General features: G+C 69.5%; 53 protein-coding genes (2 of these 53 cut by a window edge). 26 read left to right on the forward strand and 27 right to left on the reverse strand.

Annotated elements, in window-relative coordinates; all coding sequences use genetic code 11:
- Both pepN and prfB read right to left on the reverse strand, forming a co-directional pair.
- Positions 1-13: the 5' portion of an aminopeptidase N gene (gene pepN / locus ACEN96_RS08410; protein WP_495587576.1), read on the reverse strand. Its footprint begins 2,741 nt before the window's first position; 13 of the gene's 2,754 nt are visible here — the first part of the coding sequence; it begins with the start codon at positions 11-13; its stop codon lies off the left edge, out of view.
- 77 nt (positions 14-90) lie between these two features.
- Positions 91-1,195 (reverse strand): peptide chain release factor 2 gene (gene prfB / locus ACEN96_RS08415; protein ID WP_495587577.1). Its coding sequence is split into 2 segments (ribosomal slippage): positions 91-1,113 and positions 1,115-1,195, totalling 1,104 coding nucleotides; the frame shifts between segments, so codons are not numbered across the junction.
- Positions 1,196-1,284: 89 nt separating this feature from the next.
- On the opposite strand from prfB, the gene ACEN96_RS08420 reads away from it, so the two are divergent.
- Positions 1,285-1,650, forward strand: coding sequence for a DUF4212 domain-containing protein (locus ACEN96_RS08420; RefSeq protein WP_495587578.1), 366 nt, complete (start codon positions 1,285-1,287; stop codon positions 1,648-1,650).
- Positions 1,651-1,700: 50 nt separating this feature from the next.
- Here the strand turns inward: ACEN96_RS08420 and ACEN96_RS08425 are convergent, their stop codons facing one another.
- On the reverse strand, positions 1,701-2,588 hold the full coding sequence (locus tag ACEN96_RS08425) for a ParB N-terminal domain-containing protein (protein WP_495588579.1): 888 nt from the start codon (positions 2,586-2,588) through the stop codon (positions 1,701-1,703).
- A 171-nt stretch (positions 2,589-2,759) separates the two neighbouring features.
- Here ACEN96_RS08425 and ACEN96_RS08430 point away from each other — a divergent pair, with 171 nt between their 5' ends.
- Entirely contained in the window at positions 2,760-3,281 is a 522-nt protein-coding gene (locus ACEN96_RS08430) for an acyl-CoA thioesterase (protein WP_495587579.1), read from the forward strand.
- A gap of 326 nt (positions 3,282-3,607) precedes the next feature.
- Here the strand turns inward: ACEN96_RS08430 and ACEN96_RS08435 are convergent, their stop codons facing one another.
- Complete coding sequence (locus tag ACEN96_RS08435) at positions 3,608-4,534, reverse strand: alpha/beta fold hydrolase (protein WP_495587580.1); 927 nt, start codon at positions 4,532-4,534, stop codon at positions 3,608-3,610.
- Positions 4,535-4,619: 85 nt separating this feature from the next.
- Here ACEN96_RS08435 and ACEN96_RS08440 point away from each other — a divergent pair, with 85 nt between their 5' ends.
- Entirely contained in the window at positions 4,620-5,111 is a 492-nt protein-coding gene (locus ACEN96_RS08440) for a GNAT family N-acetyltransferase (RefSeq protein ID WP_495587581.1), read from the forward strand.
- 139 nt (positions 5,112-5,250) lie between these two features.
- On the forward strand, positions 5,251-6,939 hold the full coding sequence (locus ACEN96_RS08445; RefSeq protein ID WP_495587582.1) for an acetate--CoA ligase: 1,689 nt from the start codon (positions 5,251-5,253) through the stop codon (positions 6,937-6,939).
- An 11-nt stretch (positions 6,940-6,950) separates the two neighbouring features.
- On the opposite strand, the gene ACEN96_RS08450 is transcribed toward ACEN96_RS08445, so the two are convergent.
- From ACEN96_RS08450 to ACEN96_RS08465, 4 genes are all read right to left on the reverse strand, one after another.
- A complete protein-coding gene (locus ACEN96_RS08450; RefSeq protein ID WP_495587583.1) occupies positions 6,951-7,811 on the reverse strand; it encodes a hypothetical protein in 861 nt (286 codons plus the stop codon).
- Positions 7,812-7,927: 116 nt separating this feature from the next.
- The gene (locus ACEN96_RS08455; RefSeq protein WP_495587584.1) at positions 7,928-8,572 is read right to left on the reverse strand and encodes a hypothetical protein; all 645 of its coding nucleotides are present in this window, start codon (positions 8,570-8,572) and stop codon (positions 7,928-7,930) included.
- Positions 8,556-8,807: a helix-turn-helix domain-containing protein gene (locus tag ACEN96_RS08460; RefSeq protein ID WP_495587585.1), complete on the reverse strand. Its 252-nt coding sequence runs from the start codon at positions 8,805-8,807 to the stop codon at positions 8,556-8,558. Before ACEN96_RS08460 ends, ACEN96_RS08455 begins: the two co-directional genes overlap by 17 nt.
- 19 nt (positions 8,808-8,826) lie before the next feature.
- Positions 8,827-9,387 carry a DUF2975 domain-containing protein gene (locus ACEN96_RS08465; RefSeq protein ID WP_495587586.1) on the reverse strand — a complete coding sequence of 187 codons (561 nt, stop codon included), beginning with the start codon at positions 9,385-9,387 and terminating at the stop codon, positions 8,827-8,829.
- Positions 9,388-9,604: 217 nt separating this feature from the next.
- On the opposite strand from ACEN96_RS08465, the gene ACEN96_RS08470 reads away from it, so the two are divergent.
- From ACEN96_RS08470 to ACEN96_RS08495, 6 genes are all read left to right on the forward strand, one after another.
- Complete coding sequence (locus ACEN96_RS08470; protein ID WP_495587587.1) at positions 9,605-11,938, forward strand: PAS domain-containing protein; 2,334 nt, start codon at positions 9,605-9,607, stop codon at positions 11,936-11,938.
- Positions 11,913-13,481: a CHAT domain-containing protein gene (locus ACEN96_RS08475; RefSeq protein WP_495587588.1), complete on the forward strand. Its 1,569-nt coding sequence runs from the start codon at positions 11,913-11,915 to the stop codon at positions 13,479-13,481. The genes ACEN96_RS08470 and ACEN96_RS08475 overlap by 26 nt, the downstream gene beginning before the upstream one ends.
- Positions 13,482-13,496: 15 nt before the next feature.
- Positions 13,497-14,798 carry a hypothetical protein gene (locus ACEN96_RS08480; protein ID WP_495587589.1) on the forward strand — a complete coding sequence of 434 codons (1,302 nt, stop codon included), beginning with the start codon at positions 13,497-13,499 and terminating at the stop codon, positions 14,796-14,798.
- 65 nt (positions 14,799-14,863) lie between these two features.
- Entirely contained in the window at positions 14,864-15,367 is a 504-nt protein-coding gene (locus ACEN96_RS08485) for an aminoacyl-tRNA deacylase (protein WP_495587590.1), read from the forward strand.
- Positions 15,368-15,373: 6 nt separating this feature from the next.
- On the forward strand, positions 15,374-16,087 hold the full coding sequence (gene plsY / locus ACEN96_RS08490; RefSeq protein ID WP_495587591.1) for a glycerol-3-phosphate 1-O-acyltransferase PlsY: 714 nt from the start codon (positions 15,374-15,376) through the stop codon (positions 16,085-16,087).
- Positions 16,084-16,434, forward strand: a complete 351-nt coding sequence (locus tag ACEN96_RS08495) for a RidA family protein (RefSeq protein ID WP_495587592.1) — start codon at positions 16,084-16,086, stop codon at positions 16,432-16,434. Before plsY ends, ACEN96_RS08495 begins: the two co-directional genes overlap by 4 nt.
- Before the next feature lie 10 nt (positions 16,435-16,444).
- On the opposite strand, the gene ACEN96_RS08500 is transcribed toward ACEN96_RS08495, so the two are convergent.
- From ACEN96_RS08500 to ACEN96_RS08525, 6 genes are all read right to left on the reverse strand, one after another.
- Positions 16,445-17,098 (reverse strand): L-threonylcarbamoyladenylate synthase, encoded by a 654-nt coding sequence (locus tag ACEN96_RS08500; protein ID WP_495587593.1) that lies wholly within the window; start codon positions 17,096-17,098, stop codon positions 16,445-16,447.
- A 49-nt stretch (positions 17,099-17,147) separates the two neighbouring features.
- Positions 17,148-18,014: a 3',5'-nucleoside bisphosphate phosphatase gene (locus ACEN96_RS08505; protein ID WP_495588580.1), complete on the reverse strand. Its 867-nt coding sequence runs from the start codon at positions 18,012-18,014 to the stop codon at positions 17,148-17,150.
- Between the two features lie 52 nt (positions 18,015-18,066).
- Positions 18,067-19,905: a bifunctional diguanylate cyclase/phosphodiesterase gene (locus ACEN96_RS08510; RefSeq protein WP_495587594.1), complete on the reverse strand. Its 1,839-nt coding sequence runs from the start codon at positions 19,903-19,905 to the stop codon at positions 18,067-18,069.
- 165 nt (positions 19,906-20,070) lie between these two features.
- The gene (locus ACEN96_RS08515) at positions 20,071-20,532 is read right to left on the reverse strand and encodes a host attachment protein (protein WP_495587595.1); all 462 of its coding nucleotides are present in this window, start codon (positions 20,530-20,532) and stop codon (positions 20,071-20,073) included.
- 81 nt (positions 20,533-20,613) lie between these two features.
- Positions 20,614-22,362 (reverse strand): single-stranded-DNA-specific exonuclease RecJ, encoded by a 1,749-nt coding sequence (recJ, locus tag ACEN96_RS08520; RefSeq protein ID WP_495587596.1) that lies wholly within the window; start codon positions 22,360-22,362, stop codon positions 20,614-20,616.
- Positions 22,359-23,291, reverse strand: coding sequence for a hypothetical protein (locus tag ACEN96_RS08525; RefSeq protein WP_495587597.1), 933 nt, complete (start codon positions 23,289-23,291; stop codon positions 22,359-22,361). The genes recJ and ACEN96_RS08525 overlap by 4 nt, the downstream gene beginning before the upstream one ends.
- Before the next feature lie 94 nt (positions 23,292-23,385).
- On the opposite strand from ACEN96_RS08525, the gene ACEN96_RS08530 reads away from it, so the two are divergent.
- Together ACEN96_RS08530 and ppk1 are read left to right on the forward strand one after the other, a co-directional pair.
- Positions 23,386-24,255, forward strand: coding sequence for a UDP-2,3-diacylglucosamine diphosphatase (locus ACEN96_RS08530; RefSeq protein ID WP_495587598.1), 870 nt, complete (start codon positions 23,386-23,388; stop codon positions 24,253-24,255).
- Positions 24,256-24,388: 133 nt separating this feature from the next.
- Positions 24,389-26,446: a polyphosphate kinase 1 gene (gene ppk1 / locus ACEN96_RS08535; RefSeq protein WP_495587599.1), complete on the forward strand. Its 2,058-nt coding sequence runs from the start codon at positions 24,389-24,391 to the stop codon at positions 26,444-26,446.
- A 36-nt stretch (positions 26,447-26,482) separates the two neighbouring features.
- Here the strand turns inward: ppk1 and ACEN96_RS08540 are convergent, their stop codons facing one another.
- Positions 26,483-27,997: a Ppx/GppA phosphatase family protein gene (locus tag ACEN96_RS08540; RefSeq protein ID WP_495587600.1), complete on the reverse strand. Its 1,515-nt coding sequence runs from the start codon at positions 27,995-27,997 to the stop codon at positions 26,483-26,485.
- 116 nt (positions 27,998-28,113) lie between these two features.
- On the opposite strand from ACEN96_RS08540, the gene ACEN96_RS08545 reads away from it, so the two are divergent.
- Both ACEN96_RS08545 and ACEN96_RS08550 read left to right on the forward strand, forming a co-directional pair.
- Complete coding sequence (locus tag ACEN96_RS08545) at positions 28,114-29,046, forward strand: dienelactone hydrolase family protein (protein ID WP_495587601.1); 933 nt, start codon at positions 28,114-28,116, stop codon at positions 29,044-29,046.
- Between the two features lie 89 nt (positions 29,047-29,135).
- Positions 29,136-29,912, forward strand: a complete 777-nt coding sequence (locus ACEN96_RS08550) for a ZIP family metal transporter (protein ID WP_495587602.1) — start codon at positions 29,136-29,138, stop codon at positions 29,910-29,912.
- Between the two features lie 46 nt (positions 29,913-29,958).
- Here the strand turns inward: ACEN96_RS08550 and ACEN96_RS08555 are convergent, their stop codons facing one another.
- The 4 genes from ACEN96_RS08555 to ACEN96_RS08570 all read right to left on the reverse strand — a co-directional run bounded on the left by ACEN96_RS08555 (position 29,959) and on the right by ACEN96_RS08570 (position 33,638).
- Positions 29,959-30,411 carry a universal stress protein gene (locus tag ACEN96_RS08555; RefSeq protein ID WP_495587603.1) on the reverse strand — a complete coding sequence of 151 codons (453 nt, stop codon included), beginning with the start codon at positions 30,409-30,411 and terminating at the stop codon, positions 29,959-29,961.
- 181 nt (positions 30,412-30,592) lie between these two features.
- Positions 30,593-31,474 (reverse strand): sulfurtransferase, encoded by an 882-nt coding sequence (locus ACEN96_RS08560; RefSeq protein ID WP_495587604.1) that lies wholly within the window; start codon positions 31,472-31,474, stop codon positions 30,593-30,595.
- A 4-nt stretch (positions 31,475-31,478) separates the two neighbouring features.
- A complete protein-coding gene (locus ACEN96_RS08565; protein ID WP_495587605.1) occupies positions 31,479-32,375 on the reverse strand; it encodes a DMT family transporter in 897 nt (298 codons plus the stop codon).
- Positions 32,376-32,519: 144 nt separating this feature from the next.
- On the reverse strand, positions 32,520-33,638 hold the full coding sequence (locus ACEN96_RS08570) for an aromatic ring-hydroxylating oxygenase subunit alpha (RefSeq protein WP_495587606.1): 1,119 nt from the start codon (positions 33,636-33,638) through the stop codon (positions 32,520-32,522).
- 263 nt (positions 33,639-33,901) lie between these two features.
- Here ACEN96_RS08570 and xseB point away from each other — a divergent pair, with 263 nt between their 5' ends.
- From xseB to dxs, 3 genes are read left to right on the forward strand one after another with little or no spacing between them, the layout of a single operon-like run.
- Complete coding sequence (gene xseB, locus ACEN96_RS08575) at positions 33,902-34,162, forward strand: exodeoxyribonuclease VII small subunit (RefSeq protein WP_495587607.1); 261 nt, start codon at positions 33,902-33,904, stop codon at positions 34,160-34,162.
- 27 nt (positions 34,163-34,189) lie between these two features.
- Positions 34,190-35,050 carry a polyprenyl synthetase family protein gene (locus tag ACEN96_RS08580; protein WP_495587608.1) on the forward strand — a complete coding sequence of 287 codons (861 nt, stop codon included), beginning with the start codon at positions 34,190-34,192 and terminating at the stop codon, positions 35,048-35,050.
- Positions 35,051-35,073: 23 nt separating this feature from the next.
- Positions 35,074-37,029 (forward strand): 1-deoxy-D-xylulose-5-phosphate synthase, encoded by a 1,956-nt coding sequence (gene dxs, locus ACEN96_RS08585; RefSeq protein ID WP_495587609.1) that lies wholly within the window; start codon positions 35,074-35,076, stop codon positions 37,027-37,029.
- Here the strand turns inward: dxs and ACEN96_RS08590 are convergent.
- Entirely contained in the window at positions 37,023-37,931 is a 909-nt protein-coding gene (locus ACEN96_RS08590) for a LysR family transcriptional regulator (protein WP_495587610.1), read from the reverse strand. The genes dxs and ACEN96_RS08590 overlap by 7 nt on opposite strands.
- Before the next feature lie 114 nt (positions 37,932-38,045).
- Between ACEN96_RS08590 and lysA the strand changes: the two genes are divergently transcribed.
- The 3 genes from lysA (at position 38,046) to ahpF (ending at position 41,838) form a co-directional block, all read left to right on the forward strand.
- The gene (lysA, locus tag ACEN96_RS08595) at positions 38,046-39,308 is read left to right on the forward strand and encodes a diaminopimelate decarboxylase (RefSeq protein ID WP_495587611.1); all 1,263 of its coding nucleotides are present in this window, start codon (positions 38,046-38,048) and stop codon (positions 39,306-39,308) included.
- Between the two features lie 209 nt (positions 39,309-39,517).
- Positions 39,518-40,081, forward strand: coding sequence for an alkyl hydroperoxide reductase subunit C (ahpC, locus tag ACEN96_RS08600; RefSeq protein ID WP_343642362.1), 564 nt, complete (start codon positions 39,518-39,520; stop codon positions 40,079-40,081).
- Positions 40,082-40,284: 203 nt separating this feature from the next.
- Positions 40,285-41,838, forward strand: a complete 1,554-nt coding sequence (gene ahpF / locus ACEN96_RS08605; RefSeq protein WP_495587612.1) for an alkyl hydroperoxide reductase subunit F — start codon at positions 40,285-40,287, stop codon at positions 41,836-41,838.
- 163 nt (positions 41,839-42,001) lie between these two features.
- Here ahpF and rarD read toward each other — a convergent pair whose 3' ends face one another.
- Entirely contained in the window at positions 42,002-42,856 is an 855-nt protein-coding gene (rarD, locus tag ACEN96_RS08610) for an EamA family transporter RarD (protein ID WP_495588581.1), read from the reverse strand.
- Positions 42,857-43,069: 213 nt separating this feature from the next.
- Here rarD and ACEN96_RS08615 point away from each other — a divergent pair, with 213 nt between their 5' ends.
- Positions 43,070-43,339: a MoaD/ThiS family protein gene (locus ACEN96_RS08615; RefSeq protein ID WP_495587613.1), complete on the forward strand. Its 270-nt coding sequence runs from the start codon at positions 43,070-43,072 to the stop codon at positions 43,337-43,339.
- Between the two features lie 83 nt (positions 43,340-43,422).
- Positions 43,423-44,505: a WD40/YVTN/BNR-like repeat-containing protein gene (locus tag ACEN96_RS08620; RefSeq protein WP_495587614.1), complete on the forward strand. Its 1,083-nt coding sequence runs from the start codon at positions 43,423-43,425 to the stop codon at positions 44,503-44,505.
- Here ACEN96_RS08620 and ACEN96_RS08625 read toward each other — a convergent pair.
- Positions 44,498-45,193 (reverse strand): pseudouridine synthase, encoded by a 696-nt coding sequence (locus tag ACEN96_RS08625; RefSeq protein ID WP_495587615.1) that lies wholly within the window; start codon positions 45,191-45,193, stop codon positions 44,498-44,500. The genes ACEN96_RS08620 and ACEN96_RS08625 overlap by 8 nt on opposite strands.
- Before the next feature lie 308 nt (positions 45,194-45,501).
- Complete coding sequence (locus ACEN96_RS08630; protein WP_495587616.1) at positions 45,502-45,954, reverse strand: YchJ family protein; 453 nt, start codon at positions 45,952-45,954, stop codon at positions 45,502-45,504.
- A gap of 102 nt (positions 45,955-46,056) precedes the next feature.
- On the opposite strand from ACEN96_RS08630, the gene ACEN96_RS08635 reads away from it, so the two are divergent.
- The 3 genes from ACEN96_RS08635 to ACEN96_RS08645 all read left to right on the forward strand — a co-directional run bounded on the left by ACEN96_RS08635 (position 46,057) and on the right by ACEN96_RS08645 (position 50,232).
- Entirely contained in the window at positions 46,057-48,489 is a 2,433-nt protein-coding gene (locus ACEN96_RS08635) for a UvrD-helicase domain-containing protein (RefSeq protein ID WP_495587617.1), read from the forward strand.
- A gap of 122 nt (positions 48,490-48,611) precedes the next feature.
- A complete protein-coding gene (locus ACEN96_RS08640; RefSeq protein ID WP_495587618.1) occupies positions 48,612-48,923 on the forward strand; it encodes a helix-turn-helix transcriptional regulator in 312 nt (103 codons plus the stop codon).
- The gene (locus ACEN96_RS08645) at positions 48,913-50,232 is read left to right on the forward strand and encodes a HipA domain-containing protein (RefSeq protein WP_495587619.1); all 1,320 of its coding nucleotides are present in this window, start codon (positions 48,913-48,915) and stop codon (positions 50,230-50,232) included. The genes ACEN96_RS08640 and ACEN96_RS08645 overlap by 11 nt, the downstream gene beginning before the upstream one ends.
- 58 nt (positions 50,233-50,290) lie before the next feature.
- Here the strand turns inward: ACEN96_RS08645 and ACEN96_RS08650 are convergent, their stop codons facing one another.
- The 4 genes from ACEN96_RS08650 to ACEN96_RS08665 form a co-directional block, all read right to left on the reverse strand.
- Entirely contained in the window at positions 50,291-52,483 is a 2,193-nt protein-coding gene (locus ACEN96_RS08650) for a PhoX family protein (protein ID WP_495587620.1), read from the reverse strand.
- A gap of 124 nt (positions 52,484-52,607) precedes the next feature.
- The gene (locus ACEN96_RS08655) at positions 52,608-53,453 is read right to left on the reverse strand and encodes a BPSS1780 family membrane protein (protein ID WP_495587621.1); all 846 of its coding nucleotides are present in this window, start codon (positions 53,451-53,453) and stop codon (positions 52,608-52,610) included.
- Positions 53,450-54,433 carry a homoserine kinase gene (locus ACEN96_RS08660; protein ID WP_495587622.1) on the reverse strand — a complete coding sequence of 328 codons (984 nt, stop codon included), beginning with the start codon at positions 54,431-54,433 and terminating at the stop codon, positions 53,450-53,452. Before ACEN96_RS08660 ends, ACEN96_RS08655 begins: the two co-directional genes overlap by 4 nt.
- 54 nt (positions 54,434-54,487) lie before the next feature.
- Positions 54,488-54,844: a hypothetical protein gene (locus ACEN96_RS08665; protein ID WP_495587623.1), complete on the reverse strand. Its 357-nt coding sequence runs from the start codon at positions 54,842-54,844 to the stop codon at positions 54,488-54,490.
- 113 nt (positions 54,845-54,957) lie between these two features.
- Between ACEN96_RS08665 and polA the strand changes: the two genes are divergently transcribed.
- Positions 54,958-55,358 carry the start of a DNA polymerase I gene (gene polA, locus ACEN96_RS08670; RefSeq protein WP_495587624.1) on the forward strand. It continues 2,377 nt past the right edge of the window, so 401 of the gene's 2,778 nt are visible here — the first part of the coding sequence; it begins with the start codon at positions 54,958-54,960; its stop codon lies off the right edge, out of view.

The following is a 55,358-nucleotide window of genomic DNA, read 5'->3' on the forward strand; positions in this document are numbered from 1 at the left end:
TGCCTTCACGCATGGCGGGCTTCCTTGTAGGAATGAAGAAGCCCCGGGCTCAAGGGTCGTGCGCCGGGGCTGTTTGTCTCTGTGTTGCTCTTACACGCCCTGTTTCAGGGACGCGGTGATGAATGCGTCGAGGTCGCCGTCCAGCACCTTCTGGGTGTTGGAGATCTCGACGTTGGTGCGCAGGTCCTTGATGCGGCTCTGGTCCAGCACGTACGAGCGGATCTGGTGGCCCCAGCCCACGTCGGTCTTGCTGTCCTCGAGCTTCTGCTGCTCGGCCATGCGCTTCTTCATCTCGTGGTCGTACAGGCGCGAGCGCAGGCGGCGCCAGGCGACGTCGCGGTTGCTGTGCTGGCTGCGGCTGTCCTGGCACTGCACGACGATGCCGGTGGGGATGTGGGTCAGGCGCACCGCCGAGTCGGTCTTGTTGATGTGCTGGCCGCCGGCGCCGCTGGCGCGGTAGGTGTCGGTGCGCACGTCCGCGGGGTTGATGTCGATCTCGATCGAGTCATCGATCTCGGGATAGACGAACAGCGACGCGAAGCTCGTGTGGCGGCCGCCGGAGGAGTCGAAGGGACTCTTGCGGACCAGGCGGTGCACGCCCGATTCGGAGCGCAGCAGGCCGAAGGCGTACTCGCCTTCCACCTTGATGGTGGCGCTCTTGATGCCGGCGATCTCGTCGTCGGTCTGTTCCTCGACCTCGGCCTTGAAGCCCTTGCGTTCGCAGTACTTCAGGTACTGGCGCAGCAGCATGCCGGCCCAGTCGCAGGCTTCGGTGCCGCCGGCGCCGGCCTGGATGTCGATGAAGCAGTTCAGCGGGTCGGCCGGGTTGTTGAACATCCGGCGGAACTCGAGTTCCTCGACCTTCTCGGTCAGCTTGGCGGATTCGTCCGCGATGGTCTGCAGGCCGGTGACGTCGTTCTCTTCCTTGGACATCTCGAACAGCTCGAGGTTGTCGGCGAGGTTCGAGGTCAGGTGATTGATGGTCTCGACGACCTGTTCGAGGGTGCGTTTTTCCTTGCCGAGTTCCTGGGCCCGCTTGGGTTCGTTCCAGACGTTGGGGTTCTCCAGGGCGGCGTTGACTTCATTCAACCGCAGCGCTTTGCGGTCGTAGTCAAAGGTACCCCCTTAGCGCGTCGGTACGCGCTTGCAGATCGGCCAGCGTGGTGCCGATCGCATTGATTTGCTCGATGTCCATGATCCGTTCGAGTGAAAGAGCCCCCGAAAGGGGGCCCGAAGCCGGGTATTTTCTCATGCTGAGGGGCGCGGGCTCCCTAAGATGACCAGATGGTCCCGAAACCCCCTGTCCCCGAAGCAGGTTCCCCGTCCGGCACGATGCGCGCCCGCCGCAGGCGCGTGCGGCGCGGCAACTGGCGGCTGACGCTGGCGCTGCTGGCCGCGTGGGCGGCGGTGAGCTTCGGCGTGGCCTATTTCGCCCGGGCGCTGAGCTTCGATTTCTTCGGCTGGCCGTTCAGCTTCTGGGTGGGGTCGCAGGGGGCGCTGATCGTCTACGTGGCGATCGTGGTCATCTACGCGACCGTCATGAACCGCCGGGAGGCGGCGGCCGGGGTGAAGGACCCCGCGCCGTATTCGGACGAGGCCGAGGGCAAGCGGCCCGAGCGCGATCGCTCGGGGCCGATCACCGGCTTCTGAGCCCCATCATGCCGGTGCCAGGCCGGCGCCAGGCCGGTGCCGCGCCAGCGTCAGAACGGCGAGGGATCCGTGGATTCCTGCTTCGCGGCGGCGAGCTGCGCCTGCAGTTCGGCGACCTGGCCGCGCAGCTTCACGTTCTCGTCCTGGAGCGCGCTGACCTGGGCGCGCAGCAGCGCGACGGCGGGATCGGCCTCGAGCTCGCCGTCCGCGTTGGTGGGCACGTCCAGCAGCGCGACGGCCACTTCGGCGACGGCGTCGCCGGCGGCCTTCTTGCCGACGCGGGATTCGCGCACGCGCTTGGCGGCCTGGCGCAGTTCCTTCTTGCCGCCGGCGGCGGCGGCGGCCTGCTCCTCGGCGGGCAGGTCGGCGATGACGGCGGCGGCGCTGATGGAGACCTCGCCCGACCGGACTGCGGCGACGAGCTCAGGGGCGGCCGCCTTCTGGATCTTCTCGATCTGCGTCACGGTGGCGCTGCTGATGCGGGCGGCGCGGGCGATGGCCTCGCGGCTCTTGAGCGGTGGCGCGTCGGGCACCGGCGCGCCGGTGGCGCTGGCGGGCGCCTCGGTCTCGGCGGCGGAGGCCTCGGGGCTGGGGTCGTTGAGCACGGCCAGGCGGCGCGCTTCCATGATCTCCTTCTTGCGCAGCGCGAGCACGCCGCGCTGGAAGTCGGAGACGCTGCGGCGGCCCAGGTGCTGGTCGATCATCCACAGGTGCACGTCTTCCATCGACTTGAAGCGCGTGTTCTGCACCGTCTGGAAGGGGATGCCGTGCTTGGTGCAGATGCCGTGGCGGTTGTGGCCGTCGACGAGGATGTCGCCCCACAGCACCAGCGCGTCGCGGCAGCCTTCGGCGAGGATGCTGCGCTCGAGCGCGGCGTATTCGTCCTCGGTCAGCGGATCGATGTAGGCCTTGAGTTCTTCGGTGACGATGATGTTCATGACGACGGACAGCGGGGAATGCGGAGGCGGGCGGAGGCGGATGTGCGCATCGCGCGCGGGGTCGCGCGGGCGGCGGACGATGCCGGAAAAGGGCGGCATTCTGCCCAATCCGCGCGGCTAAGCTGTCGCACTCCGAGCACGGGCGTCGGAAATCCCACGGAACACCTCCTCATGAGCGAAGCGATCGCGCAGCCGGCCGGCCCCTTGGACCCCTCGGACCCCTTGATCAGCGGCTGGGACCATCCCTTCCCCCATCGGCTGGCGGTGGTCCCCCAGCCGGCGGACATCGACGGTTTGAACCACACCAACAACGCGGTCTATGTGAAGTGGTGCGAGCAGGTGGCGTGGTCGCATTCGGTGGCGCTGGGGCTGGATCTGGAGGATTACCGCCGGCTGGACCGGGCGATGGCGATCCGGCATGGGGAATATGACTACCTGCTGCCGTCCTTCGAAGGGGAGGCGCTGGTGCTGGGGACCTGGCTGACGGCGGGGGATGGGAAGCTGGCGATGGAGCGCCGTTTCCAGCTGCGCCGCGCGAGCGACGGCCAGACGCTGATGCGCGGGCGATGGGCGCTGGTGTGCATCGACATCAGCAGCGGCAGGCCGAAGCGGATGCCACCGGAATTCGTCGCGGCGTATCAGGCCGCGGTGGTGGCTTCTCCGTCTCTCTCCGGCGGAGACGCTTCGGAGTAAAGGACTGCGGGCGGCCGCTGGCCCTCACCCCTCCCTCTCCCGCAAGCGGGCGAGGGGGTAATACCGGCGGCGCTTCTTGCACCCTCTCCCGCTTGCGGGAGAGCAACCGTGTCGAGCGCAGCTGCTGACCAACTCCCTCGCCCCCCGCGAGGGGGGAGAGGGCAGGGGAGAGGGGGTGCTTCGAAGGGCAGCAGCGCTGTGGCACGAGCCCCCTCTCCCTCCCTCTCCCCGCTGGGGCGAGGGGTTTACTACGACGTCCGGCTCTTACTCCCTCTCCCGCGAAGTGGGAGAGGGAGGGGTGAGGGCCAGCGGCCTCACGCAGGCCGCTACCCCAGAAACTCTTCGACGGCGCGCGCCAGCGCTTCGGGCTGGTCGTGGTGCAACATGTGCGCCGCCTGCTGGAGCGTGACCCGCCGCAGGTCCTTGACGACGCCCAGGCGCGCCTCGAAGTCCTCGCGCGGATAGCGGTCGCCCCACCACTGCGAGAGCTGTGTCTCGCTGCCCTCGACCCACAGCGTGGGCGCCTCGATGCGCGACCAGCAGGCGAGCGCCTCCGCCTTGCGATACAGCACCGGATTGGTCCGCTTGTGCGCCGGGTCGCCGAGGATGTGCCAGCGCCCGTCGTCCTTCTGCCGCGACCAATGCGGCGCCAGCCAATGCGCCTTCTCCGCGCTCAGCCTCGGATTGGTCTTCATCAGCCGCTGCGCGACACCTTCGACGCTGTCGTAGCTCTTGAGGCTCTGCGGCGCCTTGAGCTCGTCGAGCCAACTGGCCAGCCGCGCGGGCGCCATCTCCGGCGTGGTCTCCGGCAGCCCGAATCCTTCCAGGTTCACCAGCTTGCGCAGCCGCTGCGGCCGCACGCCGGCATAGGTCATCGCGATGTTGCCGCCCATGCTGTGCCCGAGCAGATCCACGGGCGCATCGGGGCTGACCGCATCAAGCAGCGCATCCAGGTCGCCGAGGTAATCCGGGAACCAGTACGCATCGCCGCCATTGCCGTCGGTGAGCCCGAAGCCGCGCCAGTCGATCGCGATGACGCTGCGCTCCTCGCGGAAGGCGTCGACCATGAACTGGAACGACGCGCCCACGTCCATCCAGCCATGCACCATCACCAGCAGCGGCCGTTGCCCATCGGGCTCGGGGCCCCATCGCAGCACGTGATGGCGCAGGCCGCGCAGCGTCATGAAGCCGCTGCGATGCGGGCGGCGGACGCGATGGGCAGTGGACTCGTCGGGGCGCGGGGTAGTGCTCATGGCCGCGACTCTAATGGCCTGGCCGCCAGCGCGCTTTCGCCATGGAGACAATCGGTCGGCAAGCTTCCGACCACTCCCAAGAGCCATGACCGCTTCCGACGCCTACACCCTGCGCCCCGCCCGCCCCGATGACCTGGCCGCGATCGTCGGCCTGATCGGCGAGCTCGCCGACTTCGAGCACCTGTCCCACCTGATGGACGTGACGCCGGAGAAGCTGCTCCCGCACCTCTTCGGCGAGCGCCCTGTCTGCGAAGCCCTGGTCGCCGAGCACGACAGTGGCGCGGTCGTCGCCTTCGCGCTGACCTTCACCAATTTCTCGACCTTCCTGGGCAAGCCGGGCCTGTACCTCGAGGACCTGTACGTGCAGCCCGCGCATCGCGGCGCGGGCCTGGGCAAGCGCATGCTGACCCACCTGGCGCAAGTCGCGATCGCGCGCGACTACGGCCGCTTCGAATGGTGCGTGCTCGACTGGAACGACAACGCCATCCGCTTCTACGAAAAGATGGGCGCGACGATCATGCCGGACTGGCGCCTGTGCCGCCTGACCGGCGACGCGCTCGCCAAGTTCAAGGGCTGAGGCCGGACGGCGTGGCCGTTTCGCGCCAGTGTAGGGCGCGCCCGCGCACCGTCCTGGCGCTACGGGCTTTCCATGAAGACCGGGCGGGACCCGCTCGCTAGCATCCACGCTCTTGTCCCGACCAGGAGCATGTGACGCGATGGATGCCTACGCGCTGATCCACGGCGCCTTCCGCTGGCAGGTGCCCGAGCGCCTGGCCATCGCCGAACTCTGCTGCGGCCGCTGGGCCCGCGAGACCCCCGACGCGCCCGCCATCCTCTTCGACAGCGACAGCGGATGCCGCGCCCAGTATTCCTTCGGCCAGTTGCAACGCGCCGCCAACCGCCTCTCCAACGCGCTCAGGCGCCTGGGCGTGGAGGCCGGCGATCGCGTCGCGCTCGTGCTGCCGCAGCGCTTCGAGACCGCCGTCGCGCACATCGCGATCAACCAGCTCGGCGCGGTCGCGATGCCGCTGTCGATGCTCTTCGGCTCCGACGCGCTGGAGTACCGCCTCAAGGACAGCGCCGCCCGCGTCGCCATCGTCGAGGCGGGCGCGCTCGAGGCGCTGCGCCAGGCGCGCGCGCAATGCCCGGACCTGCGCCAGGTGCTGGTGGTGGGCGAGGCCGGCGGACGCGAGGGCGAGTCCGGCTGGATGGCCGCGCTGCAGGCCGAGGACGCGCGCTTCGCCGCCCGCGACAACGCGGCCGAGGATCCCGCCATCCTGATCTACACCAGCGGCACCACCGGCGCGCCCAAGGGCGCCTTGCTGCCGCAGCGCGCGCTGCTGGGCAACCTCACCGGCTTCATCGCGAGCCAGAACTGGTTCGGCTTCGATCCCGCCGATCCGTCGGTGCGCAGCGAGGCGGTGTTCTGGAGCCCCGCCGACTGGGCCTGGACCGGCGGCCTGATGGACGCGCTGCTGCCGTCGCTGTGCTTCGGCCGGCCCATCCTCGGCTACCAGGGGCGCTTCTCGCCGGAGAAGGCGCTGGAGCTGATGCAGCACTACGGCATCACCCACACCTTCCTGTTCCCCACCGCGCTGAAGGCGATGATGAAGGCCGTGCCCCATCCCGCCGAGCACTACACGCTGCGGCTGCAGGCCGTCATGAGCGCGGGCGAGGCCGTCGGCGACGCGGTCTTCGAGTGGGTGAAGCGCGAGCTCGGCGTGACGGTCAACGAGATGTTCGGGCAGACCGAGATCAACTACGTCGTCGGCAACTGCGAGCGGCTGTGGCCGGCCAGGCCCGGCAGCATGGGCCGCGCCTATCCGGGTCACCGCGTCGCGGTCATCGATGACGACGGCCAGGTCTGTCCGCCTGGACGGATTGGCGAGGTCGCGGTCCATCGCCGCGACGCGCACGGGGACCTCGATCCGATCTTCTTCCTCGGCTATTGGGGCAACGAGGCGGCGACCGCCGCGAAGTTCACCGGCGACCCCTCGGACAGCTGGTGCCGCACCGGCGACCTGGCGCGCGCCGACGAGGACGGCTACCTCTGGTACCAGGGCCGCGCCGACGACCAGTTCAAGGTCGCCGGCTATCGCATCGGGCCGGGCGAGATCGAGAACTGCCTGGTGCGCCACGACGCCGTCGCCAACGCGGCCGTCGTGCCCAAGCCCGATGCCGAGCGCGGCGCGCTGGTGAAGGCCTTCGTGGTGCTGGCGCCGGGGCGGCAGCCGTCGGCGGCGCTGACGCAGGAGCTGCAGGCCTTCGTCCGCCAGCGCCTCGCGCCCTACGAGTACCCGAAGGAGATCGAGTTCATCGACAGCCTGCCGATGACCACCACCGGCAAGGTGCAGCGCCGCGTGCTGCGGCAGCTCGAAGCCGACCGGGCCGCGGCGCGCGCCTGAGCGTCTGGCGCCTAGCTCGCGCGGGCGTTGCGCAGCTTCACGTAGAGCTTGGTGTTGGCGCCGGGCGGCGGCTGGAACAGCGCCGCGTCGGGCCATTGCTCCTGGCCCGTCAGCACCGTGCAGGCGCGCGAGGGCTTGCCCTTGGGCGTCTCCGGCTCGCGCTGCTGCGCATCGGCCGGCAGCGGCAGCCGCCAGCGCTGGCCGTCCTCGGTCCAGTCCAGCGTCCATTGCGGCTGGTCGCTGCAGGCGATCACGCCCTCGATCTGCGGGAACATCCAGCGCACGTACCAGGGCAGCAGCTCGGTGCGCAGGCGCTGGCCGACCACCACCACGCGGCGCACGGTGCCCATGTCCAGCATCTCGGGCGAGGTCGCCAGGTCGATGCTCAGGCGCACGCCCAGGTCGCCCTTGGCCGCGTTGGTGCCGAAGTCCATGTCCCGGGCCCGGTCGGCGGGGAAGGTCGGCAGGTCGAAGGCGCCCTTGGCATCGAGCGGAATCGGGATGTAGTCGTCCGCGCTCATCAGCGCGAGCTTGGTGCCGGCGGGCGGCGGCTTGTCGGAGTCCTTCGCGTCGGTGAGCACGAAGCGCGACACGAACAGGCCCTCGCCCTCGGTGCGCAGCTTCGACAGCAGCTCGTTGAGCCGCTTGTAGGGGAAGGATGTGCCGCGCTTCATGTCGCTCTGCACCGTCGGCAGCGCGACGGCCTGATCGTGCGCGGAGGCCGCGGGCGCGGGCGGCGTGGCCGCGGCGGTGGTCGCCGCCGGATTCGCGGCTGAACTCGCCGCGTTGGCCGGCTCGCCGCCGGCCATCAGCAGGCCTGAGATGGCAAGCGCGGCGGCGGTGGCCGCATGGGTGAAGGGCTGGACTCTCACTTCTCTCTCTCCCTGGTCGCGAAGGACGATCCGCGCAGAACGGCGCGGGATGCAAATGCGTTGACGAAGACGGTGGGGGATGGCGCGAAAACCGCGCGATGTCCTCGGGTTGTGGGTCAGCGGCGGCACTTGCCGCGCGCCTCCGCGAGCAGCCAGAACGGCGCGCTCAGCAGGCCCATGCCGCCGCCGGCGTACTCGCCCTTGAGGCAGTCGCCGTTGGCGCCTTTCATCATCTCCTTGCCGAGCTTGGCGGACGCCTCGACCTTGTCCGGCGCCTGGCTGGCCTGGTCGGCGCGCTCGGCCAGCAGCGGCTGGCCCTGCGTCGACTGACGGATCGCGTTGCGCGTCGCCGCGCCGTAGAGCAGGTCGCGGCCGGATGGTCCGGAGGCCGCCGAGGCGGGCGCCGGCGCGGCGACGATCACGGTGGCGCGCGGCTCGTTCGCCGGAACGTCGATTTCCGGCGCCGGCGCCAGGACCCGCGCCGGCGGCCGCGCCGCGGCAGCGGACCGGGCGGCGGGGTCAGGCCTTGCGGCCCGCCGCTCCGGTGCCGCCTTGGGCTTCCGCGCGGAGGCCGTCGCCGGCAGCGGCGACAGCGTGATCGTGATCATCCGGATGGAGGAACTCCGCTGATCGCGATGGGCGTCCGTCCGATGCCAGGCCTGCTGCAGCCAGCCCAGCAGCAGCACGTGCAACAGCAGCACCGCGCCGATCGCGAGCACGCGCGCTCGCGTCCATCGCCGGGGTTCAGGCATCACCATCATCAGCTCCCTCCTGGCCGCCGCCGTCGTGGCCGCCGTCCTCCCAGGCCAGCAGGTCGCCCGGCTGGCACTGCAGCGCCGCGCAGATCCGCGACAGCGTGTCGAAGCGCACGCCGCGCACCTTGCCGGACTTCAGCAGCGAGAGGTTGGCCTCGGTGATGCCGATGGCCTCGGCGAGCTCCTTCGAACGCATCTTGCGCTGCGCGAGCATCACGTCGAGTCGGACGACGATGGGCATGGGGTTCTCGGCGCGGTGCTCAGACGAACTCGGCGTTTTCCTGCGCCATCCGCTGGGCCTCGCTCATGACCATGGCCATGGCCGTCAGCACCAGGCCCAGCAGCAGCACGATGTAGTGCTGGCTGCCCAGGTGCACCGTCAGCAGGCGCTGTCCGGGCGGATTGCGCGCCGTGAGCGCGAGGAGGGTGGCGGTCTCGGACAGCGGCATCACCAGCGCCATCGCCGTCAGCGACTGGCCGATGCGGCGCAGGTGCCGGGTCGAGGCCGCGGTGAAGACCTGGCCCCGCAGGTAGCCGCCGAACAGCCGCCACAGGGTCACCAGCGCGTACAGGGTCAGCAGCGTCATCGGCAGGTTCGCGGCGAAACCCCAGGCCCGCGAGACCGCGTCGACCTGCAGCGCGCCGTCGTGGCCGAAATCCTCGCGCACGGTGCGCTCCACCATCGCGGCGTTGGTCCAGAACATCGCCTGGAAGCCGATCAGCAGCGCCGTCGCGATCAACGCCATCGCGCGCACGCAGTGCGCGATCCAGCGGATGCGCTGGAGGCTGGAGGGGAAAGGGGCGTCGCTCGGGACCGTCATGCTGGTTACCGTAATTTGGTAAGAAATTACTGTAAAACAATAATTTTGAAAGCGCAACGCCGAACCGGGTAAAGAAGTGCCCGAATGCGCATCCCCCTAGAACGCGTGCGTCGTTCCGCCCCGCCGTCCCTCCGATTGAGGATGTCCAGGCACAGGGACGGCCACACACTGCGGACCGGCCGCGCCCGGGAGGTGGGGCTCCGGGGGAGGGGATGCCATGGGCGAACGGATCGCGATCGACGTCAGCGCGCTGTCGCGCTTCGAGCAGGCCGTCATGCGCTTCGACCTGGAGGAGCGCTGCGACTTCGCGAACGCCGCGGCCTGCGAGTTGATGGGCAGCGCCGATCCCGTCGGGCTGCCGCTCAGCGCGTTCTTCCCGGACGGCCAGGAGCGGGAGCGCGTCGCGGTGGAATTCGGCAAGCGCCTGCGCGGCGATGCGTCCAGCTACCAGACCTGCTTCACGCGGCCGGCCACCGGCGAGCGCATCCCGATCAGCGTCTTCGCGCTGCCGGTGATTGCGCCCGACGGCGCCATCGCCGGCTCGCTGGCGATCCTGCGCGACCGGCGCGAGGAGGAAGTGACGCGCGCCATCCACCAGGCGGTGGAGACCCTGCGATCCGGCCAGGCCATCATCGACGCGCTGGCGGCGCAGCTCAGGCGGCTGATCGGCTTCGACGCGTTCAAGGTCATTCCCGTCAGCGAGGACCGGCGCCATCTGCGCGTGCTGCGTCCCAGCGCCGACCACGATCCGGCGCGGGACACCTTCAAGTGGTGGCCCATGCCGGCCTTCATCGCCGGGACCATCGACGCCGAGACGCCGCGCACGATCGACGTGCGCGAGATGTTCGAGCAACCCGACTACGCGCTCATGGCGGAGAACGATCCCGCCACCCGCGAGTTCCTCGAGAGCGGCGTGCGCTACACGCTGAGCCTGCCGATCTGCAGCGGCGACGAGATCCGGGCCTTCCTGTCGCTGGACTCGCGCGGCGACCGGCCCTTCACCGACGGCCAACTGGCGCTGTGCCAGCGGCTGCCGCTCGGGCAGGCGGTGCTGATGGCGCTGCACTTCGAGGAGCAGCGCAGCCTGCAGGCCTGCGTGGACCTGGTCGGCGAGATGGGCCGGCAGGCCTCCAACGTCGATGCCGTGGCCGCGGTCCTGACGCAGCGGCTGACGCAGGACTTCGGCTGGGACGAGGCCGTCGTGTTCCAGCGCGACGAGGACCATGGCCGCTTCCGCGCCATCAGCCAGTCGGCGGGGCAGGGTGGCCTGCGGGATTCCGAATGCCTCGTCGATGGCGAGTGCGGACTGGTGGCCGATGCCTTCGGTCAGCAGCGCCTGGCCTATGAGGAGATCGAGCCCGCCGCCGACGCGGCACGCCCGCTGCGATCGCGGCTCGCGCTGCCCATCCCGGGCGACACGCGCCGCTGGGTGCTGCAGCTGGCCTCCTGCTGCACGCAGGCCTACGCGCAGGAGGAGGAGCGCGCGTTGACGATGCTGGCGCTGGAGGCCGGCCACATCCTGGAGCGGGTGGCGCTGCTGGAGATGCGCGCCGCGATCCTGAACTCGATCAACGACGCGGTGGTGGAGACGGACCGCCGCTGCCTGATCCGCCGGGCCAATCCGGCGGCCTTGCGGATCCTCGGCCTCGCGGACGAGGCCCAGGCGCAAGGCCGCTCGCTGAAGGACTTCATCGCCGACACCGCGATGGCCGAGGCGATCGCGGGCACCGTCAGCTTCTCGCGGCATCTGGTGGAGATCGCCGCGGCCGATGGGCGCCGGCTCGGCGCCGCGCTCTCGGGCGCCTTGCTGCCCTTGCATCTGGGCGGGCGGGTGTTCGTCATCAGCGACCTGACCTACGAGCGGGAGGCTGAGAAGCTCGCCACCCTCAAGGAGGTCTTCCGGCATGCGTCGCTGGAAAGCCGTCTGCCGCTGGCGCTGGCCGCCGGCTGGCTGTCCGATCTCGGCCGCGGCGACGGCGCGCTGCGGCCCGTCATCGAGGCCGCGCTCAAGCAGATCCGCAAGGCCGACCTGCCGCTGGAGCGGCTGCTGCGGCTGAGCACGCCCGACGGACCGACCAGCGGCCGTCAGGAGGTCGACCTCGGCGAGCTCGTGGAGCAGGTCTGGCGCGAACTGCCCGAATCGGAGCAGGGCGCGCTGTCGCGCGGCGCCCTGCCGGCCGGCGTGCGTGTGCTCGCGCCGCGGGAGGACCTGCGCTTCTGCCTGGAGAGCGCGCTGTCCTTCGCGTTGCGCACGCGGCCGCAGGACCGCCTGATCGGGCTGTCCATCAGCCAGGGCCGGCGCACGGCCGCCATCTCGCTGAGCGGCGACTGGGCCCCAGGCCTGGGCGCGGACGCGTCCGCCGGCGTGCTCGACCGCTGGCGCCGCCGCACCGCGACCGATGTCGCGCTGGCTGCCGACGAAATCTCGGCCATCGTGGGCGCCGCGGGCGGCCGCTTCCGCAGCGAGCTCGCGACGCGGGTCATGTTCGAACTGGAGCTGCCGCTGGCGGCAACGGGAGGGTCCCATGGGCTGGACGCTGATCCTTCATGACAACGACGACATGCTGGGCTACCTGGCTGGCGCCGTCGGCGCGGTGCTGACCGCGGACCGCTGCCGCCTGGCCCGCAATGTCCAGGACGCCCAGGCGCTGGCCTTCAGCGAGGGCATGTCCCAATGCCGGCTCATCGTCGCGAGCCTGACCGCGCGCGCCAGCGCCAGCGCCGTGCCGGACGTCGATCGCCGCGAGCTGAGCGGCCTGGACTTCGTGCGGCAGCTGCGCGGGCTGGGCGTGACGACGCCGGCCCTGCTCGTGTGCAGCTTCATCGACACCGAGCGGGTCAGCGAGGCCACCGGCGTGGAGGGCGTGCAACTGATCGGCGCCCAGGACCTGGCGGGGAACCTGGCCGAGCGCGTCCGCGCGCTGAGCGGTCCGGCGTCCGCCCCGGGCGTGGCGGCGGGCCCGGCGGCGCCGGCCCGTTACCGCGTCGACCTGGACATCGTGCTGCGCCACCGCCAGCAGAGCTGCTGGAGCATGCGCGGCGCGGGCGGCATCGCCGTCGAGGACTCCGGGAAGATGGACATCGACGACACCGAACTGGACGACCTGCGCGGGCGCAGCGACCTCAGGAGCAGCCCCAGCTCGACGGCGATGCAATCGCTGGGCCTGAGCATCTACAAGCTGCTGATGGCCGACAACCTCAAGAGCGAGGACCTGGAGATCAAGCTCAACAACAGCGTCCACAGCTATGGCGGACTGTCGATCGCGCGCATCCGCTTCAACGTCGACGAGCGGACGCATCCCATCCATCTGGAGACGCTGGCCAAGCCCGACAAGCTGTCCGAGACACCGGACTTCTGGATGCTGCGCGCGCCGATGTTCCGCAAGTACGGCGACCGGGGCGAGCGTCCGCCGCTCTTCAAGGACCGGCGCAGCCAGGTCGAGCCGGTCGACTGCCTGCTGATCCTGGGCTGCGACGAGGCGTTCGCCGCCGGCGCGCCCTTGCTGCGCGAATTCCACGCGCTGCCGGCCGCGCGGCGCGAATCGGCCTGGCTGGGCGACTGGCTGGCGTCGCGCGGCCAGGAGGTGGGCCGGATCACGGTGCTGCGCCACGCGGACCATGCCGAGGGCGCCTTCGCCCAGGCGGTGCGCCAGGAGCTGGCCGCGCATCCGTACGCGCTGGTGCACTACTGCGGCCATTCCGACATCGGCGACGACGAGACGGCCTATCTGGCGTTCGGAGGCGCCGACAGCGACCTGGTGACGGCGGAGGACTTCGCCGGCTGGACCTCGTCGGTGCAGTTCATGTTCCTCAGCAGCTGCCACAGCGCCAAGGCGAGCTTCATCATGAAGCTCGTGCGGGCCAAGGTGCCGGCCGTGGCCGGCTATGCCTGGCCGATGGAGGACGCGGTGGCCGCCTGCTTCACCGAGGCCTTCTACACCTGCCTGTTCAGCGAGGGACGCGACCACCGCTACCTCGAGTACTCCTTCATGCAGGCCAAGCGCCTGCTGCACCGGCGCTATCGCAGCCAGGGCCATTGGGTGGCGCCGCAGCTGTTCATGCAGATGCTGGACCACCAGGCCGCCGCGGCCTGAACGGGGAGGGTCACCATGGCATGGGAGATCGACCGGCTCTGGGACGGGCTCAAGCGCACGCCGGCGCGCCGCACCGTGTCCGCCTTCATTCCCGGCGAGCGCGTCAGCGGCGAGCTGCTGCGGCCGCCGCCGGATCCGGCCGACCTGGGCTACTTCCAGGTGCGGCTGGCCGAGATGTTCCTGCGCGACCAGCGCGAGTTCCTCAACGAGTGGGCGCCGGCCGCGCTCTTCTCCACGCAGTTCAAGTACGGCGGCAAGACCGTCGACAGCCCCTTCTTCGTCAGCAACCAGCTGCTGCAGCCGCTGCAGGAGACCGGCGCCGGCGTGGGCAAGACCGGCGTGCGCTTCCTCAACACGCGGGTCGCGGGGCCGGTGCCTTATGCCGGCGACGACGTGGCGCTGTTCGCCGGCCTGTTCCGCACGCGGGTGGCCGACCTGCGCAAGTCGCTGTTCGCGGTCTTCGACAAGCTGTTCGGCGTCGTCGACATCGCCGGACTCGGCGCGCAGCTGCGGCTCGCCGACAAGCTCAGCAGCGAGCTGTTCGAGAGCCTGGGCCTGAGCGCTGACATCGAGTGCCGGCTGGCCGAGCGGCATGTCTTCGGCAGCGCCGTCGCGCCGCTGCGCGACAGCTATCTGGCGCTGCTCAACGCCGCGGCGGGCGAGGTCGACGCCTCGGCGCTGGAGGTCTGCGACGGCCTGCTGCACCGGCGCGAGGGGACGGCGCTGAAGCGGGTCGAGGAATGGGACTACTGCCTGGTCCGCATCGAGACGCTGCCGGCCCGGGCCGACTACGCCTCGCTGCCGTTCCACGCGCTGTTCCGCGAGGCCCAGCGCCTGCTGCCCGCGGGCCAGCTCGCCGAGGCCAAGGCCCTGCTCATCCGGTGCCTGGGCGAGGTCGTGGCGTCGCCCGACCTCAGCGAGGCGCACCGCGTCGGCCTGATCGAGTTCTATCAGGTGGCCTTCCTCAAGGACCAGCAGCGCTACGCGCTGATCCAGGGCCTGGACGCGGGCGCGCCGGTGCGTGCCGGCACCGGCAAGGGCGTGCTGCTGCAATGGAAGGAAATGCGCGCGCGGATGAACGAGGGGCTGCTGCTTTCCCAGGCGCAGAAGGGGACGCTGGACCGCATCGGCGTCGCGGTGGGAGAGGCGGTGGCGGAGATGCGTGCCTCGCCCGGATCGCGCCCGCCCGCCGCGAGCTCGCTCGACGAGGACTCCCAGGACATGGCGGCCTACCTGGCGCGGGCGCCGCTGCCGGCGGCGCGATGCGACCCCGCGCGCCTGGTCGAGGCGCTGGCCGTCGGGGCCATGCCACGCTGACGGCGCGGGCCCGGCGCAAGCACGTACAAGACGGCGGCACGCGGGCGCGCCGACAATCCGCGCCCATGAGCAAGAAATCCGCCCATGTCAGCGAGACGCCCGCGACCCAGCTGCTGCGCCAGCACGGGGTGGCCTTCGGCGAGCATGTCTATGACTACGTCGATCACGGCGGCACCGGCGAGTCGTCCAAGCAGCTCGGCGTGCCGGAGCATGAGGTCGTGAAGACGCTGGTGATGCAGGACGAGAAGGCGCAGCCGCTGATCGTGCTGATGCATGGCGACTGCACCGTCAGCCTGAAGGAGCTGGCGCGCCAGATCCCCTGCAAGAAGATCGAGCCCTGCAAGCCCGACGTCGCCCAGCGCCACAGCGGCTACCTCGTCGGCGGCACCTCGCCGTTCGGCACGCGCAAGGCGATGCCGGTGTTCGTCGAATCGACGGTGCTGGCGCTGCCCCGCATCCTGATCAACGGGGGCCGGCGCGGCTATCTCGTCAGCCTCGAACCCCGGGTTTTGACGGAGCTGCTCGCGGCCCGCCCGGTCGAGTGCGCGCTGAAGTCCGGGGCAGAATAGCGCCCCATGCAAAGTACCGTGTTCTCCTTGTTGGCCGTCGTGGCCGGGTATCTGATCGGCTCGCTGTCGTTCGCGGTGATCGTCAGCCGGCTGATGGGCCTGTCCGATCCGCGCAGCTACGGCAGCGGCAACCCGGGCGCGACCAACGTGCTGCGCTCCGGCAACAAGGCCGCGGCCATCCTCACGCTGGTCTTCGATGCGCTCAAGGGCTACGTGCCGGTGGTGCTGGTGCTCAGGTTCGGCGCGCCCTACGGCCTGGAGGAGGGCACCGCCGCGCTGGTCGGCCTGGCCGCCTTCATCGGCCACCTGTGGCCCGTGTTCTTCAAGTTCGTCGGCGGCAAGGGCGTCGCCACCGCGGCCGGCGTGCTGCTCGCGATCAACCCGTGGCTGGGCCTGGCGGTGCTGGGCGTGTGGATCGCGATGGCGGTGGTGTTCCGCTATTCGTCGCTGGCCTCGCTGAGCGCGGCGGTCGCCGCGCCGCTGCTGCAGATGCTGATCTGGGACATCGGCCCCGAGCTGCCGGCCATCGTGCTGATGAGCCTGCTGCTGGTCTGGCGCCACTCGGCCAACATCAAGAAGCTGCTGGCCGGCACCGAGAGCAAGCTCGGCCAGAAGGCCGCGCCCGCGGCGCCGGTCCCCAGCAATCACGGTCACGGCCATGGCCATGCGCACAAGCCGCAGGCCGCCAAGCATTCCCACAAAGCGAAGCACAGCAAATGAGCAGCATCGAACGATTCGACGTCGGTCCCCGCCTGTCCGAGATGGCCGTCCACAACGGCGTGGTCTATCTGGCCGGTCAGGTGCCGGAGGACGCGAGCGCCGGCATCCAGGGCCAGACCGAGCAGGTGCTCGCGATGATCGACAAGCTGCTGGCCCGCGCCGGCAGCGACAAGACGAAGATCCTGCGCGCGCAGCTCTACATCGCCGACCTGAAGGACCTGGCCGGCATGAACGCCGCCTGGGACGCCTGGGTGCCCGCCGGCCACACGCCGCCGCGCGCCACGGTGGAGGCCAAGCTGGCCAAGCCCGAGTGGAAGATCGAGATCGTGATCACCGCCGCGGTCTGATCCGCAGGCCTCATTCCGCGGATGCTTCGGCTTCCTGGAGCTCCAGGCCCAGGCAGGCCGGGTCGCCGCAGCCGCGCCGCACCAGCACCGGCGGCTCGGCGGTGAGGTCCACGACGGTGGTGGGCTTCATCGGGCAGGCGCCGGCATCGATGATCAGCTGGATCAGCTTGTCGTAGCGGGCAGTGATCTCCTGCGGGTCGTTGACCGGCTCGTGCTCGCCGGGCGGGATCAGCGTGGTGGCCAGCAGCGGCCCGCCCATCAGCGCCAGCAGGTCCTGCGTCACGCGATGGTCCGGCACCCGCAGCCCGATCGTGCGCCGCGACGGATGCGACAGCCGGCGCGGCACTTCCTTGGTCGCCTCGAGGATGAAGGTGAACGGCCCCGGCGTGGCCGTCTTGATCATGCGGTACTGCTTGTTGTCGACGCGCGCGTAGCTGCCGAGCTCACTCAGGTCGCGGCACAGCAGCGTCATGTGGTGCTTGTCGTCGACGCCGCGGATGCGGCGCAGCGCCTCGGCGGCCGCCTTGTCGTCGAGCTGGCAGACCAGCGCGTAGCTCGAGTCGGTGGGAATCGCGCCGATGCCGCCCTGCCCCAGGATCTGCGCCGCCTGGCGCAGGAATCGGGCTTGCGGGTTGTCGGGATGGACTTCGAAGATCTGGGCCATGGTGCTCGCGAAGGGCAATCGGTGTGCGCGGCCGCCGGGCGCGCAAGCGTCAGGCGGGCCAGTGGATGCGGTGTTCGAGCGCGTTCCACACCGGCTTCAGTGTGCCGGAGAGATGCTCGTCGAGCCGGCCGATATCGACGCGGCTTTCCTCAGGACTGTGGAAATCGGAGCCGCGCGAGGCCAGCAGGTCGAATTCCCGCGCCGTGTCGGTGTACTGGACCATCTCCGCCGCGGTGTGGCTGCCGGTGACCACCTCGATGCCGCGGCCGCCATGGGCCATGAACTCGGTGATCAGCGCGTACTCCTCGGTCGGCGTGAAGCCGTAGCGGCCCGGATGCGCGATCACGGCCAGGCCGCCCGCGCCGGTGATCCAGCCCACCGCGTCGCGCAGCGCCGCCCAGCGGTGCGGCACGTAGCCCGGCTTGCCCTCGGTGAGGAAGCGGCGGAACACCTCCGGCACGTCGGCGCAGTGGCCGGCCTCGACCAGGAAGCGCGCGAAGTGGGTGCGGGAGATCAGTTCCGGATTGCCGGCGTACCTGAGCGCGCCTTCGTAGGCGCCGGGGATGCCGGCCCGGGCCAGATCCGCGGACATCTCGCGCGCCCGAGCGCCGCGGCCGCCGCGCGTGGCGCGCAGGCCTTCGACCAGCCGCGGGTCGTGGTGGTCGAAGCCCAGGCCCACGATGTGCACCACCTTGCCGGCGAAGGTCACCGAGATCTCGACCCCCGTCAGGTAGGCCAGGCCCAGTGCGCGCGCCGCCTCCAGCGCGCGCTGCTGGCCGCCGACCTCGTCGTGGTCCGTCAGCGCCCAGAGCTCGACGCCGTTCGCCTTGGCGCGCCCGGCCAGCGCCTCGGGCGGCAGCGTGCCGTCGGAAACGGTCGAGTGGCAGTGCAGGTCCGCATTGGTCTGCGCGTGCAGCGCGGCGCGCGGCGGCGCGGGCAGGGGGCGGACGAGGCGGGGGGAGGGGTGTTCACCCCGCCGATTCTAGGAGGGGCGCCATGTCCGGGATGGCAGTGGAGGTTCGGCGCCGGTCGACGAAGTAGCGGCTCGGTCCGGTGCCGCACTTGGCCACGTGTTTGGGCTCGGCCAGCGCGGCGGACAGCGCGCGGACGCTCTCGAACGCGCCGGGCTGCACCTGGATCACGCCGGCGCTCAGCGTCGGCAGCGGATTGAAGGATTCCTGGTTCTGCCGGTTCAGCGTCACGTAGCCGCCCAGCGCCTGGTGCTCGGCGGAGAAGAAGGGGCGGATCTGGCGGTCGAACTCGCGGCAGACGCGGGTCACGCGCGCGATCCAGTCCTGCGAGCCCAGCACCATCACGAAGTCGTCGCCGCCGATGTGGCCGACGAAGTCCAGCGCCGGGTCGGCGGCCGTCTGCAGGATCTGCGCGCAGAGCTTGATGATGTCGTCGCCGGCGGCGTAGCCGTAGACATCGTTGAAGGGCTTGAAGTGGTCGATGTCCCAGGCCACCACGACGAACTCGCGCGCCTCCTGCAGCAGCGCGTCCAGGTGCTGGTCGGTCGGCACGTTGCCGGGCAGCAGCGTCAGCGGATTCGCGTAGCGCGCGCTGTGCACCTGCAGGTCGGACACCGCCTTGAGCAGGTCGGTGCTGCGCCCGGTGCCGAAGTACTCGCCGCCCCGGGTGACGATGAAGCCGTCGACCATCAGCCGGTCATCCAGGCTGGCGATGGCCTCGCTCATCTCGCGCAGCGAGGTGCTGGCGTCGAAGATCAGCGGCTGCGGATCCATCAGCGCGACGCAGGGACGCTTCTCGTGGATGTCCATGAAGTAGCGCTCGGCGCTGCGCTTGAGCACCTGCAGCGAGCGCAGGATGCCGATCGGCCGGTTGGACTCGTCCAGTACCGGCATCGAGAACAGCTGCTCGTCGCGCTGGAACATGTCGGCGACGGTCTGGCAGTTGAGCTTGGGCGTGACGGTGTGGCTGCGCCGCGCGAGCTGCGCGGCGGTGGTGATGGCGTCGGGCGGGAGCCGCATCCAGTCGGCGTTGCGGCGGCGGTGCTCGGGCGCGAGCAGCGCATCGACCTCGGCCCGCAGCGCCGCGCGCGGCGACGGGCTAGGCCGCGCCAGCAGATAGCCCTGGCAGACCGGCACGCCGAGGCGGCGCAGCACGGTCAGGTCGCTGAGCTGCTCCAGGCCCTCGGCGATGACGGTGCAGCCGGAGCTGGCGGCCATCTCCAGGATGGAGCGCACGAACTGCTGCTTCAGCGGTTCCTGCGCGATGCCGTCGATGAAGTGGCGGTCGATCTTGACGAAGTCCGGCCGGATGTCCATCCAGCGCTTCAGGCTCGCGAAGCCTTCGCCGAGATCGTCCAGCGCGACGACGAAGCCCAGCTCGCGCAGGCTGCGCATGCTGTCCTGCAGGCGCTCGGGCTCGAGGATGGGACGGGTCTCGGTGAGTTCGATGACGACGCGCGAGGCCGGCAGGTCAAGTTGCGCGAATTCGCGCGCGATCAGAGCGCCGCGGTCGCTGGTGGCGAGCAGCGTGTCGGCGGTGAGGTTGAGGAACAACTGGCCCGGGAGCTGGAGCTCCTTGAAGCGGCGCAGCGCGCGGCGCACGACGATGCGCTCCAGCTCCACCAGCCGGCCCAGCCGGGCGGCGGTCTCGAACAGCACCAGCGGCGAATGCAGCGCCGTGTCGGCGGGGCCGCGGGTGAGGGCCTCGTAGCCGAGGATCTGGGCCCGCTCCACCTCCACCAGCGGCTGGAAGTGGATGTCCAGCGCGCCGTCGCGGATCAGGGCGGACAGGGCGATGCTCAGCGGATCGGGCGGTTGCAGATGGGTGGTCGGCATGGGGAGGGCCACGGCGGGCGCGGTGCCGCGTGGGTGTCCCCATTCTGGGTGGCCTCTATGTCATCGCTTTGACAAAGAGTTACAGCATGACCCCGGCGTGATACCCCGGCGTGATACCGCGGCGTGATACCGCGGCGTGACATTTGGCGCGCCACGCCGCGCCGTTCAAGTCTTGTTCTGGCGGAAGTCCCGTTCCGGGAACAGCCGCGTGGTGAGTTCGCCCAGGCTTTCGTGGACCACGTCGACATTGGTTTCGTCGAGCACCAGGCGCGCGACCTGCGGGCTCAGCGCCTTGCGCAGCAGGCCCAGGAAGCGCGGCGCGGCCACGATGCGCAGCTGCGTCACTTCCCCGTTGTTGTAGCCGTCGTCCAGCGTCCGGGCCACGCGGGTGGCGAAGCCGATGGCCTCCTGGTGCAGCTCGTCGACGCCCGCGGAGGCGGTCACGCTGTTGCCGCGGCGGCCGGCGGCGTCGCGGCGCAGATCGGCCTTGTCGGCATGCGCGGCGGCGTCGGTGAGCGTGGTGACGTCTTCCAGGTCGCCGCCTTCCTCGGGCAGGCGCAGCAGCCGGGCCACGCCCTCGTCCGCCACCAGCACCCACAGCTTGCCGTCGTCCTTGTATGCAGCCATCTCGATGTCCTTCAACAGAGTTCGCGTTGAAGGCGAGTCGGCAATCTCCGTACCTTGCCCGGTGCCGACCCCGGCTGATGGCTATTCGGCCACGGCCTCCACGACCATCTGCACGCGTTGCTGGCCCTGGAACTCGTCCAGGCTGAGCCGGTAGGCCAGCGTCACCTGCTCGGGCAATTGTTCGGTGTGGCCGAACCAGATCGCGTCGCGCAGCCAGGCGCCCTGGCGCAGGCGCAGCTTCAGGTGGCGCTCGCCGACGATGCGCTGGTTCACCACCTGCACGCGATCGCAGAACAGCGGCGCCTCGAAGGCCTGGCCCCAGACCTGGGCCTCCAGCTCCTGCACGGTCTCGGCGCAGAACGCCTCCGGCGGCAGCGGGCCGTCGGTGCGCAGCGTGCGCGTGAGCGCGGCCTCATCGAGCCATTCGCGCGCGACGTCCTCGAAGGCCGCGGTGAAGGCCTCGACGCCGCCCGGCGCGAGCGTGCAGCCGGCCGCCATCGCGTGGCCGCCGAACTTGCGCAGCAACTCGGGATGCCGTTTCGAGATCAGGTCCAGCGCATCGCGCAGGTGGAAGCCCGGGATCGAGCGGCCCGAGCCCTTGAGCTGACCGTCGGCGCCTTCGGCGAAGACGAAGACCGGACGGTGCAGCCGGTCCTTGATCCGTGACGCGACGATGCCGACCACGCCTTCGTGGAAATCGGCGTCGAACAACGCCAGCGCCGGCGGCGGCGCGCCGTTCAGGCGCGGATCGGTCATCAGGCGATCGAGCAGCGCTAGCGCCTGTTCCTGCATGCCGGCTTCAATCTCGCGCCGCTCGCGATTGATGCGGTCCAGCTCGCGCGCCAGCTGCAGCGCCTGCTCGGTGTCGTCGGTGGTCAGGCAGGTGATGCCCAGCGTCATGTCGTCGAGCCGGCCGGCCGCGTTGATGCGCGGGCCCAGCGCGAAGCCCAGGTCGAAGCTATTGGCGCGCGAGGCATCGCGGCTCGCGGCCGTGAACAGCGCCTGCACGCCGGGCTGCATGCGGCCCGCTCTCATCCGGCGCACGCCCTGCGCGACGAGGCGGCGGTTGTTGGCGTCCAGGCGCACCACGTCCGCGACGGTGCCCAGCGCGACCAGGTCGAGCAGGCCGTCCAGGCGCGGCGGCGGTCCTTCGCCATAGGCGCCGCGGCGGCGCAGTTCGCCGCGCAGCACCGTCAGCACGTAGAAGGCGACGCCGACGCCGGCGAGGCTCTTGCTCGGGAAGGGGCAGCCGGGCTGGTTGGGGTTCACCAGCGCGTCGGCCTCGGGCACGGTCGGCTGGCCGTCGGCGGTGACCGCGGGCAGGTGGTGGTCGGTGACCAGCACCTTCAGCCCGAGCGCGCGCGCGAAGGCCACGCCCGCATGGCTGGCGATGCCGTTGTCGACCGTGACCAGCAGCCGGGGCTCGTGCTTCAGCGCCAGTTCGACGATGGTCGGCGTCAGGCCGTAGCCATGCACGGCGCGATCGGGCACGACGTAGCTCACCGTGCCCGGCTTCGCGCCGAGCAGCGACAGGCCGCGCAGCATCAGCGCGCAGGCGGTCGCGCCATCGCAGTCGTAGTCGGCGACGATGCAGATGCGGTCGCCCGCGCCGATGGCATCGGCCAGCAGCGCCGCGGCGCGGTCGATGCCGAGCAGGCCTTGCGGACCCTCGGGCGGCAGCAGGTGCTTGAGGTCGGGGTCCAGTTCATCGCGCGACAGCACGCCGCGCGCCGCGAAGAGCCGTGACAGCAGCGGCGAGAAGCCGGCCTCTTGCAGCGCGTGGGCCTGGTCGGGCGGGACGTCGCGGATCAGGATGCGGGGACTGCTCACAGGTTCTCCAGCGCGGTGGCGACGGACGCGCTCGGTGGCGCGACGCGTTCCTTCAGGCGCCGCCAGCCGCCGGCCGGCTGACGCGCCCAGCTGCGGGCCAGGCGTTCGCCGGCCAGCGTCAGCGAGACCGGTTCGCCTTCGCGCGCGGCGCGCAGCGCCTGCTCGATCGGGCCCGCGTCGAGCGCCTTCCAGGCCTCGCTCCAGCCGTAGAGGTCGCCGGTCAGCATGGGCGCGCGCAGGCGGTCGTCGACGATCAGGCCGGCGGGCAGCGCGCCGCCTCGATCGCGGCCGCAGCCGCTGATCCACACCGCGTTGAGCGGCCGCAGGCGGCGCTCCTCGCGCGCCTGGTTGAGCGGATGCTCGTGCAGCAGCATCTGCGCCTCGTTGAGCAGGGTGCGCAGGCGGCGGGCCTGGGGGTACCAGGTCTCGACGCCCCGGTTGAGCACGCGATCGGCGCTCGCCGCCGCGAGGCCATCGAGGTCGTCGTGCGCGACGGCCCATTCGCCGCTCGACAGCCAGGCGCTGCGCCAGCCCTGGGCGGGCGGGAACAGCGACGCCGTCAGCGCGTCGAGGAAGGCGCGCGATTCCGCGTCGTCCAGGTCCAGCGTGGCCGGGCCGAGCGCGGTCACGCCCTCGGTGCCGATCGCGAAGTGGACCGGCGTCAGCAGCGCCCAGGCCGCGTCGCCCGGGTCCTGGCCGGCGGCGCGCAGGCGCCACGCGGCGGTGGGCGGTTGGTCGTCCGCGACACCACGACGGGTGGCCAGGAATCGCTCATGCGGGGGAATGGGGGCGGACTCGTCGGCGTCGCCGATCTCGCCCGCCGGCGTCAGCAGTCCGAGCAGGCGGCTCAGCTGCGGCAACTCCAGCTCGCGCAGGGCTCCCTCGAAGTGAGGGTCCAGCGAGCTGGCGAAGGGGATCATCAGGTGCATGGGGGCGGATTATCGGCGCTCGCCAGCGCAGGGCGCCGGCGCGGGCAAGCCGTGGTCATCAAGGTTTCATCCGGCACCGGCAACCTGTGGGGCCATGCTGACCGACACCCTCATGGCCGCCGCTGCTTCGACTGAACCGCCTGGGGCCGAGGCGGACGACGGCGGTTCCATCCGCGTGCGCACGGTGTGGATCTCCGATCTGCACCTGGGCACGCCGGGCTGCCAGGCCAGGGCGCTGCTGGATTTCCTGCGCGAGGTCGAGTGCGAGCAGCTGTTCCTCGTCGGCGACATCGTCGACGGCTGGCAGCTGCGCCGCAGCTGGTACTGGCCGCAGGCGCACAACGACGTCGTGCAGAAGCTGCTGCGCAAGGCGCGCAAGGGCACGCGGGTGATCTACGTGCCGGGCAATCACGACGAATTCGCCCGCAAGTACCTGCAGCACAGCTTCGGCGGCATCGAAGTCGCGCACGAATGGATCCACGAGACCGCCGATGGCCGCAAGTTCTGGATCACCCACGGCGACCTCTTCGACGGCGTCATCCAGCACGCCAAGTGGCTCGCCTACGTCGGCGACAGCCTCTATGAATTCACGCTCAAGCTGAACCGGCATCTGAACTCGCTGCGCGCGCGGCTGGGCCTGCCGTACTGGAGCCTGAGCAAGTACCTGAAGCTCAAGGTCAAGCGCGCGGTCTCGTTCATCGGCGAGTTCGAGGAGGCGCTGGCCCGCGAGGCGCGCAAGCGCGGCGTGCACGGCGTCATCTGCGGCCACATCCACCATGCCGAGCTGCGCGACATCGACGGCATCACCTACGCCAACGACGGCGACTGGGTCGAGAGCCTCACCGCGCTGATCGAGCACCCGGACGGGCATCTCGAGATCCTCGACTGGGCCGAGCGCCAGCGCGCCGGCGCCGAAAGCGGCGCCACCGAGGCGCTGGCCGCCGCGATGCGCCAGCCGGCCTGAGGCGGTTCCCGCTTCCGTCCTCGCGCGTTCTCCTGTCCCTCATTCCGGGGCCCGGCGCGGGTCCCGCGCCCCTCTTGTGGCGCACTCGAAAGGGGGTCACCGGTCTGTCATGACAGCTTCATAGAATGAGTCCATGACTTTGCCCGACGTCCCGCTGCTCAACCGCGAAAACGCGATCCTCGAGTTCAACCGGCGTGTCCTGGCCCAGGCCCAGCGTACCGATGTGCCCCTGCTGGAGCGCCTGCGCTACATCTGCATCGTGTCGAGCAACCTCGACGAGTTCTTCGAGGTGCGCTTCGCCGACATGCTGGACGCCCAGCGCGACGGCTCCGGGCTGGTGACGCCGCGAGACGTCGAGCGCGTCGGCCGCGCGGCCCACGACCTGATCGACCTGCAGTACGCGATCTTCAACGACCAGGTCATGCCGATGCTCCGCGAGCACAACATCCAGATCCTCAACCACGCCGACCGCACCGACGAGATGCGCGCGTGGGTCGGGCGCTTCTTCGAGCGCGAGGTGCGGCCGCTGCTGGTGCCGGTGGGGCTGGACCCGGCTCATCCGTTCCCGCAGGTCGCCAACAAGTCGCTGCACTTCATCGCGCGCTTGTCGGGCAAGGACGCGCTCGGCCGCGACAACCGCATCGCCATCGTCAAGGTGCCGCGCGTGCTGCCGCGGGTGATCAAGCTGCCGGCGCACATCAGCGGCGGCAAGCAGAATTTCGTGCTGCTCACCAGCGTCATCCGCGCCCACCTCGAGGAGCTGTTCCCTGGGCGCCATGTCGAGGCCTTCTCGCAGTTCCGCGTCACGCGCGACTCCGACCTGGAAGTCGACGAGGAGGAGATCGCGAACCTGCGTCACGCGCTGCGTTCGGGACTGACCACGCGCCATTTCGGCCGGGCCGTCCGGCTGGAGGTGGTGAACACCTGTCCGGAAGAGCTGTCCCGCTTCCTGCTCGAGCAGTTCGACCTGCCGGAGGCGGCGCTGTACCGCGTCAACGGCCCGGTGAACCTGGTGCGTTTGAATGAGCTGATCGATCAGACGGATGCCGATGACCTGCGCTTCCGGCCCTACGAGCCGAGCTGGCCCACGGGCCGGCTGCCGCGCGGCAAGTCCATCCTGGACAAGCTGCGGACCAAGGGGGATGTGATGCTGCATCACCCGTTCGAGAGCTTCGAGCCGGTGGTGCAGCTGCTGCGCGAGGCGGTCGAGGATCCGGACGTGCTGGCGATCAAGCAGACGATCTACCGGACGGGCAGCCAGTCGGTGCTGGCGGACCTGCTCATCGAGGCGGCCAGACGCGGCAAGGAAGTGCTGGCGGTGGTCGAGCTGAAGGCGCGCTTCGACGAGGAGGCCAACATCAACTGGGCGGAGCGGCTCGAAGCCGTGGGTGCGCAGGTCGTGTACGGCATCGTCGGCCTGAAGACGCACGCGAAGTTGATGCTGATCACGCGGCGAGAAGGTGGAAAGCTGCGCCGCTATGGACATCTGTCGACGGGCAACTACAACCCCAAGACGGCGCGCTTCTACACGGACCTCGGTTACCTGACTGCCGATGCGGAGATGACGGCGGACATGGACCTGGTGTTCCGTCAGCTGGCGTCGTTGTCGAAGTTCAAGGCGCCGAAGAAGCTGCTGCTGGCGCCGTTCAATCTGCACCGGACGATGTGCGAGCTGCTGGCGCAGGTCGAGGCGGCGGCGAAGCGGGGTGAGCCGGCGCGCGTGGTGCTCAAGATCAATGCGCTGACGGACGGTGAGCTGATCAATGGCCTGATCCGCGCGGGGCGCGCGGGTGCGAGGATTGATCTGATCGTGCGTGGCGCGTGCATGCTGCCGCCGGGCTTGCCGGGCGAGACGGACAACATCCTGGTGAGGTCGGTGGTGGGCCGGTTCCTGGAGCACTCGCGGATTTTCTATTTCCGCTGGGGTGCTGATGAGCAGGAGGTCTTGTATCTGTCGAGTGCGGACTGGATGAGCCGGAACATGCTGCGCCGGATCGAGGTGGCGTGGCCGGTGACGGATCCCAAGCTGCGCCAGCGGGTGATCGACGAAGGCTTGACGCCGTACCTGCATGACACGCTGGACGCATGGCAACTGGGCCCCGACGGCACGTCACAGCGGATTGGCACGGAAGAGAAGCCGTCGAGTGTCAGCGCGCAGCAAGCGCTGATGCGTCATTACCAGGAGGACTGAGCGGTCCTGGTTCTCTCTGGACGGGCATGGCCTTCTTCAGCTCTCGAGCGCCAGCTGCACCACCCCCACCTTGTTCCACGCCTCAAGTTCTTCCTGCAACAGGAAGTGTGCCCGTGGATGGTTGTCCGCCCACCCTTTGCGCATTTCGATCGTGATGGTGGTTCCATCGCGCCGCAGCTTCATGGCGTAGGCGTCGACGTCGCTGCGCGCATGGCATTTGATGGCGGCCAGGCGCAAGGCCATGAGTTGCCAGACCATGGCCTCGTCCTGGAGTTGCTCTTCGAGTTTGCGAAGTCCGCCGCGCTGTCCAAGCGCCAGGTCCCCGAGCCGCCGGAGCTGGTTCTGTGAGAACCCGGGCGCGTCGACGTGGGAGAGCAGGTAGGCGCTGTGGCGATGGTGGTCGTGGTGGGAGACCATCATGCCGATCTCATGGAGGGCGGCGGCCCAGCCGAGTTCGCGGCGATGTTCGTCTTCGGCCTTGGGCTCGAGTTGCGCGTGGAGTTTCTGGGCGATGTCCTGGACGCGGGAGGCCTGGTCGCGGTCGACGGCGAAGCGGCGCTGGAGTTCGGCGACGGATTGTTCGCGCATGTCGCGGCCGGCGGCCAGGAGGCGGGGGTCGAGGCGTTCGGCGAGGTCGAAGATGACGCCTTGGCGCAGGGCGCCCTTGGCGGGGTGCAGGCGCTCGATGTCGAAGTGGGTGAGCAGCGTGTAGAGGATGCAGAGTCCGCCGCCGACCACGGCGCGGCGGTCTTCCTTGAGGCCGGGGAGCTTGAGCGCGTCGACGCGGCCGGCGAGCAGGCATTGCTCGATGCACCAGCGCAGGCCGTCCAGGGTGATGGCGCCGTCGGGGCTGACGCCGTTGGCGGCGAGGATCTGCGCCACCGCGCCGACGGTGCCGGACGAGCCGAGCGCCTGTTTCCAGCGCGGCTGGGCGGCCCGGCGGGAGAACTGGGTGATGGCTTCCTCGAGCTCGGCGCCGGCGGCGACCTGGGCGGCGCGGAAGGCTTCCGCGGTGAAGCGGCCGTCGGTGAAGAAGCGCATGGACAGGCTGACGCTGCCGATCTGGAAGGATTCGGTGCTCAGCGGTTGCGGGCCGCGGCCGAGGATCATCTCGGTGGAGCGGCCGCCGATGTCGATGACCAGGCGGGGATCCTCGGCGGCCTGCAGCCGGGCGACGCCGGCGTAGATCAGGCGGGCCTCCTCCCGGCCGGAGATGACTTCGATCGGATGGCCGAGCACCTGCTGCGCGCGCGCGAGAAAGGCGTTGCGGTTGCGGGCCTCGCGCAGCGTCTGCGTCGCGACCGCGCGCACGTGGCGGCCAGGCAGGCCGGACAGGCGGTCGGCGAAGCGGCGCAGGCAGGCCAGCCCGCGCTGGGCGGCTTCCTCGGTCAGCATGCTCATCGCGTCCAGACCCGCCCCCAGCCGCACCGTTTCCTTCAGGTAGTCGATCCGCCGGTACTGTCCGTGCTGGAGTTGGGCCAGTTCCAGGCGGAAGCTGTTGGAGCCCATGTCGATGGCGGCCAGGATCGGAGGAACGTGCGCTTGGGTCATGGGGGGCGATTGTCGCGGTGTTTGGCGCGCCCTCCGGGTTCGAAGTGCTTTCATCATGGTGTCGTTTTCAGTCGGGATAGCATCCGGCGTCCCGTCACCCACTTCAGGAGCCGCAGATGGCGAATCCCGATTCCCGCGACGAGTGTTCCGCCGGCCTGGGTCCCTCGCTCGCCGAGACGATCCGCGATGACATCGACACGCTGGCCCCGGGCCGCGGCTTCAGCCGCCGCGCCTTTGTCGGCACCGCGGTCGGCAGCGGTTTCGCCGCGGCGGTGCTGCCGGTGACCGCGCAGACGGTGGTCACCACCGACACGCAAGGCCTGGACGCGGGGCCGGTATCGATCGAGGTCGGCGACTTCAAGATGCCGGCCTATGTCGCCCAGCCTGCCGGCAAGCGCCATGCGCACGTGGTGCTGGTGGTCAGCGAGATCTTCGGCGTGCACGAGCACATCGCCGATGTCGCGCGGCGCTTCGCCAAGCTCGGTTACCTGGCGATCGCGCCCGACCTGTTCGCGCGCCAGGGCGACGCGAAGGCGTACTCAGACATCGCCAGACTGCAGACGGAGATCATCCAGCGCACGCCCGACGCGCAGGTCCTGAATGACCTGGACGCGGCCGTCGACTGGGCCAAGGCGCAGGGCGGCGACACCGCCAGGCTGGGCATCACCGGCTTCTGCTGGGGCGGGCGGATCGTGTGGCTGTACTCGGCCCACAGCAAGGAGGTGAAGGCCGGCGTCGCCTGGTACGGCCGGCTGCAGGGGCAGCCGAGCCCGATGACGCCGAAGCATCCGGTCGACGTCGCCGGTCAGTTGCACGGGCCGGTGCTGGGGCTGTATGGCGGGCAGGACCAGGGGATTCCGGTGTCCTCGATCGCCGCGATGCAGGAGGCGCTGAAGCAGGGCAGCCGCGCGGCCCAGGCCAGCGAGTTCGTCGTCTATCCCGATGCCGGTCACGCGTTCAACGCGGATTACCGGCCCAGTTACCGCGCGGCTCCCGCCAAGGACGGCTGGGCGCGCTGCCAGGCCTGGTTCAAGCAGCACGGGGTGTGATCGGCCTCCACGAGAGGGGGGCTTGACGACTCTGAGACAATTTTCGGAATCCCATCCGGCGCACCCCACGTGGTGCGCCTTTTTCATCCATGACCCTGACCTACATCCTGCTCGTGACCTTTGCCGGCGGTCTGGCCTCCGTGTCGATCGCGGCGATGCTGACGGTCGGCCTGCTGAGCCGCATCGTCAAGCATCTGGTGAGCCTGTCCACGGGCGTGCTGCTGTCGACCGCGCTGCTGCACGTCCTGCCGGAGGCCTTCGAGAGCGGCGCCGACCCGCACAACCTGTTCCTGGCGCTGCTGGGCGGCTTGATGTTCTTCTTCCTGCTGGAGAAGGCCGAGCTCTACCGGCACACCCACCACCATGAGGGGGACGGGCATCACCACCATCACCATTTCGACCGGGAGCAGGCCGGCCGGGGCGGGCTGTCGGTGCTGGTGGGGGATTCGATCCACAACTTCTGCGACGGGATCATCATCGCCGCCGCCTTCCTGGCCGATCACCACCTGGGCTGGGTCACGGCGATGGCGATCATCGCCCACGAGATTCCGCAGGAGGTCGGCGACTACATCGTGCTGCTCAATGCCGGCTTCTCGCGCGGCAAGGCGCTGTTCTTCAATGCCGTGTCGGGCATGGCGGCCGTGCTGGGCGGCCTGGTCGGCTACTTCATCGTCGGACCGTGGCAGCAGCTCTTTCCCTACCTGCTGGTGGCGGCGTCGAGCAGCTTCGTCTACGTCGCCGTCGCCGACCTCATCCCGCAGCTGCAGCGCCGGCTCCCCTGGAAGGACACCGCGCTGCAGCTGCTGTGGCTGGGCGTGGGCATCGTCTTCGTGCTGATGGTCGTGGGCGGGAAGCACTCGCACTGACCACGGCGGACAGGCCCGGACCGCCCTCGAGGCGGCCCGCCGCCGCTCATTGCGGCGCGCCTTCTCCGTGCACCACCAGCACCGGGAAGGCGCAGTGGGTCAGCACCTTCTGCGTCTCGCTGCCGAGCAGCAGCGCCTGCAGGCCGCGCCGCCCATGCGTGGCCATCACCAGCAGGTCGGCGTTGACGCGCTTGGCGTGCTCGATGATGGCTTCCCAGGGATGCAGCGCCTCGACGCTGTGGGCCTCGATCTCCAGCCCCTGCGCCCGCGCCGCGCTCAGCACCTGGCTGAGCCGCTCCTGCGCGATGCGCTCCTGGGCGTCGAAGAACTCCTGCGGCGGGGTCGGCTGCATCTCCGACACGGCGCTGTAGGGGAAGGGCTCCTTGACGCTGATGGCGAACAGCTTCGCGTCGTGGAACTTCGCCAGCTGGATGGCGGTCTGGATGGCCTTGGCGGTGATGTCGGAACCGTCGGTGGGAATCAGGATGCGCTGGAACATGGCGAGCCTCCTTCGAGCGGACGATGGGCTGGGTGGACCGGACCTCGCCGCGGCGGGGTCAGGACTTGCCTTCGCAGTCTGACCTTCCCATGGTGCTCGCGCCATGCGCGTTGTCAATACGGGGCCTCATCGCGGCGCCGTTCCGCCATCCCCACCCGTCAGTTCCGAGTCAGGCGGGGCGTCAGCCCTTGGCCATCGGCAGGCGCGGATTGGCGCTCCATTCGCTCCAGGAGCCGGGATAGAGGCGGCTGCCCGTCAGCCCGGCGTGATGCATCGCCAGCAGGTTGTGGCAGGCCGTCACGCCCGAGCCGCATTGGTGCACCGTGGCGCCAGCCTCCCGGCCGCCCAGCAGCGCTTCGAACTCCTCGCGCAGTTGCGCCGGCGCCTTGAAGCGGCCTTCCGCCGTCAGGTTGGTCTTGAAGAAGCGGTTCGTCGCGCCCGGGATGTGGCCGGCCTGCGCGTCCAGCGGCTCGACTTCCCCTCGGAAGCGCTCGGCCGCGCGGGCGTCGATCAGGCGGACCTGGCCCAGCCGGGTCAGCAGGTCCTGGGCGCTGAGCGGGTGTTCGAGCGGCTCGCCGGGCGAGAACTCGCCGGCAACCGGGGCGGGAGGGTCGTTCGCGACTTCTCCGCCAGCCTGCTGCCAGGCCGCGAAGCCGCCGTCCAGCACCGCGACGTTCGCATGGCCCAGCCAGCGCAGCATCCACCACACCCGCGCGGCGTACATGCCGTCCGCCGCGTCGTAGGCCACCACCTGGCGGCCCGGCGTCATGCCGAGCGCGGCCAGCCGCGCCGCGAAGGCCTCGCGCTCGGGCAGCGGGTGGCGGCCGCGGAAGGTGCCTAAGGCATCCTGCTTCGGGCCGCTCAGGTCGCGGTCCAGATGCAGGTAGAACGCGCCGGGGATGTGGCCGGCGGCGTGGGCGCGTTCACCGGCGCCGGTGTCGGCGAGGTCGAAGCGCGCGTCGATGATCAGCGGCGGCGTCCCCGACGCCATCAGCGCGCGCAGCTGCTCGACCGGGATCAGGCCGTCATGGGCCGCGGGAGTGGGAGTCGTGCCGTTGTTCATCCGTTCATGATTCCTGGACTGAATGTTGGGCGTCCTTCGGCGTGTTCCGCGCGCGGAGCATCGTGGCGCCGAGGCCGGCGGCGACGATGAGCAGGATGCCGGCCCACGACTTCCAACCCGGGCGGTCGCCGAAAAGGAGCACACCATACAACGCCGAGAACACGATGCCCAGATATTGGAGCGACGCGTTCACCAGCGGCTTGCCGGTGCCGTAGGCCCGGGTCATCAGCAACTGCGCCGCGGTGGCCAGCACGCCCACCGCGAGCAGCAGCGCCGCGCCGGTCCAGGTGTGGCCGTGCCAGCCACCCTGCGTGGCGACCGTCGTGAGCGCGCCCGCGACGACGCCTCCCATCGAGAAGTAGAAGACGATGCGGTATTCCGGTTCGCCCACGCGGCCCAGCGAGGTCACCTGCAGGTAGGCCATCGCCGACAGCATCCCTGAGGCCAGGCCGGCCAGGCCGTGCCAGACCTGCTGCTCCTGCATCGCCGGCTGCAGCACCAGGCCGACGCCGAGGAAGCCGAGCAGCACCGTGACCACCAGCCGCGGATCGACCTTGGCCGCGCCCATCAGCACCGCGCCGCCGATCAGGAACAGCGCCATCCAGACCGAGGACATGTAGTTCAGCGTCATCGCCGTGGCCAGCGGCAGCTTGCTGATGGCGAAGAACCACAGCGACAGCGCGATCACGCCCGACAGGCTGCGCCAGAAGTGCATCGCCGGCACGCTGGTCTTCAGCGACAGGCCCTGGCTGCGCGTCATCGCGAACAGGAAGAGCGTGCCGACCAGGCCGCGATACATGACGATCTCGCCGGCGCCGTAGTAGGCCGAGGCCAACTTGACGCAGACGCCCATGGTGGCGAACAGCAATGTCGCCAACACCATCAGAAGGGGTGCAGACATGCGGCGGATTCTCGCGCCGAACTTTTGCCTCACCCGCCGTGGGGAACCGCAAAAGCGAACGCCCCGCATGGGCGGGGCGTTGTGCGCACCAGGCATCGAAGCCCGGCCGGAGGGGGTGTCAGCGCGCCGTCAGCGCCGGGGCGCTCAGCGCTTCATCAGCCCCCGGTACCACTCGTGGAAGTGCTTCATGCCGTCTTCCATCGGCGTCTGGTAGGGGCCGACCTCGTTGTCGCCGCGCTCCATCAGCGCCTTGCGGCCCGCGTCCATGCGCAGCGCGATCTCATCGTCCTCGATGCAGGTCTCCATGTAGGCTGCCTGCTGCGCGTCGACGAAATCGCGCTCGAAGGCGACGATCTCCTCGGGGTAATAGAACTCGACGATGTTGGTCGTCTTCTGCGGCCCCTTGGGGAACAGCGTCGACACCACCAGCACGTTGGGATACCACTCCACCATGATGTTGGGGTAGTAGGTCAGCCAGATCGCGCCCTGCTCGGGCGCCTGGCCGCCGGCGAAGCCCAGCACCTGCTGGTGCCACTGCTCGTAGACCTTGGAGCCCGGCTTGGCCAGCGCCTTGTTCACGCCGACCGTCTGGACCGAGTAGTCGCGTCCGAACTCCCAGGCCAGGTCGTCGCAGGTGACGAACTGGCCCAGCCCCGGGTGGAAGGGGCCGACGTGGTAGTCCTCCAGATAGACCTCGATGAAGGTCTTCCAGTTGTAGTCGCATTCGTGGACATGGACCTTGTCGAGCTGGTAGCCGCTGAAGTCCAGCGCCGCGCGCGGGCCGAGGCGGGCCAGATCGGCGGCGATGTCGCGGCCGTTGTCCTCGAACAGCAGGCCGTTCCACTCGCGGATCTTGTAGCGGTTCAGGTGCAGGCAGGGGTCCTGCTTGAAATGCGGCGCGCCGACCAGTTCCCCCTTCAGGTCGTAGGTCCAGCGGTGCAGCGGGCAGACGATGTTGCTCTGCGTGTTGCCGCGGCCGCGCAGCATCACCGCCTGGCGGTGGCGGCAGACGTTGGAGATCAGTTCCAGGCCTTGCGCGCTGCGCACGATGGCGCGGCCTTCGCCTTCCTGCGGCAGGGCGTAGTAGTCGCCGACCTCGGGCACGGCGAGCGCGTGGCCGAGGTAGCGGGGGCCGTGCTGGAAGATCAGTTCCTGTTCGCGGCGGAACAGGTCCTCGTCGAAGTAGGAGGTGACGGGCAGCTGGAGGTGGCTGGGGGCCGTGCTGCGTTCAAGAGGGCTGAGAGGGATGCTCAGGTCGGACATGATCCAAGAGGGTCTCCAAGAAACCAATGTCAACCGTCGCCGCCCGCCCCCCAGATTGGACGGATCGGCATGTTGGACTGGGCAGGGGAACCGGTCATTGTACCCGGACCTCCTTCCACCGGGGCGAGGCGCCTTGTCAACCCCGATGTCGTTTGCGCCGGATACACCCGCTGACGCCTGTGGCGCTCGATTCACATCCCCTGATGGTCGGAACTCGGACCGGGGAGTGCCGGTGCTTACAATCCCCCTTTTCGCGTTTTGAAATGAGCAAGCCTTCCGTCAGCGCCAAGACGGCGCAGCCCGCGATCCAGGAGCAGGAGCCCGCCAGTTATGAACTGGCGGTCGAGGAGTTGGAGCGTCTGGTGCAGGCCATGGAGGCCGGACAACTGCCGTTGGATCAGTTGCTGGCCAGCTACCAGCGGGGGGCGTCCTTGCTCAAATACTGCCGCGCGCGGCTTCAGGCCGTCGAACAACAAGTACAGGTCATCGAAGGTGGCAGCGCGCAGGCTTGGGGAGAAGAGTAAGTGGATGCGGGTGTTTTCGAACGTTGGATGAAGCAATCGCTGCTGGAAGTCGAACAGGCGCTCGAAGCCTGGGTGCCCGAGGGCGCGCCCGCCGGTCTCGGCGTGGCGATGCGCTATGCGGTGCTGGGTGCCGGCAAGCGGCTGCGCCCGCTGCTGGTGCTGGCCGCCGCGGAAGCCGCCAGCGGGCAGCGCGAGGCCGCCATGCGCGCGGCCTGCGCGGTGGAATTGATCCATGCCTATTCGCTGGCGCATGACGACATGCCCTGCATGGACAACGACGTGCTGCGCCGCGGCAAGCCGACGCTGCACGTGCAGTACGGCGAGGCCCAGGCGATGCTGGCCGGCGATGCGATGCAGGCGCTGGCCTTCGACGTGCTGACGCCGGACGACGGCGTCGCCCCCGCGCTGCAGGCCCGGCTGTGCCGCCTGCTGGCGCGCGCCAGCGGCTACGACGGCATGGCCGGCGGCCAGGCGATCGACCTGGCCAGCATCGGCAAGCCGCTCGGCGAAGCCGCGCTGCGCGACATGCACCGCCGCAAGACCGGCGTGCTGCTGCAGGCCAGCGTGCTCATGGGCGCCGCCTGCGGCGACCTGACGCCGGCCGCCTGGGACGCGCTGAGCCGTTACGGCGCCGCGATCGGCCTGGCCTTCCAGGTCGTCGACGACATCCTGGACGTCACCCAGGACAGCGACGTGCTCGGCAAGACCGCCGGCAAGGACCAGGACAACAACAAGCCGACCTACGTCAGCGTGCTGGGCCTGGAGCCCGCCCGCGCGTATGCGCTGCGGCTGCGCGACGAGGCGCACCAAGCCCTGGCCGCCAGCGGCCTGGCCGACACCGCCTGGCTCAGCCTGCTGGCTGACAAGGTGGTGGAGCGCGACAACTGAACTGCCGAGAGAGAGGCCTGGCCATGAGCGAGAACACCACCACCGCGACGGCTTCGCAGACGCTGCTCGGCACGATCGAGAGCCCCGCGGACCTGCGGCGCCTGTCGCGCGGCCAGTTGCCTCAGCTGGCCGACGAGGTCCGCGCGCACATCCTCAACAGTGTCTCCAAGACCGGCGGCCACCTGTCGTCCAACCTCGGCACCGTCGAGATGACGATCGCGCTGCATTACGTCTACGACACGCCGCGCGACCGCCTGGTGTGGGACGTGGGCCACCAGACCTACCCGCACAAGATCCTGACCGGCCGCCGCGACGCGATGGCGACGCTGCGCCAGCAGGGCGGCATCTCCGGCTTCCCGCGCCGCGACGAGAGCGAGTACGACACCTTCGGCACCGCCCATTCGAGCACCTCGATCTCCGCCGCGCATGGCATGGCGATGGCGGCCAAGCTCAAGGGCGAGTCGCGCCGCGTGGTCGCGATCATCGGCGACGGCGCGATGACCGCCGGCATGGCCTTCGAGGCGCTGAACAACGCCGGCGTCGCGCATGGCGGCCTGCTCGGCGACGTGCTGGTGATCCTGAACGACAACGACATGTCGATCAGCCCGCCGGTTGGCGCGCTGAACAAGTACTTCACCCGGCTGATGAGCGGCAAGTTCTACGCCGCGGCCCGCGAGGGCGCGAAGTCGGTGCTCAAGCACACGCCGCTGTACGAATTCGCCCGCCGCTTCGAGGAGCACACCAAGGGCATGTTCGTGCCGGGGACGATCTTCGAGGAGTTCGGCTTCAACTACGTCGGCCCGATCGATGGCCACGACCTCGACGCGCTGATCCCGACGCTGGAGAACCTGCGCGACAAGAAGGGTCCCCAGTTCCTGCACCTGGTCACGCGCAAGGGCCAGGGCTACAAGATGGCGGAAGCGGACCCGGTCAAGTACCACGGCCCGACGCCGTTCAACCCGGCCGAAGGCATCAAGCCGTCGACGGCGCCGGCGAAGAAGACCTTCACGCAGGTCTTCGGCGACTGGCTGTGCGACATGGCCGAGGCCGATCCGACGCTGGTCGCGATCACGCCGGCGATGCGCGAGGGCTCGGGCATGGTCGAGTTCCACAAGCGCTTTCCGACGCGCTACTACGACGTCGGCATCGCCGAGCAGCACGCGGTGACCTTCGCCGGCGGCCTGGCCTGCGAGGGCCTGAGGCCGGTCGTGGCGATCTACTCGACCTTCCTGCAGCGCGGCTACGACCAGCTGGTCCACGACGTGGCGCTGCAGAACCTGCCGGTGCTGTTCGCGCTGGACCGGGCCGGCCTGGTCGGCGCCGACGGCGCGACCCATGCCGGCAACTACGACATCGCGTTCACCCGCTGCATTCCGAACATGAGCGTGATCACGCCGTCGGACGAGAACGAGTGCCGCCGCGCGCTGTACACCGGCCATCTGCACGACGGCCCGGTGACGGTCCGTTATCCGCGAGGCGCCGGCATCGGCGCGGAGATCCAGAAGGACATGGTCGCGCTGCCCTGGGGCAAGGGCGAGATGCGTCGCAGCTCGTCGCAGCCGCAGACGAACGGCCGCGGCGCTCCGCGCATTGCGGTGCTGGCCTTCGGCACGCTGCTGCAGCCGGCGCTGAAGGCGGCCGAGGCGCTGGACGCGAGCGTGGCCAACATGCGCTTCGTGAAGCCGCTGGACGTCGAACTGGTGAAGGAACTGGCCCGCACGCACGACGCGCTGGTGACCATCGAGGACGGCTGCGTCATGGGCGGCGCCGGCAGCGCGGTCATGGAAGCGCTGCAGGCCAACGGCCTGGCGCTGCCGGTGCTGCAACTGGGCCTGCCCGACGAATACGTCGAGCATGGCGAGCCCGGCAAGCTGATGGCCCAGTGCGGACTGGACGACGCCGGCATCGAGCGCTCGATCCGCGAGCGCTTCCTGGCCGCCACCGCCGCGCCGGTGCTGCGCTCGGTCGCGAATCAGTAATCCGCTTCAACTGGCGCGAGCGCGCGCTTCACGGCCTCGATGAAGTCGTCGGCCAGCGCGTGCGCCGGCCGGTGAAGGGGCCGCAAGGCCTGGATGCGGAAGGGCACCGAGACCGAGAAGCGCCTCAGGGCCAGCCCGGGACCCGCGCAGGCGCGCGCGGTCAGCGGATTCACCAGCGCGATGCCCAATCCTTGCTGGACCAGCGCGCACACGGCGATCGCGCTGTGCGTCTCGAGCTGCAGCCGGCGCTGCACGCCAGCCGCCGAAAAGATCGCGTCGAACTGCCGCCGGTAAGGATCCTCGGCCGACAGGCTCACGAAGCGCTCCCCCTCGAAATCCGAGGGCGTCAGCACCGCTTTCTCGAGCAGGCGATGGCCGGCCGGCAGCACGCAGACCTCGTCCAGCTCCGCCAGCGTCTCGCTGCGCGTGCCGGGCACGGTGGCGGTGACCTCGCTCAGGCCGAGATCGAAGCGCTGCGCGGCCATCCATTCTTCAAGCAGCGGCGATTCCTGGGGCGTCAGCGCGAGCCGCGCCTGCGGATGCCTGCCCAGCCAATCGGCGCTGGCCTGCGGGAGCAGCGCGTGCGCCAGGGCGGGCAGCGTGAGCACGCGCAGGCCCTCGTCCTCGGCGCGGCCCAGCGCCTGCGCGCGCGCGACCACTTGATCCAGCCCTTGATAGGCGCGCTGCACCTCGTCGAACAGCGCGAGCGCCCGGGCGGTCGGCCGCAGGCGGCCGGGGGCGCGCTCGAACAGGGTGTAACCCAGGAGCGATTCCATCCGCGCCAGTTCGCGGCTGACCGTCGGCTGCGAGGTGAACAGCAGTTGTGCGGCGCCGGTGACGCTCCCGGCGGTCATGACGGCGCGGAATACCTCGATGTGGCGATGCGTGATGGGCGAGGACATCGCCTCAGCATAGCAGTGCATATCAGAAATGAATCTTCCGTCGAAGACAAAGCATTTGATTGAATGGGTGGCGTCAGGGATGCTTACGGCCATTCGTTTGAAGGGAACCCCGACATGCCGCAGCCTCTGACCCCCGCCCGTGAACAGCAGCTTCAATCGCTCGCTGGCCGGTATGGCTCCCCGCTCTGGGTGTATGACGCCGCCGTCATCCGCGAGCGCATCGCCGCGCTGGGGGGCTTCGACACGGTGCGATTCGCCCAGAAGGCTTGCTCCAACACCCACATCCTGCGGTTGATGCGGGAGCAGGGCGTGAAGGTCGACTCGGTCTCCCGCGGCGAGATGCTGCGCGCGCTGGCCGCCGGCTTCACGGTCAGCACCGGCGTCGACGCGGTGCACTCGGACATCGTCTTCACCGCCGACCTGCTGGACCGGGAAACGCTGAAGACGGTGGCCGAGCACCGCGTGCCGGTCAACGCCGGCTCGATCGACATGCTGGAGCAGCTCGGCGAGGTCTCGCCCGGCCATCCCGTCTGGCTGCGCCTGAATCCGGGCTTCGGGCATGGCCACAGCAACAAGACCAACACCGGTGGCGAGCACAGCAAGCACGGCATCTGGCATGAGCAGCTCGGCGACGCGCTGGCGGTGATCGCGCGCCGCGGCCTGACGCTGATCGGTCTGCACATGCACATCGGCTCGGGCGTCGACTATGGCCATCTCGGCCGCGTCAGCGGCGCGATGGTCGAGCTGGTTCGCACGGTGAAGGCGCGGGGGATGGATCTCCAGGCGATCTCCGCCGGCGGCGGCCTGTCGATCCCCTATCAGCCGGGGGGCGAGCCCATAGACACCGCCCACTACTTCAGCCTTTGGGATGCCGCCCGCAAGGAAGCGGAAAGCATCGTCGGCCACCGCCTTGCGCTCGAACTCGAACCGGGACGCTATCTCGTGGCGGAGTCCGGGGTGCTGCTCGCGGAAGTCCGTGCGGTGAAGTCACAGGGCCGGCAGCATTTCCTGCTGGTCGACGCCGGCTTCAACGAGCTGATGCGGCCCGCGATGTACGGCAGCTTCCATGCGATGAGCCTGATTCCCGCGGACGGCCAGCGCCGGCCGGTGCGCGAAACCGTCGTCGCCGGCCCGCTGTGCGAATCGGGCGACGTCTTCACGCAGGCGGAAGGCGGCGTCGTGCTGGCGCGCGAATTGCCGCAAGCGCAGGTCGGCGACCTGCTGGTCATCCACGACACCGGCGCGTACGGCGCGTCGATGTCCAGCAACTACAACAGCCGGCCGCTGATCGCCGAGGTCCTCGTGGAGGGGGCCTCGGACCGTCTGATCCGCCGCCGCCAGACCGTTGAGGAATTGCTGGCCCTCGAGGCCGTGTGATCTCCGCCGTCAGGGGGTGATGGGTCGGACATCGGGCAGGGAACGGTCGTGACCGTTCCATGACGTTTTGCTATCGCACATTTAATATTTGATAGCTTCGATCAATAGGGATTCGCAATAGGCTGCATTGGGGAATTCAACCCCGTCGATAGCTTGAGCCCCCTATGATTCCGTCCATCCCATCAACCCCTACTGCGAGAGACCAAGCAATGTCCCTGATCAATACCCAAGTCCAGCCCTTCAAGGCCCAGGCTTTCCACAACGGCAAGTTCATCGAGGTCACGGAAGAGTCGCTCAAGGGCAAGTGGTCCGTGCTGATCTTCATGCCGGCTGCCTTCACCTTCAACTGCCCGACGGAAGTCGAGGACGCGGCCGACAACTACGCTGAATTCCAGAAGCTGGGCGCCGAGGTCTACATCGTCACGACCGACACGCACTTCTCGCACAAGGTGTGGCATGAGACCTCGCCGGCCGTCGGCAAGGCCAAGTTCCCGCTGGTCGGCGACCCGACCCACGCGCTGACCAACGCCTTCGGCGTGCACATCCCGGAAGAAGGCCTGGCGCTGCGCGGCACCTTCGTGATCAATCCGGAAGGCGTGATCAAGACGCTGGAAGTGCACGACAACGCCATCGCCCGCGACGTCAAGGAAACGCTGCGCAAGCTCAAGGCCGCCCAGTACGTCGCCAAGAACCCGGGCCAGGTCTGCCCGGCCAAGTGGAACGAAGGCGCGGCGACCATCGCCCCGTCGCTGGACCTGGTCGGCAAGATCTAAGGATCTCGCCCTCTCGGGGGAATGGGCCGCTGACGGCCTCCCCCGAGCCGGTGATCCGGATGAGGACGATCCTCACCCCCTCACGGCAATTGCGCGGCTCGCGGACCTTGACGGTCCGCGGGTGGGCGCGCGGCCGCCCCGACATCGCATGCATGGGGAGGCCGGTTCTCGAAGTCGCTTAAGAACTCTGAAAGGAAGCAACGATGTTGGACGACAACCTGAAGGCGCAGCTCAAGGCCTACCTGGAGCGGGTCACGCTGCCGTTCGAGATCGAGGCTTCGTTGAGCGACTCCGAGAGCTCCGCCGAATTGCAGCGCCTGCTGCAGGACATCGCCGCGATGTCCGACAAGATCAGCCTGAAGCTGGATGGCAACGACGCGCGCAAGCCGTCGTTCAGCCTCAAGCGGACCGGCACCGAGCAGAGCCTGCGCTTCGCCGCGATCCCGCTGGGTCATGAGTTCACCTCGCTGGTGCTGGCGCTGCTGTGGACCGGCGGCCATCCCCCGAAGGTGGAGCAGGCCACCATCGATCAGATCAAGGGCCTGGACGGCGATTACGCCTTCGAGGTCTACATGTCCCTGACCTGCCACAACTGCCCGGACGTGGTGCAGGCGCTGTCGCTGATGTCGGTGCTGAATCCGCGCGTCAAGACGGTGGTCATCGATGGCGCGCTGTTCCAGGACGAGGTCAATGCCCGCGAGATCATGGCCGTCCCGACGGTCTACCTGAACGGACAGGAATTCGGCTCGGGCCGCATGACGGTCGAGGAGATCGCCGCGAAGCTCGACACCCACGCGGCGGCCAAGGACGCGGCCAAACTGTCGGCCAAGGATCCGTACGACGTGCTGATCGTCGGCGGCGGCCCGGCCGGCTCGGCGGCGGCGGTGTATGCGGCCCGCAAGGGCATCCGCACCGGCATCGCGGCGGAGCGCTTCGGCGGCCAGGTCAACGACACGCTGGCGATCGAGAACTACATCTCGGTGCTGTCCACCGATGGGCCGAAGTTCTCGATGGCGCTGGAGTCGCACGTCAAGGATTACGGCGTGGACGTGATGAACCTGCAGCGCGCGGACAAGCTGATCCCGGCGACCGAGCCGGGTGGCCTGATCGAGCTGCAGCTGGGCAATGGCGGCTCGCTCAAGAGCCGGACGGTGATCGTGTCGACGGGCGCGCGCTGGCGCAACGTCAACGTGCCGGGCGAGCAGGAATACAAGAACAAGGGCGTGGCCTACTGCCCGCACTGCGATGGTCCGCTGTTCAAGGGCAAGCGGGTGGCGGTGATCGGCGGGGGGAACTCCGGCGTCGAGGCGGCCATCGATCTGGCCGGCATCGTGGCGCATGTGACGCTGCTGGAGTTCGGCGACACGCTGCGCGCCGACGCGGTGCTGGTGAAGAAGCTGGAGAGCCTGCCCAACGTCGTGATCCTGAAGCAGGCGCAGACGACCGAGTTCACCGGCACGGGCGGCAAGCTTGATGGGCTGAACTACACCGATCGGGCCACCGGCGAGAGCAGGCGGGTCGAGGTCGAGGGCGTGTTCGTGCAGATTGGCCTGGTGCCCAACACCGAGTGGCTGCGCGGCACGGTCGAGCTGTCCAAGCACGGCGAGATCATCGTCGACGCGAAGGGGCAGACCTCGGTGCCGGGCGTGTTCGCCGCGGGGGACGCGACGACGGTGCCGTTCAAGCAGATCATCATCGCCGCCGGCGACGGCGCGAAGGCGGCGCTCAGCGCGTTCGATCACTTGATCCGGAACTGATCACCCCGCGCCACGGAACTCCCTCGCCCCGCTTGCGGGGAGAGGGCAGGGGAGAGGGGGCGTCGAAGTACGGCAGTGCTGCCTTGCCGCGAGCCCCCTCTCCCCCGCCCTCTCCCCCTCGCGGGGGTGAGGGAGTTAAGTCAGCGCGCGTGCGTGCCTACGGTCAGCGCCGACTCCGCCAGAGGCTTTCCGCGCTGTAGACCGCGAGCGCGGACCAGATCAGCACGAACCCGACCAGGCGCGCGCCGGCCAGCGGCTCGTGATAGAGCCACACGCCGAGCAGGAACTGGATCGACGGCGACAGGTATTGCACCAGGCCGAGCGTCGTCAGCGTGATGCGCCGCGCGCCCGCCGCGAAGAGCAGCAGCGGCACCGCCGTCAGCGGGCCGGCCAGCAGCAGCCAGCCGATCCTTGCCGCGTCGCCCGTCGCGAAGGCGCTCGTGCCCTGGCTGGTCCACCACAGCAGCGCCACCGCCGCGAACGGCGACAGGATCAGCGTCTCCAGCGACAGCCCCTCCAGCGCCCCCAGGTGCGCCGTCTTGCGCATCAGCCCATAGACCCCGAAGCTCACCGCCAGCATCAGCGCGATCCAGGGCAGCCGCCCGGCCGTGACGGTCAGCCACAGCACGCCCGCCGCGGCCAGCCCGATCGCGAGCCACTGCACCGGCCGCAGCCGCTCGCGCAGGAACACGAAGCCCAGCATCACGTTGACCAGCGGATTGATGAAGTAGCCGAGGCTGGCCTCGACGACGTGACCGTGCTGCACCGCCCAGACATACACCAGCCAGTTGGTCGACAGCAGCAGCGCCGACGCCGCGCAGGTGGCCAGCAGCTTCGGCGAGCGCAGCACCGGTCCCAGCCAGGCCCAGCGCCGCAGGCCCGTCAGCAGCAGCGCCACGAAGACCATGGACCACAGCGTCCGGTGCGCGATGACCTCGATCGCATCGACGTCGCTCAGCCGCTTGAAGTAGAGCGGGAACAGCCCCCAGGCGATGTAGGCGAGCGCCGCGTAGAGCATGCCCGCGCGTGCGTGATCGCTGGCGGCCGCAGCGGCGGGCGGCGAGGCCGGTGAGGCCGGCGAGGCCGGTGATACAGCGGCGGTTCGGGTGTCGTTCGTCATGGGGCGTCGGGGCGAAGGGCCCGCGATTCTGCCCAAGCCGTCCCCCGAACGCGGGCCCGCCTGAGGACGCCCCTCTTTTCAGCGGGCCATCGGCGGCGCAGGATGCCGGCCATGGCCTACGTCGAATTCACCTCGCAACTGCAGCGCTTCGTCGACACCCCCAAGCTCGACTGCGATGCCCGCACGCTGGGCGAGGCCCTGACCCTCGCCTTCGATCACAACCCCCGCCTGCGCGGCTACATCCTGGACGACCAGGGCCACCTGCGCACCCATGTCGCCGTCTTCATCGACGGCCGCCGCGTGCGCGATCGCAGCGAGCTCAGCGATCCGCTGTCGGCGCAATCCAAGGTGTACGTGCTGCAGGCGCTCTCGGGCGGCTGAGCCGCGCCCGCCGCTGTCGAATCGGACCCCGGCCGATCGTCGTGTCAGGCCACGCCCGCTCCCACGTCCTCAAGGAGACTTCGATGATCACCACCGCCTGGGCCGCCACCCGCAAGGGCCTGTTCGAGCTCCGCCATGACCCCGCTCAGGGCGGATGGTCGATCGGGCGCCACAGCTTCGTGGGGGATCCGGTCAGCATGGTGCTGCCGCCGCCGGCGGGAGGCGGGCGGATGTTCGCCGCGCTGAACCTGGGCCATTTCGGCGTCAAGCTGCAGGCCTCCGACGACGGCGGCGCCAGTTGGCGCGAGCTCACGCCCCCGGCCTTTCCGCCGCAGCCCGAAGGCGCGGAAGGCCCCGCCTGGAAGCTGCTGCAGATCTGGTCGCTGGAGCGCGGCGGCGACGGGCGGCTGTGGGCCGGCACCATTCCGGGCGGGCTGTTCGTCAGCGAGGACCACGGCGAGACCTGGCGGCTCGTCGACGCGCTGTGGAGCAAGCCGGAGCGGCTGGGCTGGTTCGGCGGCGGCTACGACGCGCCGGGCATCCATTCGATCAACATCGATCCGCGCGATCCGAAGCGGCTGCTGCTGGGCATCTCCTGCGGCGGCGCCTGGCGCAGCGACGACGGCGGCGCGAGCTGGCGCATCAGCGCCAAGGGCATGCGCGCCGACTTCATGCCGCCCGAGCAGCAGGGCGAGGAGAACACCCAGGACCCGCACCGCATCGTCGCCAGCGCGGCGAATCCCGACGTGCTCTGGTGCCAGCACCACAACGGCGTCTGGCGCTCGGCCGACGGCGGCGCCCAGTGGACGGAGATCAAGCCGCCGCTGTCGGGATTCGGCTTCGCCGTCGCGGCGCATGCGGGGGATCCGGACACCGCGTGGTTCGTCCCGGGCATCAAGGACGAGAAGCGGCTGCCGGTCGATGGGGCGCTCGCCGTCAACCGCACGCGCGACGGCGGCAAGACCTTCGAGACCCTGCGCAGCGGATTGCCGCAGGCGCATTGCTATGACCTCGTCTACCGCCACGGCCTGGCGGTCCATGACGATGGCCGCCGCCTGCTGATGGGCAGCACGACGGGCAATCTCTGGGCGACCGACGACGCGGGCGACCGCTGGCAGCTCGTCGCCGGCCACCTGCCGCCGATCTACGCGCTGCGCTTCAGCTGAAGGGTGCCCATTGAGGGCCGGGCGGGGCTTCGAGCTCGAGCACCGCGCCGCTGACCGGATGGGTCAGCGTCAGGCGCTGCGCATGCAGCCACAGCCGATGCAGGCCCAGATGCCCCGCGAGCGCGCGGTTCAGCGGGCCCTTGCCGTGATTGGCGTCGCCCACGATCGGATGCGCGATGTGCTTCAGGTGGCGCCGGATCTGGTGGCGCCGGCCCTGGACCGGCTCGCACGCGAGCAGCGCCACGCGCGTCGTCGGGAAGCGCGGATCGGTGGACACCGCCAGTTCATGGCGGCGCAGGCAGGTCCAGCGCGTCTGCGCCTCCAGGTGCGGCTGTCCGGCGGACGGCAGCTCGGGATCGCGCGCGAGCGGGTGATCGATGACGCCCTCGCCATCCGCCGGCCATCCGCGCACCAGCGCGAGGTAGCGCTTGCGGGTGAGGCGCTCGGCCAGCGCGACACCGAGCCGGCTCGCGACCTCCGCGCTCAGCGCGAAGACCAGCACGCCCGAGGTGCCGCGGTCCAGCCGGTGCACCGGCCACACCGGCCGTCCCAGTTGATCGCGCAGGCGCTGCAGCGCGGCGTCGTCCTCGTGCGCGTCGATCGCGCTGCGGTGCACGAGCAGCCCGGCGGGCTTGTCGATCACCGCGAGGTCGTCGTCCAGATGGAGGAGGTGGAGCGGGGATGTCATCGCTGGAGGGGACGGCCTGCGCACGCCAGGACCGGTTTTTGCCTGTTTTTTGCCTGCTCTTCCCCGTTTGGGGGGAGCGGACGGCAACAGGTGGGATCGCCAAAATCCTGTCACGCCCGCTACCCATCATCGCAGCAGGCATTTCGGGCCGCCGTCACCGGCGGCCCTTCCTCGTCCGGTCCGCAGCCGCAGCAGTCAGCAGGAGTTCGCCATGCCTCAGGAGTTTCACGTCGGTCACCGTTCCCTGCTGGATCGGCTGCTGATGGCATTGGGCGGCGCCGTGCGGCGCACGCCGGCCGTCCGGGTGGTCAGTCGATCTGTCCGTCCACGTACAGCCACGCGCCGCCCTCCCGCACGAATCGGCTGATTTCGTGCATGCGCTGCGCGCGTCCGGCGACCTTGCTGCGCGCGACGAACTCCACCGTCTCGTGATCGGCGTCCTGGCGTTCGTGCCGGCGCACGTCCAGGCCCAGCCAGCGCAGGTCGGCCTCGCCGCGCTCAAGCGTCTCGGGCCGGGTGTCCGGATGCCAGGTGGCCAGCAGGTAGGGGATCAGGTCCAGCGTGTAGGCCGTGTACCGCGAGCGCATCAGCGCCTGGGCGTCGGCCGCCAGGAGTTCGCCCCGCTCGGCGAAGGCGCGATGCAGCGCGCCGCAGCAGGCGTCGTACGGCCGGCCGGTGCCGCAGGGGCAGGCGGCGGACGAAGCGGAGGACGCTGAGGGGGACGCAAAGGGAGACGAAGTCGGGGACGAAGCGGGGGACACAGACCCGGCCGGAACCGCGCTGTTCGAAGCGGTCTTGGTTTTTTCAGGCTTCATGGGGTCGGCATGATGCCAGCGTCTTTCCAGCCTCTCTAGAATGGCTGGATGAATTCCCAGGATTTCGGCGACGGCCGCCCGACCCCGCCGCAAGATGACCTGTTCACGCCCCGCGCGCAGCGCGGTCTGCTGGACAACCTCAATCCCGAGCAACACGCCGCGGTGACGCTGGGCCAGGAGCCCGCGCTGATCCTGGCGGGCGCCGGCTCGGGCAAGACGCGGGTGCTGACCACCCGCATCGCCTGGCTGATGAGCCAGGGCCTGGTGACGCCGGCCGGCGTGATGGCCGTGACCTTCACCAACAAGGCCGCCAAGGAGATGGTCACGCGGCTGTCCGCGATGCTGCCGGTGAACGTGCGCGGCATGTGGATCGGCACCTTCCACGGCCTGTGCAACCGCTTCCTGCGCGCGCACTGGAAGCTGGCCGGTTTGCCGCAAGGCTTCCAGATCCTGGACGCGGGCGACACGGTGTCGGCGGTCAAGCGCGTGATCAAGGCGATGAACCTGGACGAGGAACGCTTCGTTCCCAAGCAGGTGTCGTGGTTCATCGCCGGCGCGAAGGAGGACGGCCTGCGTCCCAAGGACATCGACCTGCGCGACGAGCAGACCCGCAAGCTGGTCGAGATCTACCAGGCCTACGAGGACCAGTGCACGCGCGAGGGCGTCGTCGACTTCGCCGAGCTGATGCTGCGCTCCTACGAGCTGATGCGCGACAACGCGCAGGTGCGCGAGCATTACCAGCGCCGCTTCCAGTACGTGCTGGTCGACGAGTTCCAGGACACCAACAAGCTGCAGTACGCCTGGCTGAAGATGTTCGCGCCGCCGGGGCGCGGGCAGGGCGTGTTCGCGGTCGGCGACGACGACCAGAGCATCTATGCCTTCCGCGGCGCGCGCGTGGGCAACATGGCCGACTTCGAGCGCGAGTACCGCGTCCGCCAGGTCGTCAAGCTGGAGCAGAACTACCGCAGCTTCGGCAACATCCTGGACGCCGCGAACGCGCTGATCAGCAACAACAGCCGGCGTCTGGGCAAGAACCTGCGCACCGAGGCCGGCCCGGGCGAGCCGCTGCGCGTCTACGAGTCGAGCAGCGATTTCGCCGAGGCCCAGTGGCTGCTCGAGGAGGCGCAGGCGCTGCACCGCCAGGGCCTGCCGCGCAGCGAGATCGCGGTGCTCTACCGCAGCAACGCGCAGTCGCGGGTGATCGAGTCGGCGCTGTTCAACGCCGGCGTCCCGTACCGCGTCTACGGCGGCCTGCGCTTCTTCGAGCGCGCCGAGGTGAAGCACGCGCTGGCCTACCTGCGCCTGATCGAGAACCCCAACGACGACACCAGCTTCCTGCGCGTGGTGAACTTCCCGGCGCGCGGCATCGGCGCGCGCACGGTCGAGCAGCTGCAGGACGCGGCGCGCGCGAGCGGGCGCTCGCTGATCCAGAGCGTGGGCGCGGTGGGCGGCCGCGGCGGCGCCAGCCTGGGCGGCTTCGTCGGCATGGTCGACGCGATGCGCGAGGCCACCACGGGGCTGACGCTGCGCGAGATCATCGAGCACGTCATCGAGCATTCCGGGCTGGCGACGTTCTATCGCGCCGAGAAGGAAGGCGAGGAGCGGCTGGAGAACCTGGGCGAACTGGTGAACGCGGCCGAGGCCTTCGTGACGCAGGAGGGTTTCGGCAAGGATGCCGTGGCGCTGCCGGTGGACGAGCATTCGCCCGGTGCGATCGCCGACGGGCTGCCGGCGGCGGTCGCGCCCGCGGCGCCGGCCACGCCGGACGCGGAGACGGGGGAGATCATGTCGCCGCTGGCGGCCTTCCTGACCCATGCCTCGCTGGAGGCCGGCGACAACCAGGCGCAGGCGGGGCAGGACGCGATCCAGCTGATGACGGTGCACTCGGCCAAGGGACTGGAGTTCGACGCGGTGTTCATCACCGGGCTGGAGGAGGGCCTGTTCCCGCATGAGAACTCGCTGTCCGACGCGGACGGGCTCGAGGAGGAGCGCCGGCTGATGTATGTCGCGATCACGCGGGCGCGGCAGCGGCTGTACATCAGCTTCTGCCAGACGCGGATGCTGCATGGGCAGACGCGCTACAACATCAAGAGCCGCTTCATGGAGGAGCTCCCGGAGGAGACGCTGAAGTGGCTGACGCCGCGCAACCAGGGCTTCGGCTCGGGCTTCGCGCGGGACTACCAGCAGGCGTGGCAGCGCGGCTCGGGATTGAAGTCGATGGTCGGCGCGGGGCGCGTCGATCCGGGCGCCTTCCCGCAGGCGCCGGTGCCCAGCGCGATGAAGCAGTCGGCGGCCGAGAAGACCGGCGACGCGCATGGCGGGTTGCGGGTGGGCAAGCCGGTGTTCCACAACAAGTTCGGCGAGGGCGTGCTGCTCACGCTGGAAGGCAGCGGGCCCGACGCGCGCGCGCAGGTGAACTTCGGCCGGCACGGCACGAAGTGGCTGGCGCTCAGCGTGGCGAAGCTGACGCCGATCGAGTGAAATTCCATTTATCTAGAATTAAAGCGATAAATCGCCTCAAATCAACATAAATTCTAGTTTTGTTGACATTAACAGGGAGGAGGGCTATTTTCTGCCTTAACGTCTAGAAAGTTGGAATCAATATGAGAACCGTGGTTCCCATCGATCCTCCTCATGATCCGATCGTCGAAGACGCCGTATCACTGGGGGCGGCTGTGCGGGCCGCCAGGACACGCGCGCTTCTTCCATTGGTTGAAGCAGCCGAAGCCATGGGCATGTCCAGGCAGACGCTGATCAACATCGAGACCGGACAAGGCGGCGTCAGCCTCGCAACTGTTCTCAAGGCCGCGCGGGAGCTTGGCGTCAGCGTGTTCGCAGTTCCCGCAGGTGAGCGGGAAACGGTGCGCCGGGCCATCTTGGAGATCCGTGCGCAGGAAGGGCACGATGGAGCTTGAAGTCTGGTTGGACGATGTCGAGGTCGGCCGTCTGCGTCACGACGGCGCGAGTGGCTTGTTCGCGCTCCAGTACCTGGGCGCGTGGTCGGGAATGCCACGGAGCTATCCCTTGGGGCCGACGCTGCCCTTGGATCGATCCGAGGGGCAGACGGATGAACAGCACAGCATCCAAGTACGGCAGTTCTTCGAAAACCTGTTGCCGGAAGGCGAAGCGCTGGACCACGCGGCTGCCGCCAGCGGCGTTTCAAAGGCGAATCTGGCGGGCTTGCTGGCCGCGCTGGGCCGGGAGACCTCCGGGGCGCTTCGTATCCTGCTTCCGGGCGGCGGCGACACCCGGTTTCCGCAATTGAGGCCGTTGTCTCGGACGGAGCTGTCGGAACGCATTCGCAACCGGTCGCGAGAGCCGTTCTCGGTGTGGGATGGTTCTGTACGTCTGTCCATCGCCGGGTATCAAGACAAGATCGCCGTCTACGTCGATGGCGACGACTGGTTCCTGGTCGATGGTCCGCAAATGGCATCGACCCACATCGTCAAGCCGGCGCCAGCGCGCCCCGAGCTCGCCGACCTGCCGTTCAACGAGTTCTTCTGCATGCGCTTGGCGCGCCGCGTCGGGCTCGAGGTCGCGCATGTGGACCTCCACCAAGTTCCCGAGCCGGTGCTGTTCGTCGAGCGCTTTGATCGCAAGCGCCTGGAGGATGGACGAGTCCGGCGTCTCCATCTCATCGACGGATGTCAGGCGCTGGGCCTTCCCGTCTCTTGGAAATATGAACGCGCTTATGGCGATCGACCGGAGGTGCAACAGTGGCGGGACGGCGCCTCGATGCCCAAGCTGTTTGGACTGCTGCAGCACAGCCCTCGCATGCTCCTGGACCGGATGGCCATGACGCGCTGGGTGATCTTCCAACTGCTCATCGGCAACAGCGACGCGCATGGCAAGAACGTGTCTTTCCATGTCGACCATGCGGGGCTGCGCCTGGCTCCCGCCTACGACATCGTGTGCATGCCCCCTTTGGGCTTCGATCATCCCCAGGCCATGGCGATCGGCGATGCTTTCAGCGAGCCCGAAGTCACGCCATTCGAGTGGGCCTGCTTCGCCAAGCAATGCGGTGTGGCGCCGCGCCAGCTTGCGCAGGACCTGCGCCGGCTGACCGAGACGCTGACCGCCGAGGCGCCCAAGCTCGCGCGCGAACTGGCGGACGTCGTTCCGGCGAGGGTGAGCGACGCCATCATCGACGTGCTTGCCTCGACCTGCGCGCATCAGCGCCGGTTGGCCGGCGAGATTCCGAAGATCAAGCCGGAAGACCTCTAGGCCTGCCAACGACAAAGCCCGCCGGATGGCGGGCTTCGCGGTCAGCGGGTGAGCCGGATCAGAGACCGATCTCGCCGCCGTCCTTGCGGGTGATCACCACGGTCGCCGAGCGCGGACGCTTCTTCACCGTCGCGTCCGCCTGGTTGGCCGGCCAGTAGCTGCCGAAGGTGCGGGCCGCGAAGTCCGGCGCCGTCTCCTCGCCCGGGTGCTGCACGTTGAAGAACAGCGTCTTGTAGTCCGGCGTCATCGCGATGCCGGTGATCTCGCATTCCTTCGGGCCGACCAGGAAGCGGCGCAGCGTGTCCGCCGTCGCCTTGGCGCCGGCGCGCGTCTGCATCCCGCCCGCGGCCGTGGCCACGCCGCCGTCGCCGACCTTGCCCGGCAGCGCCGCCAGCATCATGCAGTTGGTGACGTCGGTGTACGCGCCGTCGTCCGTCTGGATCCACAGCATGCCGCGCTTGTCGAAGTACAGCCCGTCCGGGCTGGAGAAGTCGTTGACGTCCGTCAGCGACGACAGGTTCACGTCCGCCGCCGCGTCCTGCTGCGCGCCGAACAGGTACACGTCCCAGGTCATCTTGGTGACATCGGCCGCGTCTTCCTTCCAGCGGATGATGTGGCCGTTCGGGTTGCCCGACTGCGTCGCCGCGCCCTTCATGTCGACGTAGACGCGCGGGTTCGCGGCGTTCGCGGTCGCGGCGGTGCGGGTGCTGTTGTTGGTCAGGGTCATGTAGACCTCGCCATTGACCGGGTTCACCGCGCCCCATTCCGGACGGTCCATCTTGGTCGCGCCGAGCACGTCGGCGGCCAGGCGCGCGTTGATCAGCACATCGCCCTGATCGGCGAAGGCGTAGCTCGCGTTGGCGGCCGTCAGGCCGTTCTTGCCGAAGCTCAGCTCCAGCCAGTCGCCGCTGCCGTCGGCGTTGAAGCGGGCCACGTACAGCGTGCCTTCGTCCAGGTACTTGGCGCCGGCGGCCATGCCCTTGCCGACATCGGCCGCGTCCCAGTTGGCCTTGGAGACGAACTTGTAGATGTACTCGTTGCGCGAGTCGTCGCCCATGTAGATCACCACCGGCTTGCCGGCGACCGCTTCCGCCGGCCAGGCGCCTTCGTGGTTGAAGCGGCCCAGCGCGGTGCGCTTGGCGGGCGTCGAATCCGGCGCGAACGGATCGATCTCCACCACCCAGCCGAAGGTGTTGATCGTGTTGCGGTAGTCGGCCGTCGCGGCGCCGGCGGTCGCCGACGAGTTCCAGCGCGCGTACAGGTCGGCGGTGCCGGCCGTCTCCCACAGATAGGGGCTCTTGCGGTTCTGCGGCAGGCCGTAGCGGGCCAGGCTGACCACTTCCTTGGCGCTGCGCTGCGCGTCGTCGCCCGCGGCGCGGCTGATCACGTTGAGGTAGTTCTCCTCGCACGTGAGGTAGGTGCCCCACGGCGTGTAGCCATTGGCGCAGTTGTTGTTGGTGCCGCGGGTCTGGACGCCGGTCGGGCTGAACAGCGTCTGCAACTGCGCGTTGCCCTTGGCCGGGCCGGTGAAGTCCATCGTCGTGGCCGAGGTCACGCGGCGGTTGTAGCGCGAGCCGCGCACCATGCCGGCGTTGCCGCCGTCGCGCTTGACCTCGACGATGCTGACGCCGTGGGCGTAGATCTCCTTCTCCACCTCGACCGGGTTGCGCGCCGCGCCGGCGCTGCGGCCGCTCGGGTGCATCACGTAGGGGGCGACCACGTACTCGTGGTTGCAGGCCAGCAGGCCGCGGTCCGAGCGCTTGGCGTCGTAGCTGCCGGTCTCGGACAGGCCGAACCAGTACATGCCGTCATGGCCGTCGCCGATGCGGCGGTTGTAGGAGTCGGCGGACTCGGAGCCGTCGTCCTTCCAGGACTCGTCGCCGAAGTGCATCGGGTCGCCCAGCGCGTGCAGGATGCTGACGTTGTAGCCCTCGGCCACGGTCACCAGGTCGTTCTTGTTCTTGGCGACGGCGGTGAAGCCGATCTTCAGCGGCGCGGGCGCCGGGGCCGGCGCGGGGGCCGGAGCGGGCGCGGCGTCGTTGCCGCCGTCGCCGCCGCAGGCGCTCAGGATCGAGCCGCCCAGCAGCGCGGCGGCGGTGGTGCTGATGCCGCCCTTCAGGGCGACCCGGCGCGACAGGCGCGCGGCGAGGATGTCCTCGAAGTGAGGATTGGCGGACGGGTTGACCACCGCGTCCTCGTCGTAGTCGTTGACCGCGCCGTGGCTGGCCACGATGTCGTGCTGCTTGCTCATTCGTGAAGGCTCCGCTGCAAAGAAAGTGCGGGCGGATTCTGCGAAGGGCAGGTGACGACGACGTGAAAAGCGCGTTAGGGATTCCTCGATGTGTCCCTGGCCCTGCCGGCCGGGCGAATGGCGTTCAGGTCGGGGTGCCGGAAGTTTCCGGCAGGTCGCGCGGGGCGCCGAACATGAAGCAGTCGATGAAGGTGAAGTACAGCGAGCAGTAGAAGCCCGTCATCAGGATCATCGTCAGCGGCACCAGCAGGTAGGGCAGCGCGTTGACCAGCCCCAGCAGCAGCCCGGTGAAGGTCAGCAGCAGCGTCGCGCCGAAGGCCAGGCCGACCCAGGCCAGGCCCGACAGCGCGAAGGCGCCCTTGTTGCGCCACACGCCCAGCGTGCTCGAGAACAGCGCCTGCATCACGCCCTGGCCGCCCCAGTGGATCAGCGCCGGCGCATGCCAGAACGGGATCGAGAGCAGCGTGGTCAGCAGCAGCCGCAGCCCGATGCCGGTGGTCACCGCGGGATCGGTCATGGTGGCCTCGACGATCTTCGGGTCGACCTTGTCGGGGCCCTCGCCGCTGGCCGCGGCGACCTGGCCGACCGCGCGCACGAGCGCGCCGCCATCCAGCCAGTGCGCCAGGAACATCACCGCGACGATGCTCGCCGCGTAGAGCAGCCCCAGCAGCAGCTGGGCGCGGCGGCGCTCCTTGGTCAGCTGCAGCGGCTGCACGAAGACGGCGGCCGTCGGCGTGTGCGACTGCAGCACCTGGTGCGAGGCCAGCATGAAGGCCAGCGACACCAGCGGCATCGCCGCCAGCACGATCAGCTGGCCCAGCAGCGGCACCAGCTGCAGCAGCGAGGTCACCAGCAGGAACACGGCGAGCAGGCCGATCAGCGCGATCGGCTTGCGCTGCAGCACCTTGAGTCCGTGGCGCACCCAGAGCAGGCCGTTGCGCGGCGGGACCGATTGCAGGTGCAGGATCATGGCAGGGACTCCAGCGCATGCCAGGGTCTGGCGATGCGCTCGCGCAGGACGCGCTCGAAATGGGTCGGGTCGTGGGGTTTGAGGAGGCTGGCCTCGCGGGGCAAGTGGAAGTCCCACAGGCGCGAGATCCAGAAGCGCAGCGCCGCCGCGCGCAGCAGGCCGGGTAGCAGGCGGTGCTCGGCGCCGGTGAGCGGGCGCACCGATTCATAGGCCTTGACGAAGGCGCTGGCGCGCTGCTCGTCCAGGCGGCCGCTGTCCAGGTCGATGCACCAGTCGTTCAGGCAGACGCAGAGGTCGAACAGGAAGCTGTCGACGCCGGCGAAGTAGAAGTCGAAGAAGCCGCTGAGCCGCTCGCGGCCGGGCAGGCCGTCGAACATCACGTTGTCGCGGAACAGGTCGGCGTGGATGGGGCCGCGCGGCAGCGCCGCGGCGGCCGGGGCGAGCTGTTCCTGGAAGGCCAGCTCGGCGGTCAGCAGCCCGGCCGGTTCCGGCGCCAGATGCGGCAGCACGACCGGCACGGTCTCGCGCCACCAGGGCAGTGCGCGCAGGTTGTCCTGGTGCAGCGGGAAGTCCTGGCCGGCCAGGTGCATGCGGGCCAGCCCGGCGCCGACCTGCGCGCAGTGGAATTCATCCGGCGCCAGCTGATGGCCGCCGCGCAGCTTGTGGACGACCGCGGCCGGCTTGCCGGCGATGGCGTGCAGGATGCGGTCCTGCGCGTCGGGCTGCGGCGCCGGCACCGGCACGCCGCGGCGGGCCAGGTGGCGCATCAGCTCCAGGTAGAAGGGCAGCTGCTCGAACGTGAGCCGCTCGAAGATCGTCAGCACGTACTCGTGGCGCTCGCCGCCGCGCGTCGTGGTGACGAAGTAGTTGGTGTTCTCGATGCCGGCGGTGATGCCCTTGAGCGCGTGCAGGTCGCCCAGGTTCAGCGTGTCGAGCAGGACTTGCGCCTGCTCGGGCGAGACGTCGGTGAATACGGCCATGAAGCGGAGAAAGAGCGGGACCGGCGTGGCCCAGGCCAGGCCGGGCCGCCCCGGTCAGAAATTGAAGATGCGCCAGACGCGCGCGCCCGCGTTGCCGCGGTCGGCGCCCTGACGGGTGGGGAGGTCGCGGCCGCTGTCGCCGAGCAGGATCTCGTACTCGGGCGCCTTGCTGTCCTTGTTCTTGACCACAACCTTTTGAGTCAGGCCCCGCACCCGGGTCTCCTCGATGCGAACCTTGTCGTCCTCGTTGACGAGCTGCTCGACCTTGACGTCCGGCACGTCGCGGAACTTCTGCGGCTCCGCGGGGGCCGCCGCCGGGGCCGCGGGCGCGTCGGCCGCGAGGACCGCGGAGGCCGGCAGCGACAGCGCGGTCAGGACGGCGAGCAGCGGGGCGAGGCGGGTGGTGTTCATGGTGGGGGCGATTCTATGCCCCGCTCCTGGAAAACCCCTTCCCCTGGGCGAGGGCCCGCCGCAGGCCGCGTCTGCTGACAGGGCGGGTGGCGCGCGCCTGCAACAATGGCGGGATGAGCAAACCTCTGATGCTGCTGGTCGACGGTTCCAGCTATCTCTACCGTGCCTACCACGCGATGCCCGACCTGCGCGGCCCCGGCGGCCAGCCCACGGGCGCCATCCACGGCATGGTGGCGATGCTGAAGAAGCTGCGCGACGACTACGGCGCCGAGCACGCGGCCTGCGTGTTCGACGCCTCCGGCCCGACCTTCCGCGATGAGTGGTATCCCGAGTACAAGGCCCAGCGCGCCCCGATGCCCGAGGACCTGCGCGCCCAGATCGACCCGATCCATGAGGTGGTGAAGCTGCTGGGCTGGCCGGTGCTGACGGTGCCCGGCATCGAGGCCGACGACTGCATCGGCACGCTGTCCCGGGTGGCGGCGGCGGCGGGGCACCAGGTGGTGATCTCCACCGG

The organism is Roseateles sp. Mitsp63 (assembly GCF_059491535.1).

Coding starts and splice junctions, on each gene's coding strand:
- ACEN96_RS08470 (WP_495587587.1), top strand. CDS start 9,605: ATGGGCGAACGGATCGCGATCGACGTCAGCGCGCTGTCGCGCTTCGAG.
- plsY (WP_495587591.1), top strand. CDS start 15,374: ATGCAAAGTACCGTGTTCTCCTTGTTGGCCGTCGTGGCCGGGTATCTG.
- ACEN96_RS08530 (WP_495587598.1), top strand. CDS start 23,386: ATGCTGACCGACACCCTCATGGCCGCCGCTGCTTCGACTGAACCGCCT.
- lysA (WP_495587611.1), top strand. CDS start 38,046: ATGCCGCAGCCTCTGACCCCCGCCCGTGAACAGCAGCTTCAATCGCTC.
- ACEN96_RS08420 (WP_495587578.1), top strand. CDS start 1,285: ATGGTCCCGAAACCCCCTGTCCCCGAAGCAGGTTCCCCGTCCGGCACG.
- ACEN96_RS08500 (WP_495587593.1), bottom strand. CDS start 17,098: ATGGCCCAGATCTTCGAAGTCCATCCCGACAACCCGCAAGCCCGATTC.
- ACEN96_RS08590 (WP_495587610.1), bottom strand. CDS start 37,931: ATGTCCTCGCCCATCACGCATCGCCACATCGAGGTATTCCGCGCCGTC.
- ahpF (WP_495587612.1), top strand. CDS start 40,285: ATGTTGGACGACAACCTGAAGGCGCAGCTCAAGGCCTACCTGGAGCGG.
- ACEN96_RS08565 (WP_495587605.1), bottom strand. CDS start 32,375: ATGTCTGCACCCCTTCTGATGGTGTTGGCGACATTGCTGTTCGCCACC.
- ACEN96_RS08550 (WP_495587602.1), top strand. CDS start 29,136: ATGACCCTGACCTACATCCTGCTCGTGACCTTTGCCGGCGGTCTGGCC.
- ACEN96_RS08555 (WP_495587603.1), bottom strand. CDS start 30,411: ATGTTCCAGCGCATCCTGATTCCCACCGACGGTTCCGACATCACCGCC.
- ACEN96_RS08615 (WP_495587613.1), top strand. CDS start 43,070: ATGGCCTACGTCGAATTCACCTCGCAACTGCAGCGCTTCGTCGACACC.
- ACEN96_RS08645 (WP_495587619.1), top strand. CDS start 48,913: ATGGAGCTTGAAGTCTGGTTGGACGATGTCGAGGTCGGCCGTCTGCGT.
- ACEN96_RS08660 (WP_495587622.1), bottom strand. CDS start 54,433: ATGGCCGTATTCACCGACGTCTCGCCCGAGCAGGCGCAAGTCCTGCTC.
- ahpC (WP_343642362.1), top strand. CDS start 39,518: ATGTCCCTGATCAATACCCAAGTCCAGCCCTTCAAGGCCCAGGCTTTC.
- ACEN96_RS08480 (WP_495587589.1), top strand. CDS start 13,497: ATGGCATGGGAGATCGACCGGCTCTGGGACGGGCTCAAGCGCACGCCG.
- ACEN96_RS08560 (WP_495587604.1), bottom strand. CDS start 31,474: ATGAACAACGGCACGACTCCCACTCCCGCGGCCCATGACGGCCTGATC.
- ACEN96_RS08665 (WP_495587623.1), bottom strand. CDS start 54,844: ATGAACACCACCCGCCTCGCCCCGCTGCTCGCCGTCCTGACCGCGCTG.
- ACEN96_RS08640 (WP_495587618.1), top strand. CDS start 48,612: ATGAGAACCGTGGTTCCCATCGATCCTCCTCATGATCCGATCGTCGAA.
- dxs (WP_495587609.1), top strand. CDS start 35,074: ATGAGCGAGAACACCACCACCGCGACGGCTTCGCAGACGCTGCTCGGC.
- ACEN96_RS08620 (WP_495587614.1), top strand. CDS start 43,423: ATGATCACCACCGCCTGGGCCGCCACCCGCAAGGGCCTGTTCGAGCTC.
- ACEN96_RS08425 (WP_495588579.1), bottom strand. CDS start 2,588: ATGAACATCATCGTCACCGAAGAACTCAAGGCCTACATCGATCCGCTG.
- ACEN96_RS08435 (WP_495587580.1), bottom strand. CDS start 4,534: ATGAGCACTACCCCGCGCCCCGACGAGTCCACTGCCCATCGCGTCCGC.
- ACEN96_RS08635 (WP_495587617.1), top strand. CDS start 46,057: ATGAATTCCCAGGATTTCGGCGACGGCCGCCCGACCCCGCCGCAAGAT.
- ACEN96_RS08465 (WP_495587586.1), bottom strand. CDS start 9,387: ATGACGGTCCCGAGCGACGCCCCTTTCCCCTCCAGCCTCCAGCGCATC.
- ACEN96_RS08430 (WP_495587579.1), top strand. CDS start 2,760: ATGAGCGAAGCGATCGCGCAGCCGGCCGGCCCCTTGGACCCCTCGGAC.
- ACEN96_RS08440 (WP_495587581.1), top strand. CDS start 4,620: ATGACCGCTTCCGACGCCTACACCCTGCGCCCCGCCCGCCCCGATGAC.
- ACEN96_RS08650 (WP_495587620.1), bottom strand. CDS start 52,483: ATGAGCAAGCAGCACGACATCGTGGCCAGCCACGGCGCGGTCAACGAC.
- ACEN96_RS08445 (WP_495587582.1), top strand. CDS start 5,251: ATGGATGCCTACGCGCTGATCCACGGCGCCTTCCGCTGGCAGGTGCCC.
- ACEN96_RS08570 (WP_495587606.1), bottom strand. CDS start 33,638: ATGTCCGACCTGAGCATCCCTCTCAGCCCTCTTGAACGCAGCACGGCC.
- rarD (WP_495588581.1), bottom strand. CDS start 42,856: ATGCTCTACGCGGCGCTCGCCTACATCGCCTGGGGGCTGTTCCCGCTC.
- ppk1 (WP_495587599.1), top strand. CDS start 24,389: ATGACTTTGCCCGACGTCCCGCTGCTCAACCGCGAAAACGCGATCCTC.
- ACEN96_RS08495 (WP_495587592.1), top strand. CDS start 16,084: ATGAGCAGCATCGAACGATTCGACGTCGGTCCCCGCCTGTCCGAGATG.
- ACEN96_RS08515 (WP_495587595.1), bottom strand. CDS start 20,532: ATGGCTGCATACAAGGACGACGGCAAGCTGTGGGTGCTGGTGGCGGAC.
- ACEN96_RS08580 (WP_495587608.1), top strand. CDS start 34,190: ATGAAGCAATCGCTGCTGGAAGTCGAACAGGCGCTCGAAGCCTGGGTG.
- ACEN96_RS08655 (WP_495587621.1), bottom strand. CDS start 53,453: ATGATCCTGCACCTGCAATCGGTCCCGCCGCGCAACGGCCTGCTCTGG.
- ACEN96_RS08540 (WP_495587600.1), bottom strand. CDS start 27,997: ATGACCCAAGCGCACGTTCCTCCGATCCTGGCCGCCATCGACATGGGC.
- ACEN96_RS08460 (WP_495587585.1), bottom strand. CDS start 8,807: ATGCCCATCGTCGTCCGACTCGACGTGATGCTCGCGCAGCGCAAGATG.
- ACEN96_RS08485 (WP_495587590.1), top strand. CDS start 14,864: ATGAGCAAGAAATCCGCCCATGTCAGCGAGACGCCCGCGACCCAGCTG.
- xseB (WP_495587607.1), top strand. CDS start 33,902: ATGAGCAAGCCTTCCGTCAGCGCCAAGACGGCGCAGCCCGCGATCCAG.
- ACEN96_RS08455 (WP_495587584.1), bottom strand. CDS start 8,572: ATGATGGTGATGCCTGAACCCCGGCGATGGACGCGAGCGCGCGTGCTC.
- ACEN96_RS08625 (WP_495587615.1), bottom strand. CDS start 45,193: ATGACATCCCCGCTCCACCTCCTCCATCTGGACGACGACCTCGCGGTG.
- ACEN96_RS08510 (WP_495587594.1), bottom strand. CDS start 19,905: ATGCCGACCACCCATCTGCAACCGCCCGATCCGCTGAGCATCGCCCTG.
- ACEN96_RS08475 (WP_495587588.1), top strand. CDS start 11,913: ATGGGCTGGACGCTGATCCTTCATGACAACGACGACATGCTGGGCTAC.
- ACEN96_RS08525 (WP_495587597.1), bottom strand. CDS start 23,291: ATGCACCTGATGATCCCCTTCGCCAGCTCGCTGGACCCTCACTTCGAG.
- ACEN96_RS08545 (WP_495587601.1), top strand. CDS start 28,114: ATGGCGAATCCCGATTCCCGCGACGAGTGTTCCGCCGGCCTGGGTCCC.